We start from the raw sequence: 52,672 nt of genomic DNA on the forward strand, positions 1-52,672 counted from the left end.
CGCTCGGGCGTCGTTCTGGGACACCGTCGAGCGTGACCTCGTGGACGCCTTCACCGGTCTCGCCGCGCAGGAGGGCGCACCGGGACTGGCCTACTACGACGAGGGGCCGGACCACACCAGCTACTACCGCGACCTGTTCTTCACCCTCCAGGACGAGGACGCCGGCCCCTACCTGTACGCCGTCGCCTTCTGCGCCGACGTCACCGTCGGCCTCGGCAAGTCCCGGATGGGCGCCCTGGGCCTCGCCGACACCGCACCGTTCGCAGTCCGGCTCGACGCGATCGTCGTACGCCAGAAGCTCGCGAACACGACCTGATCCTCCGGACACCGCCGCACCTCTCAGAAGCCGGGCAGGCCGGTCGCCGTCACAGACCGGCCGGGCACAGCCGCTGGGCCCTGCCGCCGTCGACCGTAGCGTCGACACAGCCCGCGGGCAGGCCGTCGTGGGCGCGGTCCGAGAAGTTGGCCGTGACCGTCAGGGCGCCGTCGCCGAACGTCGTGCGCTGCACCAGCCGGTCGGGTGTCAGCCACCGGAAGCCGGTCATCGGCCGGGTCGCCGCGGCCTTGTGCAGGGGCTCGAAGTACTTCTGGAGCTGCGCGATCTGCCTGCCGTGCGCGTCCAGTTCCGCCTTGTCGAGGACGAGGTTCAGCGGGACGTTGTAGAGCATGGCCAGCAGTGCGCGGGTACGGCTCTGGTCGGGCAGCTTCGACCAGGACAGCTCCCAGCGCTCGGTGCTGACGACCGAGTCGTGCAGCACGGTCTGGTACAGCGGCACCCGGTACCTGGGGTCGTACATCGCCTTCGCGACGTCGGCCGGCAACCGGACGGGCCTGAAGAAGATCCCGGGCGCGCCGGCCGGCGCGTAACCGCCCCAGGTGGCGCGGTCCCGCTCCAGAGCCCAGAGCTGATCGGGTGCCGGGGTCCCGGAGCCGTGGCTGAAGGCGAGCACCCCGTTGGCCCAGGAACCGGCGCTCTCCGAGCCGACCACCAGCCTGCGGTCGCCGGACAGCCGGGCCATCCGCAGCAACCGGTTCTCCCGGTCCCGCGCCTGGGTCATCGGGTGCGCGGGGGAGTGGTCGGTGAACAGCTCGCCGGCGGCGTCCACGTCGAGGAAGTAGCTGTTCGCGCCGTTCGCCGTCATGTCCCGGGTGCGGTCGGCCAGATAGTGGTGGGCCGGCTCGGCGCGGCGCAGCGCCTCGGAGCTGACGTAGCAGCCGCGTCCGCCGAAACCGGTGACGATCCTGCCGTCGGCTCCCCGCACACAGGCGTCCTGCCACACGGGCGCGGGCCACTTGGACACCGAGGAGTCGGCCGAGGCGGGGTCCTGGGCGTTGGCCCAGGAGTCGTACGGTCCGACGAGGTATCCGGACCGCTCGGCCAGGCTCACCGCCGAGCGGTCCATGGGGGAGTCGTCGGCGTCGTAGCCGAGCCACATCCTGTCGATGCCCAACTCCCGCAGGCGCTGGATGCCTTGGGCGGTGCGGGCCTGGCCCCAGGTGTAGGCGTGGAAGGCGCCCACCAGCTTGCCGACCTCGGGGTTGCGGGCGATCTTCTGGCGCAGGGTCGTGATGCCGCCGTGGGCCTGGAGCCAGGCCCGGTAGTCACGGGCGGCGGCCACCGGCGAGCCGTCGGTGAGGGCGAAGGTCAGCGTGTAGCCGAGCGTGTCCTGCGCGGGGGAGAACGCATGCTCGGTCTCCGTGTGCAGCCGGCCGCCGGCGGAGACGAACTTCAGCGTGGTGGCGATGTCGGACTCGGCGATGTAGCTCGCGCCGTGCCCACCGCGCAGGCTGGTGCCCCAGAACGGCATGGTCAGACCGTCGGACAGGCCCGCCGCGGAGCCCGCGAGCCCGGCCCCCGCGGAGTTCCACCAGCGGTCGGCGACCGGCACCGACAGGCCCTCGCCGCGCGGGAACTGCACCTCGCTCGTGTTCGGGTCGGTGGCCGTCACCGGCCAGGTCAGCGTGCCCTTCCGGGCGGAGTGCACGGTCACCGCCAGCCGTCCGTCGCGCGCGGCCGCGGTGACCGTGAGGCCCTTCGCCGGGTACCTCCAGGTCGCCCTGTCCCCGTGCACCGAGATCCGCGCGGCGGGGCCGAGGGTGTCGGCCGCCGGAGCCGACAGCTGCCAGGCCCGTCCGTCGTCCGCCTGACCGCGCACGGCCAGCGAGGCGGCGTCCACCACGACACGCCCGCCGGCGACGGGCACGGTGACCCGGCTGCCGCGCACCTGGACCCGCCCGTCCCGCCCGTCCGGCACGCCCACACCGAACGCGGCAGCCGTGCCGACCACCCCGATCACCGTGAGCGCGGCACACAGCGCGACGATCCTCTTCCTGCTCTTCCTGATCTTCCTCGCCTTCATGGGGCGCCACTGTCACGGGAAGTTCTAAGAACAATGTGAGAGCGCTCGTCGGGCCTTCGGCCGTGCTCAGGCGTCCTTGGGGACGTCGTGGCGGCTCGCCTGGCCGAACTCGTCCTCCAGGCGGCCCAGAAGGCGGCCGAGCAGCGCGTTGAGTTCCTCGATGGCCGCGGGGGAGAGGGCGTCGGCGAACAGGTCGTGTTCCCGGGCGGTGCGTTGCCGTGTGGCGGCACGCCAGCGGTCCCGGCCGCGCCGGGTGAGCCGGACGGGCTTGCTGCGGCCGTCGGCCGCGGCGACGGACTCGATCAGGCCCGCCTGGGCGAGGCGGGCCAGACGCACGCTCATCGTGCCCGAGGTGATGCCCAGTTGGTGGGCGAGCGTGGTGGGGGCGGCCTGGTAGGGCGGGCCGGAGCGCCGCAGGGCCGAAAGCGCCGCCCAGTCGCCCGCGGTGAGCTCGTGGTCGGTGGCCACCTGGGTGAGCAGCCGCTCGAACAGCCTGGCCATGCGCCCGATGCGCTGGCGGGCGGCCTCGGTCCCGGGGTCGACGCCGGGCAGGTCGGCCATCCACCGCGACAGTTCGGCCGCCACGGAGTCCTGCGGCGTGGGCGGCTGCTCGGATGCGGACACCTTTGACGCTCCCTTGAGTCTCAAGATAATTTGCCTTGAGGCTCAAGATACCCGCACTGCCGCCTTCCGCCCCCACCACGTAGGAGCGCCCCGATGTCTTCGCAGCATGCCGACCCCGCGGCCGCCAAGGTGTGGTTCATCACCGGCACCAGCACCGGGCTGGGCCGCGCGCTCGCCCACGAGGTCATCGCCGACGGCGACCGCCTCGTCGCCACCGCACGCGATCCCCGGACCCTCGACGACCTGGTCGCCCTCGCGCCCGGCCGGGTCCGCGCACTGCCCCTCGACGTGACCGACCCCGGCGCGGTCCGCCGCGCCGTGGACACCGCGCTCAAGGAGTTCGGCCGTATCGACGTCCTGGTCAACAACGCCGGGTACGCCCTGCGCGGCGCCCTCGAGGAGGTCTCCGACGCCGAACTGCGCCGCCAGTTCGACACCAACGTCTTCGGAGCGCTGGACGTGACACGCGCGGTCCTGCCCACCCTGCGCGCCCGGCGCTCCGGCTGCATCGTGCAGATGTCCTCGGTCGGAGGCGTCCTGGCCACCCTGGGCGGAACCGCCTACGCCGGAACCAAGTTCGCCCTCGAAGGACTCTCCGAAGGACTGGCCGCGGAAGTCGCCCACCTCGGCATCCATGTCCTCATCGTGGAACCCGGCCCCTTCCGCACCGACTTCACCGGCCGTTCCGTCCGCTGGGCCGACCCGATCGACGACTACCGATCCGCTCTCGGCCCGGCCAGGGAACAGTTCCTCGCGATGCACGGCACCCAGCCGGGCGACCCGGCCCGCGCGGCCCGCGCTGTCATCACCGCCACCCGCATGGAGAAGCCCCCGCTGCGCCTGCCGCTGGGCGCGGGCGCCGTCGACCGGATCCGCGAACGGCTCCTACTGCGTCTGCAGGAAGTGGACGCGACCGAACCCCTCGGCCGCCCGACCGACTTCGACTGACCAGGCTCTTGTCGGGTACGGCGTCGAGTGGAACCGCGCACGACACGACGATCGCTCTTTCGAGAGGAGTGGCAGGGTGGCGGACAGTGCGAACGAGGAGGGGCCCGGTATGCGTCCCGCGGTGCGGGAGGCGTACGGTCCGGCCGATCTGAGCGGGATGCCGATCTTCGCCGGGGGGTTCATCAACTTCGGTTACTGGCAGGCGATCGAGCTGGACCGCCCGCTCGACGAAACGGCCCGGATCCGCAGTCAGGAGGACCTGTACGGGCGTGTCCTGGAGGCCGCCGGACTGCCGGGCGCGCGTGAGCTCCTGGAAGTCGGCTGCGGACTGGGCATGGGGTGCGCGTCGGCCCTGCGGGAGTACGGCCACGTCAAGGTCACCGGCATGGACATTCATCCGGACCAGCTGCGCCGGGCGCGTGACGCGCACGCCGATCTGCTCCGCAAGGAGCCGGAACGGCTGCGCTTCGTCCAGGGAGCCGCCGAGCGGATGCCGTTGGCGGACGGCGAGTTCGACGCCGTCATCAGCGTCGAGGCGGCTCAGCACTTCCCGGACCTCGACGCCTTCGCGGCGCAGACGGCGCGGGTGCTGCGGCCGGGCGGCCGTCGCGAGCTTCTTCACCGTCGACGACGCACCCGGCCGGCCCGGCGAACTCGCCGCTCTGCTGGACACGTTCGCGAACGGCCTGGACATCGCACGGCCCCTGCGGGCACTCACCGACGCGATGACGGCGGCCGGGCTCACGGACGTACGCGCCGAGTCGATCGGACGGCACGTGTGGCCGGGCTGGGACCGCTGGCTCAGCCGGTGGTGGGCCCCGGACACCTGGCCACGGAACTTCCTGCACGCCTACGAACAGCGCATCCTCGACTACTACGTCGTCACGGCGGAGCGGCCGCGCTAGAGACGAGGACGTGTGCGCCGCGTTGCCTGGCCGGGGTTCTCGGCGTTTGTCTGCCGTAGACCTCTATCCAAGGAAGTCCGGATATGCACCCTGAGAAGCAGTCCGCCCATATCGCCATGGTCGGCACGCCTTTGATCGGCCATGTGCTGCCCAGCCTGGAGATCATCCGTGAGCTGGTGACCCGCGGCCATCGCGTGACGTACGCCAATGCCGGCCCCGTCGCCGACCTGGTCACCGCCACCGGCGCCGAGCTGGTCGGCATCACGTCCACCCTGCCGGGCGCCGGCCGCGACTGGCCGCAGGATCCCATCGCCTGCGCCTCCCTCTTCCTCGACGAGGCGGAGGCCGTTCTGCCGCAGCTGCACGCCGTGTACGACGACGATCCCGCCGACCTGTACCTCTACGACGCCGGCGCGTACGCGGGCCGCGCGCTGGCCGAGGCACAGGACCGCGGTCTCGTCCAGCTGTCCGCGGCGCAGGTGGCCTGGGCTGGCGCCCAGGAGGAGATCGGTGCGGCGTACGAGCGGTTGCCCGGAGGCCCCGCACACCGGGCGCGGTTCGCGGACTGGCTGGCCGGGTGCGGTGCGGTGACCGGGAACGTGGAGGAGTTCACCGGCCACCCGCGGCGCGCGCTGGCCATGATCCCGCGCGCCATGCAGCCGCACGCGGACCGTGTCGACACCGAGGCGGTGACGTTCGTCGGCCCGTGCCTCGGCGCCGACCCGAAGCAGGTCGGCTGGACGCGGCCGGAGGGTGCGCAGAAGGTGCTGCTGGTGTCGCTGGCCGGCTCGGCCTCGCACGAGCCGCAGGAGATCCACCACCAGTGCGTGGCGGCGTTCGCCGATCTCCCGGGATGGCATGTGGTGCTGCAGACGGACGGCGGCGGCGATCTCGCCGAGCGCGTTCCCCGCACCTTCGAAGTGTGGCCGTGGGCGCCGCCGTTGACGATGCTGGAGCAGGCGGACGTATGGGTGACGCACACCGGAATGGCCAGCAGCGGTGCGGGCCTGTACGCCGGCGTGCCGATGATCGCGGTACCCCACGGGCCCGACCAGTCCCTCCACGCGGACCGGCTCGTCGAACTGGGTGTCGCCCGCCGGCTCGACCCCGCGGACGTCACGGCGGCGGCGCTGCGTACCGCCCTGATGGAACTCATCGGCGATCCACAGGTCGCCACGCGCTCGGCATGGCTGTGGTCCGAGGTACGCGCCGAGGGCGGCGCCTGCCGGGCCGCGGATCTGATCGAGGAGCAGCTGGTGGCAGAGCCGGTGGGCTGAAACACGGGGGCGGTCTCCGCTGCCGTGCCTGCGCGGCGAAAAGGATTCGACGGGAGGGTGACCGGGCTTGTAGCTTCGAGCCGACCGTGACACCGCCCGAGGAGGTGAGACCCATGAACGCTGTATCGACGTGGGTGCTCTCCCTTCCGGTCACGGCCGGCGACTGACGTAGGTGTCGCCGGGAGCGCCTCGACAACAAGGCACTCCCGAAAGGCAACACCTGTGCATTCTCTGCAGTTCACCACCGAGTCCTCGTCGAACGGCATGGTCGAGCGCGACTTCACCGTGGGCGACGTCCCCGGAGTTCTCTGGTCGCCGGCCTCCGGCGCCGAGCGGGCGCCCCTGGTCCTGATGGGCCACGGCGGCGGCGCCCACAAGAAGCACCGGGCGATGGCGGGCCGGGCACGGCGTCTCGTGACCGGCTGCGGCTTCCATGTCGCCGTCATCGACGCCCCCGGTCACGGCGACCGGCCGCGCACCGCGCACGACGAGCGGGAGATCGCCGAGCTGCGCGCCGCGCAGGCGGCGGGCGAGCCGGAAGGGCCGATCGTGGTCCGTTACAACGCCCGCCTGGCGGAGCTCGCCGTGCCCGAGTGGCAGGCGACCCTGGACGCCCTTCAGGAGCTTGCGGAGATCGGCTCCGGCGGGCCGGTGGGCTACGTCGGCATCGGCCTGGGCACCGCGATCGGGGTGCCGCTGGTGGCGGTCGAGCCCAGGATCACGGCCGCGGTCTTCGTCTGCACCTGGCCCGATGCCCTGGTCGAGAAGGCGAAGCAGATCACCGTCCCGATCGAGTTCGACCTGCAGTGGGACGACGAGCGCATCCCGCGCGAGGCCGGCCTCGCGCTGTTCGACGCCTTCGCCTCGGAGGAGAAGACGCTGCACGCCAACGCGGGCAGGCATCTGGAGATGCCCCGGTTCGAGGCCGACAGCGCGGTCCGGTTCTTCGCCCGGCACCTCGACCGGCCGGTCACCTCACCGGCGGGAAGGTGAGCGGCAGCGGCGTCCGGTCTGCCGATCGGGCGCCGCTGCCGCGGTCCGGGCCGCTTCGGTCAGGACGCGTGGGTGGTGACGAAGTCCGCGATGGCGTCCTGCATCTGCTGGAGGCCGGGCTCTTCGAGGGGGTAGTGGCCGGCGTTGTCGAGCATGACGGTGTCGACCGGGACCTTGGTGATGCGGGACAGCACGGGCACGCTCAGGTGGTGCGGGGTCCAGCGGTCCTCGGCGGGCTGGGTCAGCAGGACGGGGCAGGCGTCGAAGTCCTCCGGCTCCGCCGCGGGGGCGTAGTTCAGGTAGCGGTCGAGGAAGCGGACGCTGACCCAGTTGGCGGCGGAGGTCCGGTCCTTCCTGAGGACCTTCATGGCACCGGGGTCGTTGGCCAGAGCCGACATCTTGGAGGCCAGGCTCATCGGGTACTTCATCGAGGCGGCCGGTGTCCTGGCGAGCAGGCCCATGAGCGGGGCGCCCATACGGGCGGTGAACAGGTCGTGGGAGGTCTCGTCGCGGACCCGCTGGTCGCGCTGGTCGAGGAAGGTCATGCCGACGATGCCGGCCAGGGTGGCGCGGGGGGCCTTGGCGGCGACGTGGTAGGTGAGCATGCCGCCCGCGCTGAGGCCGTACAGCACGATCGGGCGGTCGTCCCGGGAGCGTTCGTGGGCGAGGAAGTCGACGACGAGATCGACCCAGTCGTCGTAGGAGGGAGTCGTGCCCGGCCTGACCTGGGTGAGGCCGTAGCCGAGGTTGTCCAGGGCGACCGTCTCGAAACCGCGCTCCGCCAGCGGGGCGCCCAGAATCAGCGACATCTGGCGGCCGTTGGTGCCCACCCCGTGGTGCAGTACGACCTTCGCCTTCGCGGCGGGGTCGCGGTAGCGGTCGAGGTGGACGCGGTGTCCGCGCCAGTCCCAGAACTCCTCCTCGGGCGCGGTCTCGTCGGTCAGGCGGAGTCGGGCGGGCAGGAACCGCTGGAGCTCGCGCCAGGCCCGCTGGTCGCGGTAAAGGGTGGTGGCGGGGTCGGCGGGGGCGGTGCGCATGGGGAGGTGCCTTTCGGCGCGGCCTGACCGTGGGTCAGGCGGGGGGTGGTGCGGGGCGGCTCAGCGCTCCTCGGGTGATCATCCGGACGCCGGCTCTCAGGTCCCGGCGGGCCGTCTCTGGGTCGCGCAGGTCGTCCTCCAGGCCCCGGGTGAACGTGAGCAGCACTCCGGCCGCCTGGTCCGCGGTGTCGGGGACGAGCGCGGCCAGGGGGCCGGTGACCAGCTCCGTCAGGCGGTCCATGTAGGCGGTGACCAGCTCGGGGGTGTGCGCGGAGGCGGCGGACAGCAGCTCGTAGGCGTGCGCGGGGCTGTCCCGCCAGAGCCGGATGGCGACCTCCAGCTTCACCGTGAGCACACCGAGCACCTTCTCCTCGGCCGTGCCCCCGGCCGCTGCCGCCGCCTCGGCGGCAGCACCGGCCGGCTCCAGCTTCGCCCGGATGACCTTGGCGAACGCCTCGTCCTTGGTCCCGGCGTACTTGTAGACGGTCGGGCGCGACAGCTGCGCCTCCTCGACGATGTCGGAGATCGTCGTGCGGCGGAACCCGTTGCGGCAGAAGCAACGGTAGGCGCTGTCGAGCACGATCTGGGAGGACGGGACCTTCGGCATGGCTACAGATTTAACACTCGACTCGAAGAATGTAAATCGGCAGGGGATGGTCGCCCGTGTTCACACCGGTGCCTCCGTCAGGAAGCGCGTGATGTGGTCGGCGAGGCGGGGCAGCCAGTCGGGTCGTGCGTTGCCGAGGAGGTGGTCGCCGTGCGGGACGGACAGATAGGTGCCGCGCGGTGCCAGCCGGGCCAGGGGCTCGCCGTTCGTCACCCCGGGAATGACGTCCAGGCCACCGTCCACGACCAGGAGGGGGGCCGCGACGCGGGGTGCCAGGGCGGCGAGGTCCACGTGGCGGGCGAACTCGCGGGCGGCGTCGGCTCCTTTGGCGCGTCGGGCCATGATGTCCCGCACCCGCGGGGGCACTTTCTCCCAGTCGAGGCGGAAGGGGCCGCTGACGGTGGCGGCCACCGCCACGCGCGTCTCCATGGCCGCGGTCCGGGCCGCGAAGTAGCCGCCCAGGCTCAGGCCGACGAGTCCGATGCGCGCGACGCCCAGTGCGTCGACGACCCGGCCCACGACCTGCTCGTAGTCCGGCCTGAGGGTCGTCGAGCCCGCGAGCACGCCCTGCCCGGGACCGTCCATGGCGAACACGGCCAGTCCCCTGGCCAGCAGTGCGGAGACCAGATCGAGGAACTCCTCCTTGGCCGAGTCCAGGCCGGGGACGACGACCACGGTGCCGGGCGCGTCGGCGGGGCCGCGCAGCCAGCCGGTGAACCCCTCGCCGCTCACGCGCCGCGCACCGGGCTCCAGCGCGGTGAGCGCCCTGCTCAGGGCGTGGTCCGCCGCTGCGGCGGCCGAGCCCGACTCCGGGTACGGCGCGAGCGTGGCGAGGTGGAACCACCGGGCCGCCGTCAGCAGGTGCTCACCGGCCGAGAGGAGCGATCCGGCGCTCTCCGTACGCTCCAGGTAGGCGTGTCCGGTGCGCACGAAGGAGGGCTCCCAGTCGGCGACGGAGGCCAGGCCGGCGGTGACGCGCCGGTATTCGTGCGGGTCGACGCCCGCGCCGACGGCGCGTGTCCACTGGGCGTCGGCGAAGTCGGAGACGTTCATCGTGCTTCCGTGGGAATCAGTCTGTGCATGCCGAGGATGCAACCTCTCCGGCCGCCCCGTGCTCCAACAACGGACAGGCGCCGTCGACAACTTCCGGTTGTCGCCTGTGGTGGGCCCGCCGGCGGAGCCGCTTCAGGCCGGCATGTCAGAGGCCGCCAGTAGCCTCGGGCGCCATGGGAATTCAGGTCGACGTAGTGGCGAGTTACCCGGTCAACGACGAGATGGAGCGGGTGCTCGGGTTGGCCGAGGCGGTCGGCGAGCCCGTCACCGTCACGTTCGTGTGGGACGGGGAAGACGCGGAACGCGCGGTACTGGTGCCCGCGGCCACGCTGGCCCGCTGGGAGCACTGGGCCCCCACCGCCCACCCGGCCGGTGGCGCCGGAGCGGAGGACCGGGCCGCGGCGGAGGAGCCGGAACTGGCCCACCCGGCGGAATGCGGCGCGTTCACGCTGTACCGCCGCCGCGTGGGAGGGCGTACGGCAGTCGCTCGCCACGGGGTGGTGGTCGCCGAGCTGCTGGACCCCGACGAGGCGCACTGGCTCCAGAAGCAGGCCCGCAGCGTCCGCCAGGGCTTCATGGACCCGAAGCAGAGGGTGGCGTTCGAGGAGTTCCTCGCCCGGCAGGCATCCCTCGACGATCGGTGACACGCCGGCTCACGCTGTACGGCGAGACAGTTGGTCTACGGTCGCACGGGCTGCCCCGGCCCGGTCTCAGCTCCTGGTCCGCGCGTCGATCCCGTCCAGAAGCAGTTCCAGCCCGACGGTGAAGCTGGTGTCCCAGTCGACGTCGGAGATGTAGTCGTTCGCGGCGACGGTCGGATACTGGTCGCGTCGGCTCTCCAGGTACTCCTGCCCCAGCCGGGCCTCCTCGGCGGAGAGCTGGAGGCTGGACTGGGTCGCCGTGGCACCCATCACGTGGTTGTAGAGCGCCCACGTCGCGGCGTTGAGCCGCTTGCCGGTCAGCCCCGCGCGCACCAGCGCGGACTGGAGGAACTCCATCCAGGCCAGGAAGTTGGGGCCCATCAGCGGCCGTTGCCGCGCGGGCAGAGTGGCCGCCCAGGGATGCCGCAGCATCGCCTGGCGCCAAGTGGTGACCAGGGCCACGATGTCGTCCCGCGGATGCTCGGCGCGTTGGCCGGGGAGCCGGGTCTCCCCGAAGATCGCGTCGACCGCCAGGTCGATGACGTCACCCTTGGTCGCCACGTGCCAGTACAGGGTCGTGGCACCCACCTGAAGCCGTTCGGCGAGGTGGCGCATCGTGAGCCGGTCCATCCCCTGCTCGTCCAGCAGGGCGACGGCGGCTTGGACGATGCGCTCCCGCGTCAGTGGTGGTTCCCCCTTGTTGCCCCGCGAGACACGGAGCCAGACGCTGCCGACTCCCGCACCGCCCTGTCCCCTCGCGCGTTCCTTGCCCGCGATGACGTTCACCTCCGGATTCATGCGGCTCACCCCCGAGGGTGCACATCGCGACGCTGAGCATCGCCGGTCGAGTCTTGCACGCCCCGGCCCGTGCTTCGCGCGCGACTGCCGGCAACCGCGCCGCCAGCGTCGCCCATCGCACTCAACTCCCGTTGTTTTCAGGCCACTTAGAGGGTCATTACAGGACTCCTTGAGCGTGTGCGTCATGACACCGCCGCACGGGGCTGCAGTAGGGTCACGGCCCACCGGACCAACGTTCGAGTCCCTCGACCATAGTGCGAGTACACGTGACTTACATCCAGCAAGAAGCCCCCTCGTCTGCGCGGTCCACGACACGCTGGTGGACCCTTCCCGTCGTGAGCCTTGCTCAGCTGATGGTCGTTCTGGACGCGACCATCGTGAACATCGCCCTCCCCTCGGCCCAGAAGAGCCTGGGCATGACAGACGCAGACCGCCACTGGGTGATCACGGCCTACGCCCTCGCCTTCGGCGGCCTCCTGCTCCTGGGCGGGCGCGTGTGCAGTGCGATCGGCCACCGGCGGGCCTTCGCCGTCGGCCTCGTCGGCTTCGGCCTGACCTCGGGGCTCGGCGGTGCGGCGGGCAATGCCGGCACCCTCGTCGCCGCACGCGCCGGCCAGGGCCTGTTCGCCGCGCTCCTCGCGCCGGCTGCGCTCTCCCTGCTCATCCTGACCTTCACCGACGGGCGCGAACGCGGAAAGGCCTTCCGTGTCTTCGCCGGCGTCGGCGCGGGCGGTGCGGCACTCGGCGTCGTCGCGGGCGGGCTCCTCACCAAGTACGCCGACTGGCGCTGGTGCCTCTACGCCAACATCCCCATGTCCGCGATCGCCCTGATCGGCATCCCGCTCATCCTGCGCGACCGCCCGGGCGGCAACCTGCGCAACCTGGACCTGCCCGGAGTGCTGCTCAGCGCCGCGAGCCTCGTCTCACTGGTCTACGGCTTCACCCAGGCGGAACCGCACGGCTGGGGCGATGCGAAGGTGCTCGCCCTGCTCGTCGGCGGCGTGCTCCTGCTGACCCTGTTCGTCCTGGTCGAGAGCAGGACGCGGAACCCGCTGCTGCCCCTGCGTATCCTGGTCCACCGGGTCCGCGGCACCGCGTTCGTGTCCGTGTGCCTGATGTTCGCCGCGATGTTCGGCTTCTACCTCTTCGTGAGCTACTACACGCAGACGATCCTCGGCTACTCGCCGGTCAAGGCCGGCATGACACTGCTGGTGAACGCCGTGAGCACCACCGTCGGCGCGATGCTCATCGCCGGCCGGCTGAGCCGCAGGGTCGCGCCGAGCACCCTGATCGCGGGCAGTCTGCTGTCGTCCGCCGCCGGCATGCTGATCCTCACGCAGCTGAAGGTGGACAGCACTCATGTGTTCCCGGTGTACCTGACCCCGGCCATGATCCTGACCGGTATCGGTCTCGGCTGTCTGCTGGCAACGGCGACGAACACGGCGACGATCGAGCTGGACCCGGCCGAGGCGGGTGTCGCGTCGGCGGCCTACAACACGGTGCAGCAGGTGGGCGCCGCGTTCGGCACCGCGCTGCTCAACTCCATCGCCGCCGGCGTCACCACGTCGTACCTGAAGGACCACGGGAACCGTCCGGAAGCCGTCAACACCGGGACGGTGCACGGCTACACCGTGGCGCTCTGGGTGGCCTTCGGCCTCCTCGTGGGCGGCGCCCTGGTCGTCAGCCTGCTCTCCCGAGGCGGTCGCCGCCCCTCCCGACCGACCGGGGTGGCCGAAGTCTCCGGCTGAGGCCGGGCGTCCGCAGGACGCGGGAGGCGTCGTCGCCGTCGTGCCGTCCGGCCGACGACGATTCGGTGATCGTGAGGTGCGGATTCCGGTGCGGGGCGGACACGCTGGCCGATTGTCGCGGGAAGTGACGGCGTGTCGTCACGTCGGCTGACATCATCGACTCCACTCGCGGCAGCTTCGCAAGACGGGCGGGCGGCGAGTGGGCTGAGCGTTGGTGTGACACGTGCCGAGAGGGTGGCCTTTTGGCGTTCGCATGCTGACGGCGGTTGAGCCTGTCCGTGGAACGTCTTGGGGGCGCCGTCGATGAGTTGGCTTCACCACAGCTGGGTGGCTGTCTATGTGTTACCCGCCGGCGTGAGTGCGGGCATCGCGTGGGTGGGGCTGGTGCGCGAGTTCTCCGGCAAGGGGCGGTTGCTGGGCAGCTGGGCGTCGTCGTCCCTGATGTTGCTCGTGCTGGCGCTGATGGGTCTGGTGGCCGCCGGTGCGGTGGTCCTGCTGCCGCATGCGGCGTCGATTCCCCCGGTGCTCGCGGGTGCGGCGACGGGCGCCACGGCGTTGCCCAGGCGCAGGCAGGACGAGACGGTGCAGCCGTACGTCAAATTCATGACACTGGGGATCGCTCTGGTCAGGGAGCGGCTGGTGCAGCGTGTGCATCTGGACGCGTGCAGCTGGTCGGACCGCTTTCTCCAGGGCATCGAGACGTCCGCCCAGCTCAGGGTGTTCGTCCACGATCTCAAGCTGTACCTGCTGGAGCGGCATCCGCTCACCGCCGAGACCAAGACGATCTGCGCGGTCTACGCGGATGTGCAGACGGCGATCGACGACGCGCTGGACGTGCAGACGGGGATCGACGAGGCGTGCCGCCAGGCCGGGCGTGAGGCGACGGGGGATGAACTCGTCGCCCGACGCCAGGCGTTCGGCACCGCGCTCGCCCACTGCGGACACCTGCTGCGCTTCGCGTACGTGCACGGCCGCCGCAGCGAGAGCGAGGAGCTCAGGGCCCTGCGTGCGAAGGCGATGTCCAACGACGCGTTCCACAGTCCGGCCGTGCCGTCGCCGCGCCGCTGGTTCGACCGCTGGCTCACCCGCTGAACACGCATGCCGGATGTGAGACGTCGGACGTGAGCGTGCGGCTCAGTGACGGGCCGGGAGTCCGCTGCTGTGGAGGGGGGACGTGTCCGTGCCGCTGCGGGCTCTGGCGTCCGTCGGCTGTGCGCGGGGGCGGAAGGTGATCTGCACGTCGGCGTCCAGCGCTTCCGCCACGGCGGCGAGCGTGCGCACGGTCAGGTTCGCGTCTTCGGACATGATCTGGCTGACACGGCCCGGGCTGACACCCATGGCCGCCGCCAGGTCGGAGCGCGTCTTGCCCTGGCCGGCCAGCAGGCCGGCCAGGGAGGCCGTCGCCTGTCGCCCTATCCGGGAAGCCGCTAGCGTGGTCCGGCTCTCGTCACGGGCAAAAATGCCCATGATTCACCCCCAACTCATGGAGAGACAACGCTTGTTGCCACTCCATCAGCATGCCACCTTTAGCTAGGGCTAAAAACTCGGTTGGTGAAAACGCTACGCCCTTCACCCCCTCCAACGGCGCTGACCTGCGGCAGGCCACCGTGAAACTGGCGCAAAGTCATTCTTCTGGGTCAGTGCGAGCCGGTGAGCATCCGGCCGGACCAGACGTCGATCACCACCTGGCGGTGATGCGGGCGCATCGCCGACGCGCCGGCGGCGTAGTTCTTGTCGACCTGCGCCGCCTCGGCCGCGTCCGGCTTGGCGTTCGTGCAGGACGTGCCGGGGCCGTGGCCGGACATGAGCTCCGAGCACGGGCCGCTGTAGTCGTCGGGCAGCCCGAGGATGTGCCCGGTCTCGTGGGCCGTGATGCGGGTCGCGTCGTACCCCTCGTCCACCGCCTGCTGGCCCAGCTGCACGTCACCGCTGCCGCCGGGGAAGATCGGCCCCAGCGTGGTCTGCGGCCAGCCGCTGGTCGCCTCGTAGACGTAGTCGGCCGAGCCGGGGCTGCTCGCCGGCTCCAGGCGCACGTTGTGCACCGCGTCGTTCCAGTTCTGCACGGCCTGCTGGACCGCGCCCGCCCACTGCCCGGCGTTGCTGGCGTCGTAGGTCAGGGTGACCACTGCAGGGGTCGCGTGCGGCGCGGGGTGCGCCGAAGCGACGCCGACCGTCGTGCCCAACACGGCCGGGAGAAGTGCCGCCAGGGCGGCTATTCGCTTGATCATGGGACGGGTGCGCCTCCTTGGGTCTCGGCTGCTGCCCGCAGTAAACGAGTTCGTCGCGAACACGACAACCTCTCCTCCGGTAATCGGGTCCCGGTCGCCGTCAAGTTGGCTCAAAGCGCACAGGAGGCAGCGGCGCCGCGGCGCCGGCGGTCAGGACGCGCCCGCCGCCTTGAGGATGAGGTCGGCGACGGCGTCGGGGCGGGCGACGAGCGAGACGTGGCAGGTGTCGATCTCGACGGTGTGGGAGTGGGCGCGCCTGGCCTCGAAGCGTTCCTGTTCCGGGGTGACGGTCTTGTCCTGCCGGCCCACCAGGGCCCACGAGGGGATGTTCTTCCACGCGGCGGCGTCGGCCTTTTCGGAGAACGCGGTGGTGGCGGCGGGCCGTTGGGCGATGCCGAGCAGGTTCGCCTGGGCGGCGGGCAGGCAGGCGGCGAAGACCGTGTGGACCTTGTCCTGCTTGAGGTAGAGGTCGGTGCCGGTCGTGCCACCGGTGCGGTAGGGCACGGAGCGGGTGGCGGTTGCCAGGGCGCTCGGGAAGCGGGCCGACAGGGACATGCCGCTCTCGCCGACGTCGGGCATCAGTGCGTTGACGTACACCAGTGCCTTCACGTGGGGGTTGCCGGCCGCGGCCGTGCTGATGACGGCACCGCCGTAGGAGTGACCGGCCAGCACGACGGGGCCCTTGACCGACCTCAGCACCGAGGTGATGTACGCGGCGTCGCTGTGCAGGCCGCGCAGCGGGTTGGCCGGGGCCATGACGGTGTAGCCGTGACGCTCCAGCCGCTGGATCACCCCGTTCCAGCTGGAGCCGTCCGCGAACGCGCCGTGCACCAGGACGACGGTCGGCTTGGCGCCGTGCGCCGTGCCCCTGGCGTCGGCCGGGGCGGTGGGCACCGCGCACAGTGCGGCGATCGCACACCCGGCCGCCGTGCTGCGCCGGCGCCGGCGTCGCCGCGGAGTGTCCGGCAGTGGTCCGCGTATGCCAGATACCGTCATGCCGATCTCGCTCTCTCCCGGGGGACTACGGCCCATACGCTCACGATTCGGCGTGGACGGACTCGGCGTGTTCGCCCGAGCGGGTGACCGGGGTGTGGCAGGGGAGTGACGTGCGCGGTGCGCAGCCCGGCGAGCCGCGAACGTCCGGCCGAAGCGAGCCGAGGGCGCCGGACAGCGCGCCGAGGGCGGGCCGGCAGGCGTGTCCGGGTGGCGCCGCGACGCCGCTGGGCAGGCCTGCCGGCCCGCCCTCGGCCGTCGATGCGGAGTGGGGACGGGCCACGGAGGGCGAGCCCCCGCCCGGCGCTGAGGGAGAGGACCTCGTCCTCGGGGCCGGGCGGCGCGGAGGGCCCGGCGGCACCGGCCGCCGCGCTCCTGGCCATGTGCGTGGTGGCCTGGAGCGGGACCGCCGAACACGTCACGGGCGTCGCCGGCACCGTCATGGTCCCCTTCCACCGGCTCACGCCCGGCCTCGCCGCGTTCCGTCCGCGCACGCTCGTCGCCCACGTGGTCCGGACCGCCGCCCTGCCGGCACCCTGGCGCTGAGCGCTCCCAGGCCCGGGGAGGCAGGCGGATCAGCGCAGTCCGGCGAAGAGGTCGTTCTCGGGTACGGCCGTGCCGGTGGTGTCCTGGACGCGTACGAAGGTCTCGACGCCCATCAGCTCGGTGAACCTCTTCTGGCCCATCTTGAGGAAGAAGATGTTCTCGCCCTGGCTGGCGTGCGCGGCCAGCGCGTCGAACTTCTGACCGCCGAACGCGCTGGTGTCCACCCAGGTGGTGATCTCCTCCTCGGGAAGCCCGATCTCGGCCATCGCGGCGGCCTCGGCGGGATCCGGCTCCTGCCAGTCCCCACCGAACTCGCGCATGACCTCCCCGAACCGCTGCATCATCGAACGGGGCGCCGTCGTCCAGTACACCTTCGGCGTCGGCGCGGTCATCGCCAATGCGGCCATCGTGATGCGGTTGGCCTGGATGTGGTCGGGGTGGCCGTAGAAGCCGTTCTCGTCATAGGTGACGACCACATCGGGCTGGTAGCGGCGGAAGAGTTCCGCGAGCCGGGCGGCGCCCTCCTCCACGGGGGTCTGCCAGAAGGATCCGGGGGCGTCGTTGCTCGGCCAGCCCATCATTCCGGAGTCGGTGTAGTCCAGCGTCTCCAGATGGCTGATCTTCAGGATGGCGCAGCTCGCCTCCAGTTCCTGACGCCGCATCAGGGCGACGGCCGCCGGATCGTGCCCGGCGTCACCCGGCTTGACGCCCCCCGGTCCGTCACCGCAACTGCCGTCGGTACACGTCACGAGGACCGTACGGATGCCCTCCGCCGCGTACCGCGCGAGGACACCTCCCGTTCCGGTGGCCTCGTCGTCGGGGTGGGCGTGCACCGCCATGAGGGTCAGGGGCCGGTCGTTCATGAAATCAGTCCTCCTGTGTGAAAAAGCCTCGGTCCGAGTCCGCGGCAGGCGAGTCGGCGGTCGCCCCGTCATCGGGTGACCAGCCGGTCCAACAGCGCGGGCCGGACCGGCTGTTCCCGCCGTGCACGGCCGGTTCGGTCCCGGACACCGTGAGGTCAGGCCGTGGCCTCGACCAGCCGCTTCATGCCGGGCTGGTCGGTCACACAGCCGACCAGCCCGAGCGTCCGGGCCAGCGTCAGGTCGCGCTCGTCGTTGACGGTCCAGGCCATCACGTCGATGCCGGCGGCGCCGCACTTCTCCACCACGGCCCGGTTCAGCTGGCGCAGTTCCACGCTGACCAGGGTGGCACCGACCTTCTGAGCGCGGCCGACGAAGGTGTCGCGGTGCGCGCTGGGGCCCGCCACCAGCACGGTGCGGGCCTGCGGCAGCAGCTGGTGGATCTCGATCAGCGCCACGTCGTGGAACGACAGCACCGACACCCGGTCCAGCAGGTCGCGGTCGGTGAGCACCCGGGCCAGCGACCGGGCGGCGGCCACGTCCTTGATCTCCGCCTGGATCGGCAGCGTCGGACCGACGGCGTCCAGCACCTCCTCGAAGGTGGGGATGCGCTCGCCGAGCCCGGCGTCGAGCTTCCTGAGCGTCTGCAACTCCTGGTCGGCGATCGGCCCGGAGCCGTCCGTCGTACGGTCCAGGGTCTCGTCGTGCATGACGACCAGCTCGCCGTCCTTGCTCAGGTGCAGGTCCAGCTCGATGCCGTCCAGGCCCTCGCGTTCGGCCCGCAGGAAGGAGCGCAGGGTGTTCTCCGGCTCGGCGGCCATGACACCGCGGTGGCCGATGGTGAAGAAAGACACTCGGTTGCCGTCCTTGGGTGTGGTGGTCCGGGGGCAGCCGCACGAGCGCCGTACCCTCCGCCGGGCGGCGAGCCACCGCCTGCCGGAGTGCCCAAGCCTAACGGGCCCGTCCGGCCGCACGCCCTCCCCGCCCGGACCGCGCCGACACGCTGCTCGGCGCCGCGCCGAGGGGCGGTCAGGAGGCCGGCCGCATCCATGCCGAGTCTGCCGCGGCCGAGCTGGAACGGCAGGAGGGGGCGATCGCCCGCAGGCGGGCCGGGGCCGAACCGGTTCCGGCTCCGGGCGGCAGCACCGCCCTCCCACGCGCGGATCGTGCCCAGCTCGGTCAAGGGCCGCTGACCTGCCAAAAGATGGCCGCAGAGCCTGGTAGGCGGCGCCCCGGCGTGGGGCGGGCTACCGTCGCCGTACGGTGACGGACACGAAGGACGAAGGCGCGAAGGGCAAGGGTGGGGTGGGATGGGTGAGCACGGTCGGTGGCGGCGTCATCGTACGGTGGACCGGGTCGTGTGGATCCTGGAGGCTGCCGCGCGTGCGCCGGGCGGGGTGAGGGTGGCCGAGTTGGCGCGGACGGTCGGGGCGCCGGCGAGTTCGGTGCAGGATCTGGTCAACGGTCTTGTCGTGACGGGTTTTCTGCTGGAGCAGCAGGGGCGCTTCCGGCGCGGGCCGTCAGGCCGGACCGGATCTTCATGTCGAGCGGGTTCACGGAGGCGGCCCGCACCCGGATCCGGACCGGTCAGTCGATGCCCTCGACGATGCGGAAGTCGCGCTCGACGCCGTCGGAGAGGGCGACCAGCGCCTCCTGGTAGGCCGCACTCTCGCGCGCCGCGACGGCCTGCTCGAAGCTGTCGAACTCGATCAGGACGGTGCGCTCGGCGATTCCGGCGTCATGCGCCACGACCCGACCGCCGCGGACGAGGACCCGACCGCCCCCGGCCTTGACGGCCGGACCGGCCAGCTTGTTGTAAGCAGCCGGCTTCTCAGGGTCCGAAATGGTGCGGTAGACGCTGACCCAGTAGCCCTTGGGCATGGAACCTCCAGTGTTGGGATGAGCGCATCTGAACTTGATGAGTGCATCTGAACTCACGGGTTGGTCTCGGACGGGCGTCGGCGGGCGAGAGCGAGGCTTGTCAGCGTCGTGATCGCCATGGCGCCGGTGCCGACCAGCGCCGCGGTGGTGTAGGCGCTGTCGTCGGGGAACAGGTCGCCGGGGCCGGTGCCCGCGGCGAGGATCAGGCCGCCGATGGCGCTGCCCAGGGAGTACCCGACGCTGCGGACGACGTAGTTGAAGCTCATGGCGCTCGACGTCTCGCTCTTGGGGGTGACGGCCAGGATGACGCCGGGCATCGCGGCCGAGAAGCCGCCGACGCCGAAGCCGAGCACGCCCATCGCCGCGAACAGTTCGGCCAGGTCCGACCGGGCCGCCGCGAACAGGGTGAACCCGCCGCCGACCATGACGGCGCTGCCGGCCAGGAGCAGGGGGTCGGCGATCCGCGTCCGGACCCGCGGCGTGAGCTTGCCGGCGACGAACCCCAGCACCGAGAACGGGATGAGGACCAGCCCGGCGACGAAGGTCGTCAGCCCGAAGCCGTAGCCGGCGCCGTGCGGCGTCTGCGCGTACCGGGTGATGAGCGTGAGCAGGAGGTACATGCCGATCCCGCCGACGAACATGGCGAGGTTCGCCCCGGCGACCGCCGGGTGCCGCACCGCCCGCACATCGACCAGGGGCGTCGTGCTGCGCAGCTCGATGACGGCCCAGACGCAGAGCAGCAGCACCGCGACGACGGCGAGGCCCGCCGCCACGGCGAGGTGCCGGCTCCACAGATTCTGTTCGCCGGCGAGGAACAGCACCAGGAGCAGCGCAGCGGCCAGGACGACCGCGCCTGCCACGTCCACGTGGGCGGAGCGGCCTTCGGGGGCTTCGGGCATGGAGCGCCACGCGGTCAGGAGGGCGGCGGCGGTGACGACCAGGCCGAGGCCGTAGGCGGCCCGCAGTCCGCCGAGCTCGGCGAGCAGTGCGGCCAGCGGGTAGCCGACGCCGGCCCCGATGATCGAGACCACCGAGATCAGGGCGATCACGGCCGCGCTGCGCTCCTCGGGGAGGTGGTCCCGGGCCACGCCCATCATCAGCGCCGTCAGCCCGAGCCCGATGCCCTGGGCCGCCCTGCCGGCCAGCAGCCACGCGAACGGCAGCGGCAGCACGGTGAGCGCGCTGCCGGCGACGACGACCGCCAGCGTGACGAGGATCGTGGCCCGCCGGTGCCGGCCGGCCCCGAGCCGGCCCAGGACCGGCGTGGCGACGGCGCCGCTGAGCAGCGCGACGGTCAGCGTCCACTGCGCGCTGCCGAGCGAGACGTGGAACGAGGTCGCCACACCGGTGATGAGCGGCGTCCCGAGGCTGGCGACCGCCGCCACGACCAGAGCGATGAACATCAGGGCGGGGACCAGCAGCCGCGCCTCGGAACGCGCCACCGGGAACGCCTTCACCGCGACCCCGTCGACCGGCTGCCCGGTCACTGCTTTGGCCCTTCGCGGTCCTGGCTTTCGAGCTCTGCCAGATGCTTCAGCGCCGGAAGGGCCGCCACCAGCGCCTCGACCTCGTCGCCGGTGAGCTCGCCGATCAACCGCTCGAACGCGTGGACGCCCGCCTGGCGCCGCGTCCGGACATAGGAGGCGCCGGCCTCGGTCAGGCACACCAGCGTGACCCGCTTGTCGGACGCGTCGCCCCGCCGCTCGACCAGGCCGGACTCCTCCATCACCCGGACCAGGGCGGTCATCGCGGGCTGGGTGACGCCCTCGACCGCGGCCAGATCGGTGATGCGCCGCGGGCCGGTCCGGTCCAGGGTGGCCAGGGTGGCGGCGGACGTCAGGCTCATGTCCCGGGGCAGGCGTCTCGTGGCCCTGGTGGCCAGGCCGTAGAGGGCTGCCCCGATGGCGGCGGACGCGCCAGGAGCGGTGTCTTGACGACTCATGCTCGAAGCATAGCATTTTTATATTCATAATCTATGTAAATGGTCGACTGGCGTGGGCGGCACGCCCCTTGAGCAGGCCGCCCCGCCGGATCCGCGTCAGTGCCAGGCCCAGCAGCCGGTCGGCGCGGTCGCCCCCGGCGAGCCGGTCACGGAAGTCGGACAGCACGCTGTGCTGGAAGCCGGGGTCTTCCAGCTCCAGGCACGAGGGCGTACGTGAAGTCGATGCGGCAGCGCACCGCCTCGGCGGCCTGGCGGTCCGACAGGTTCAGCGCGTACTGCAAGCCCGCAGGCGGTGGCCGGCTGCGCGGGCGAGAGCCCGGGGCGGCCGTCGCGCGGGTACCAGGCGGTGAAGTCCTCGTCGCTGAACAGGCCGTCGAGGCGGTCGCGGATCCACGTCGCGGTGGTGCCGTGGGGGCGGGGTTCGTGACGGTTCTTGTGGGCCCTCGCCGTGTTTCAGAGGGACACCCGCGCTGTTCTGCCAGCGGCAGAGCACCGGCCGGACCGGGCTCGACGATCACTACAGTCCGGTCTCATGACGGCGATTACGACGCGCACGGTCGAGTATCCGGCCGACGGATTGACGATGATCGGACACCTCGCGCTCCCGGCCGGTGTCGACCGCCGGCCCGCGGTGCTGCTCGGACCAGAGGGCACCGGGCTCAGCGACGTCGAGCGCCGCCGGGCCGATGCTCTCGCCGAACTGGGATATGTAGCGCTGGCCTTCGACCTTCATGGCGGGCGCTATCTCGGCGACCCCGAGGAGATGCTGGCCCGTTGCCTGCCGCTGCTCGCTGATCCCGACCGGATGCGGGGCATCGGCCATGCGGCGCTCGACGTGTTGCGCGCCGAACCGCGGACCGACCCCGACCGGATCGCCGCCGTCGGCTACGGCACCGGGGGCGCCGTCGGGCTGGAACTCGGGCGCGACGGCGCCGACCTGCGCGCAATTGCGACAGTCAACGCACTGACCACGGGCCGACCGGGCGAGGCGGCGCGCATTCGCTGCCCGGTGTGGGCCGGAGTCGGGTCGGAGGACCTGATCATGCCGCCCGCACAACGGGACGCGTTCACCGCCGAACTGCAGGCCGCGGGCGTCGACTGGCGCCTCGCGGTCTACGGCGGAGCGCTGCACGCCTTCCACCACCCACCGGTCGACCACACCGTGCGCCCCGGCGTCGGCTACCACCCACGGCACGCGCAGCGAGCCTGGCGCGACGTCGTCGGCCTGCTCGCCGAGTGCCTGCCCGTGACGGCGGATCCGGGGCATGACCCAGGTGAGCATGCTGGCCCCGGGCACTGACAGTCCACTCCCCTCAGGTGCGGGCGGCGGCGAGGCCGAGGAAGGCGAGAAAGCGCGAGCCCTCTCTCGTACCGGACGGTGAGGCGGCGGCAGCCGAACGGCCGGGCGATCGGCCGTTCGATCTTCCAGCGGTGCCGGCCGAGCCGCTCGCTCGATTCGATCCCGGGACGTGACGACGGTCAAGGACATCGCCGCCGCGGCCGGTGTGACCGAGCGCACCTTCTTCCGCTACTTCCCGTCGAAGGAGGACCTGGTCTTCGCCGAACTCCTCGACTTCGTACCGCTGCTCAAGCAGGAGATCGCCCGCCGCCCGGCGGACGAGCCCCCGTACACCGCCGTGCTGGGCGGGCTGCTCGCCGCCGCCGGGCGACTCGACGGCGGCCTCGGCATCCTCTTCGTCGGCGTGCCGCCCCGCGCCATGTCCACCGGCGCGCGCCGCAGCGGTGTGCTGACCGAGTTCGAGGACGGCATCGCCGAGGCACTCGGCGGCCGCCTCCCGCACCGGTCGCCGGACGAACCGGCCCGGACCCGCGCCCTGCGCGCCTCCGTCCTCGCCCGCGCCTCGGTCGCTGCCGTGCGCGCCGCCCTCATCGCGTTCACGACCCGCGACGACGCACCGGTCGAGGACTTCGCGGGGCTTCTGCACGAGGCGTTCGCCGTGCTGCGCAGTGGCGGGGAGTGACGCGCGCCGAGCCGCTCATCGGACGGCGCTCGCCGGCGGTGCCAGGGGGTGGGCGGAGGGGGCCGGCTCCTTGCGCACGAAGGCCGAGCGCAGGGCGTGGTACGGGGCTTCGGGGTCGAAGAAGACGGTGTGCATGCGCGCGAGTTCCGCGCGCCGGTAGGACGTGAGCGGCTGTACCTCCTCGGCCGCGCGGCGTGCCGCGGCCTTGGCGGCGATACGGTGCCGCAGGCCCGGTGCGGCGGCGAGATCGGCGGCCAGCCGCTCGACCTCGGTCGCGAACTCGCCCGGCGCGGTGGTCAGGAGCCGGTCCACCAGTTCCAGCCGTGCGGCCGACGCGGAGCTCAGGGGCAGGGCCTCCCGCATGATTCGGCGGGCGGTGTCGGCCCCGGCGCGGCGCGGGAGCGTGTACGTCCAGAACTCGGAGCCGTGCAGGCCCATCCGCCGGTAGTGCGGATTGAGCACGGCGCCCGTACGGCACCACACCTGGTCGGCGGCGAGCGCGAGCATGGCGCCTCCGGCGGCGGCGTTCCCGGCGAGCGCGGCGACCACCAGCCGGTCGGTGGTGCGCAGCACCGCCTCGACGAGGTCGTCCATGGCGTTGATGTTCCGCCAGGACTCCTCGGCGGGGTCGGCGGCCGCCTCGATGACGTTCAGGTGGATGCCGTTGGAGAAGAAGTCACGGTCGGAGCCGAGCACCAGCACGGAGGTGGGGCGGGCCAGCGCGTGTTCGTAGGCGGTGAGGAGTCTGCGGCACTGGTCGGTGCTCATCGCACCGCCCGGGAAGGCGAAGGTCAGGAAGCCGACCTCGCCGCGCTGCCGGTACCGGATGTCCGTCCAGGTGCGGCGGTGCGCGGGCAGTTCGAACGGGACGGCGGCTTCCGTGAGGTCGAGCTTGTGCGGTCCGGCGAAGGAGTCGAGGACGGACGTGGCGGGCCGCCGGAAGGGTGCCGGGTCGCCGGAGCCCTTGCGCGGGCGCAGTTCCGGGATCCACACGGCACCGTCGCGGGTGGCGCGGCAGACCGCGCCCGCCCGGGTCGCGAGCAGCTCGCCGGGGCGGCCGCGCAGCCGGTCCTCGGGGTGGCCGCCGTGCAGGAACACCTCGCGGCCCAGGAGTTCGTCCAGGACACCCGGCTGCGAGTCGGCGCCGCGCAGCTTGCGCAGTACGGCCTCGGTGCTGTCGCCCGACCAGTCGATGCGGCGCTGCTCCTGCCGGAAGAAGTCGCGCCGGACGATGGGCAGGGGGTCGCCGGAGTCGTGGGTCTGCGGGCGGGGCTCGTACCCGCCGGCGGCGTAGCGGTGCACGGCCAGCAGGACGGCGGACACGGCGGCGTCGGAGACCTCGTTCCGGTACAGGTCGCTCTTGCCGACGGGCGGCACGGCGAACGGCTCCGCCGCCCAGATGTCCCCGGCGTCCATGGCGGCCTCGGCCTGGAACACCGTGACGCCCCACCGCGGGGCCCGCTCGGCGATCGCCCAGTCGAGCGAGGAGGGACCACGGTCGCCGGGTGGCCCGGGGTGCACGACGAGGCAGGTGTGTTCCCGCCACACGTCCTCGGGCAGGGCCGTCCTCAGCATCGGAGCGATGATCAGCTCCGGGCGCCGTTCGCGTACGGCGGCCCGGACCGGGTCGTCGCCGTGCGTGGCGAGGACGATGTCCACCCGGTGGCCCTGGTCCGAGAGTTCCGCGTACACCCGCTGGGAGAGGCTGTTGAACGCGCTCACGACGAGCAGGATTTCCATGGTGCAGCATGGTCGCGCTTCTCGGGTGTGCCGTGAAGAACCACGACGGCGTTTCGTTCGCCTCGGCGACAAGCGCCGCTCGGGGGTGCCGACTTCCTGATCAGCCGCCGGCTGGGACATGCCGGTCCGTGCCCGCCCGGACGCGGGGCCCGTGCTGCCGGCTCACCGCCTCGACGAGCGGTTCGGGCAGGTGCGGCAGGCGCAGTGCCTCGGGCAGGGCCGCCGCCGTGGGGACCGTGGACCGGGCGGCCCGCGCGGCTTGTGCGTGACATCCTCCGCTCCTCGCCCGGCGCCCGGCCCCGGAAGCGGGACCGGCGGTGACGCCACCCTGAGGACGACCGCTCACCGCACGCTCACCGCGGCCGCACCGGGCCGGTCCGGCGTCCCGGATCCGGTGGCGACGCGGCCGGGGCGTCGCGGCGGTGACCGCACCCGCCCCGCCGGCCCTGGCCGATCCCTTCTCACCTACATGGGCGAATCGTCTGATTCCGCGCATACCGCTGCCGCCGCTGGGGATCGTGACCCTGCACGGTGCAGTCACCGTGCGTCACTTTTCCGGGGGGCCTTCCATATGCGTCAACTCGCCGTCGCTGCTGCCCTGTTCGCCGCGCTCCTGCCCGGCACCGCCTCGGCCCGTCCGGTCGCGGCGGACAGTGCGTCGATCGGCGCCGTGCCGACAGGACATGTGTACTTCTGGCCCGAACCCGGCCAGATGGGCGGAGCATGGGACTACGCCCCGCCCGGGTTCAAGGCGGCCGAGCCGCCGGTGAAGCGATCCGCGGGATCCTTCGACTCGCACGCGTCCGTCACCGTGTACGCGATCAGTGACCAGCCCGGCGGACGGTGTCTGTACCGGGCGATCTACCCGGACGACTACTCCGACAACTGGGACTGGGCGGGGAAGTTCGACGGCGTCAGCGACACCACGATGGGATGCCAGGCAGGCTGAGGCACACCCGGTCGACGATCTCCTCCGCCACGATGCCTCCGCGTACGACGGCCCTCGCCGTCCTCGTCCTGCCGCTACTGGTGAGCGGCTGCGCCCCCGCACCCGTTCACCGCCTCTCCTCCGACGACCTCGTCAAGGCCGCCACCCGCGTCCTCACCGACGACTGCCTCAGTCGCCGGGGCCTCACCGCGCCCCGGCCGGACCGCAGCCCGCCGTCGCCCGCCGAGCAACAGCGCGTGTCCGACGCCCTGTTCGGGACCGGACCGGCCCAGCTCTCCGTCCGACTGCCCACCGGGTTCGTCGTACGCGCCCACAGCGACGGCTGCCTCGCCGAGGCCCAGCAGCGGCTGTACGGGGACCAGCGGCGCTGGTTCCGGACATCCACGATCGTCAACAACCTCGGACCCGAGGCCACACACGCCCGCCTCCCGCTCGCCACGATCCGCGAGCGGCACAGCGCCGACCTCGCCGACTGGCGTCGTATGCGCTCCCATGCCGTCACGGCCGCCGTCACCCTGCTCCGCGTCAACTCACCTACCACGTAAGGAACATCGCCCTGATGAACATGATGAAGCCGCGTTCGACCACCGCCCGGCGCGCCGCCTCCCTCCTCGCCGCCTCCCTCCTCTGCGCCGGCGCCGTGCTCGCCACCTCCGCCTCCGCGCAGGCGGCGGAGTGCGGCAGCGGGAACTTCTGCGTCTGGACCGACGCGAACTTCACCGGCCTGAAGATCGAGCACAGCGGCGACGACCACTGGTGGGAGGGCGACATGGCGTGGCAGGACTCGTCCTGGGCCAACCACGGCATCTCCGGCCCCGGTGTCAAGGACCACGTCAAGGTCTACTCCGGCCGCGAACTCCTCGGCCATGTCACCATCTGCCTCGCCCCGGGCCAGGAGGTCGGCTACAACGCCGCCGCCAACGACCAGGGCGCCTCCCACACCTGGACGACGGGCTGTTGAGGTTCCCTGAGACCCCGCCGGTCAGCGGCGGGGTCACCGTGTGAGGAGCACGGTGCCGTCCGTGGCCGGGGGCCGCTCCGCGAGCGCCTCCGGCAGCAGGTGTCCGAGCCGGGCGGCGGCGAGGCTGCCGGGAGTGACGTCGCCGATCGTGATGCAGGTGGCGTCCGCACCGTCGGCCCGACAACCGCCCACGTGAGGGGGAACAGTCCGGCACGCCCGCGCCAAGGGCACGGCGACTCGCGCGGTCGCGTCGTACGGACAGTCGCTCACCAGCCCCGTCGCCACCAGGCCGGCGGCGTCCGCCCGTCCTGTCCGGCCACGTCGAACGCGACCGGATACCGCTGCCCGTGGTGACAGGCGGCCGCGATGGCGAACAGCGGCGCCCTGTACCGGCAGCAGGTGTCTCAGCGTGAGCAACGCACCGGGCGGAGCGCAGCCGAGGAGAAGGCTTGCCCGGCCGGTTCTCACCCGACCTGTTCGGCACCGCCGGCACACTTCGCCGACCGGCGCCGGGTACCGCACGGAGGCGGCGCGCACCGCTGGGCCATCCCGGTCACTGGCCCCGGCTGTCCGAAGGACCCGGCCGGTGTGGTGAGCGGCCGGGCGGATGTTCCTGTCTACGGTGCGCGGTAGGCGGCCTCGACGGGGCCCATGAGTGCACGAGGAGCACGATGTCTCTGCGCGGAGCCCTGGCAGCCCGGACCCGAGTAGCGCTCACCGCGGCCACGGCGGTCGTGGCGATGACGGCAGCGGCCGGGCTGGTCGGCGCGGTCCCCGCCGAGGCGGCCCCGGCGAGCCGGGTCCCCTCGTCCGGTCCGGACGGCAGCCCCTTCAATCCGGTGTTCGGGCTGCTCGGGAGCGCGCCGATCGTCGGGGTGCTCCTCGGAGGACCGCATGGAGGATGACGTACGGAGCAACCTCGACGGCAGCGAGCTCGAATTCGTCAGCCGGGAGTTCAAGCCCACGGTTCAGGCCTGGAACTCGGTGAGATCGATGGCGTGAACCCGCAGCGGGTAGCCGTACACCGGGTGTGCCGTCTCCCGCTCGGGCTCCATGCCGAGCTTGCGGATGACGTTCTCGGAGGCGTTGTCCCCCACCCGGTTGATGCTGATGACGCGGTCCAGGCCGCGGTCCTGGAGAGCGAACTCCAGCGTGGCGTGGGCGGCTTCGGACGCGTATCCCTGGCCCCAGAACTGTGAGCCGAGCCGCCAGCTGATCGCCACGGCGGGCATCACCTCCGGCAGGAACCCGGGCACGGACAGTCCCGTGAAGCCGATCAGTTCGCCCGAGGCCAGCAGTTCGACGGCGAAGAGCCCGAAGCCCTCCTCGTCCCACTCCTCCTCCCACTGCTCGATGTCCTCGGCCGTGCGGTCCAGGTCGCGCACCGAACCGTCGTCGGTCCAGCGCATGACCCGGGGGTCCGCGTTGATCTCCGCCATCGGCGCGAGGTCGTCGTCGTGCCAGCCACGGAGGAGGAGGCGGGGTGTGCGGATCTCGGTCATGTGCCCATCCTGCCGAAGGCGGGCGCCTCATCGGTAATCGGGCGCTGGTCCGCCGTGCGGGCTCACCGGCCCAGCAGCAGACCCGTCCCCGACACATCGACCCGGATTCCGTCCTTGTCCACCGTCACGTCCCGCAGACGTACGGCGCCCGAGGGCGGCTCGGGGAGGCGGAAGGCGAAGGAGAAGCGGTCGGCGATCTCGGGGCGGGTGAGCTTGGTCAGCGCGGTCAGCAGGGACAGGTCGAGGCCGAGCCGCTGCAAGAGCGCGGGGTGGGCGAGTGCCGCGTCCACGAGGTTCACCTGCGTCAGTTCGTGCAGGAAGCGCGGTGCGCCGGTGAGCCGGTGCAGCTTGTCCTCGTCGTGCAGCGCGGCGCGCACCGCACCGTCGGGGACACCCAGGCGGTGCACGATCTCCGGCACCGACAGCATGGCCCTGATCTTCTCCGCCTCCTGGGTGAGCCGGCGCGCCGAGGCATCGGTGAGGTGGAGACCCTCGGCGGGCCCGGTGCCGGGCCGGTACGTCGCCAGGTCGCCGATGCCGACCTGCATGCTGTCCACGGAGGTGGCGATGCCGCGCTCCCCGTCGCGCCGGATGCTGGCGTCGGCCTGTACGCGCAGGTCGCGGCCGGCGATGCGGAGCGAGCCGTGGGCCTGGACCCGGCCGGGGCCACGCGCGCTGAAGGCCACCTGCGAGGCACCGAGTTCCCGGTTCATGTCGTCGAAGGACAGCAGGACCCGGCCGTGCATCTGCCGAACGAGCGCACCGCGCACCGTGGTCGGGCCGTCGCCGTCGATGCGGATGTCGTTCGCGGTGGCGGTGACCTGGGTGAGCGTGACCCGCTGGGCCGGGATGTCCGCGACGGTGACCTGGACCGAGTCCAGCCGCTGGTCGGCCAGCTGCGTCAGGAACGGAAAGCCGCCGATCCGTACCTCGGGGGCGGCGGCGAGATGCAGCTCTTCCTTGATCCGTTCGGCGGCCTTGTGCTCGGCGTAGAGCAGCGCCCAGCGGTCGGCGAGGGTGACCAGGCAGGCGAGCGTGAGCGTCCAGGCGAGCAGCCTGACCATGGTGGGCAGCCCGGTGGCGCGATTGCGGCGGCGGCTGCCGCGCCGGTGGTTGGGCGGGGCCCAGGGCTCCTCGGAGTCCTCGTCCCGCGACGCCGGCATGTCGTCCTCGGTGAGGAAGTCCTCCAGCGGATTGTCCGCCAGCGCCGCCAGTTCGTCGTACGGATTACGGCCGCGCGGAACCTGTCCGGTGCCGGGCCCGTCGGACTGAGCAGGATGATGCGTCGGTGTGTGGGGGGTACGCATCAGTTTATTTGATCATATAGTCCCACTCAGTGGGCAAGCTTGGTCTGAACTGAGGTGCGAATCCGGTCACTTGGCTTCTCGCCCACCCTCGACTGCCGATCCTCGACTGCCGCACCCGACCGGAGCGGGCACAGGTTGTCGGGTGCGGCAGGCTCGGTCGGTCCTAACGTCGGTGATCGAAAGGGAAGGAGGCCGGGGTTGCTGGATCGGCTGAACCAGGCCATGGAGCACATCGAGGGTCACCTCGACCAGCAGATCGAGGTGTCCGCGCTGGCCCGGATCACGGTCACGTCCGAGTACCACTTCCGGCGGCTGTTCTCGTCGTTGGCGGGGATGCCGCTGTCGGAGTACGTCCGGCGCCGGCGGCTCACCGTCGCGGGGGCCGAAGTGCTGGCCGGGGAACCGACCTTGCTGGAGATCGCGATCCGCTACGGCTACACCTCGGGGGAGGCCTTCGCCCGCGCGTTCCGCGCCGTGCACGGCGTCGGTCCCGGCGAGGCCAGGCGTACCGGCGCGGCTCTGAACTCGCAGCCCCGGCTGTCCTTCCGCCTCATCGTCGAAGGGAACAGCACCATGCGGTACCGCATCGTGGAGAAGGAAGCATTCCGGGTCGTCGGCAGGAAGGCCCGTGTCCCGCTGATCCACCGGGGCGTCAACCCGCACATCGCCGAGCACATCCAGGGCATCCCGCCGGAGACGATGCTGCGGATCGTCGGCCTCTCGGACCAGGACCCGGAGGGTGTGGTGTCGGCGACCGTGCGCCTGTCGGACGGCTTCGAGGAGGGCAGCGAACTCGACTACTACCACGCCGTGGTGACCACGGCCGCCGAGTTGCCCGAGGATCTCGACGTGCTGGACTGCCCGGCGGGCACCTGGGCCGTGTTCGAGGACACCGGGCCGTTCCCGCAGGCGCTGCAGCAGATGTGGGCCGACGTGGCCGCCCAGTGGATCCCGTCCAACCCCTACGAGTACCGTCCGGGGCCGGAGATCCTGCGCACCCGCCCGGTGCGGGACGACCCGGCGCAGCACGACGCGCAGCTGTGGATCCCGGTGACCCGCACCACGGCCTGAGCCGGGCACCACGTGACGTTCCGGGGTCGGCGCGCCCGGCTCCGGAACACCCGGATCCACGGCCACCGCCCCGGCCCGGATCGTGGTGCGCCCGAGCTCACTTGGCCGGGGTGTCCCCGCGCAGGGTGACGGCGGTGAGGTGGTAGAAACTCTGCCAGAGCCGCGACCAAGGCTGCCGCGGGCCCTCGCAGAGCCAGATGACCTGACCCCGGTTCGCGTTGGACACGTGCAGGTGGTTGTCGACGGTGCCCGCCTTGCGGACGGTGTCGAAGTACCGGTCCAGGTACGGCTTGTCCGCGCCGACGTAGACGACGGTCGTGACGCTGTCCGCCGGGCGCCCGAAGTACCAGTAGCCCCGGTGGCCGCTGTACACCGGCGGGAGGTGGCGTGCGGGACCGTAGCGGTCCAGGGCGCTCGCCTGGCCGTAGCCGTCGGTGATCACGACCGTGTTGCGGCGGGTGCCGTCCGGCAGGGCGTGGTAGACGCCGGCCACGGTGTCCGCCATGTCCGGCCAGCCGAACGTGTCCTTCGAGACCCCGTCCGGGCTGTGGTTCAGCGCGGACGCGGGATACATCGGCAGCATGATCGGAACGAGGGCGAGGGAGAGCAGGGCGATTGGAACGGACAGCCACTTCCACAGCGGGCGCCCGGCCTTGCCCTCGAACGCGACCGCCGCGGCGGCCAGCGGCACGACCAGGTATCCGGCCAGGTAGTACGCCCGGCCGTCGCTGATGGCGTAGACGAGCGCGATGCCCAGGATGCTCCAGGCGAGGGAGCGGTACTCGCGGTAGGCGGACGACCTGATGAGCCTGACCATGCCGTACACGAAGAAGACCGCCCCCGCGAAACCGCAGAGGGACAGGACCGCGCCGATGAAGCCGAAACCGCCCGCTCCGGCATCCCTGACCTCCTGGGCGATCACCTTGGTCATCTCGATCTGCGGCCAGCCGTGCCGCGCCTGCCACACGAGACCCGGCAGCGCCGAGACGGTCACGACGGCCGCGCCGATCCAGAGCCGGGGACGGCGCAGGATGCTGCGGGGGCCGAGGATCAGCGCACAGATCATGAAGACGGCCCAGAAGCTCACACTGACGTACTTGACCTGCACCTCCACCGCGGTGATGACGCCGATCCACAGCAGCAGACGGTCGTCGCGCACCCGGATCCAGCGCAGGAGCAGGAACGCGGTGCCGGTGGCCAGGTTGATGTCGAGGCCGCCGGTGGCCAGGACGTGACCGGTCATCAGGACGAACGGGGCCAGCCCGTAGACGAGAGCCGCGAGGAGTTGGGCGAGACGCCCGCCGCCGAGTTCGCGGGCAGCGAGTGCCGCGAACACGACACCGGTGCCCGCCCCGAGGGCCGGGATCGTGCGCAGGGCCACCAGCGATCCGCCGGTGAGGTGTTCGATTCCCTGGGCCAGCAGCGGCACCAGCGGGGGCTGGTCGACGTATCCCCAGGCCGGATGCTTTCCGGCGGCTATGAAATACAGCTCGTCGCTGAAGAAGCCGAATCTGTTGCTCACCAGCAGAAGGACGACGACGACCGTTCCGGCGACGACGAGGACCGGTCTGCGGGCTAACGCAGCGAGCTCAGAAGGCGCCGCATGGCCGATCTGCCGGTCTCTCACCGGCATGCTCTGCACAGGAGATGCGTTGCCTTGGGGGGAACTGGTGAGATTCACAATTCTCCTCGAGAGGCAGCGCACAGCTCCGGCATCCGCGAAATGTCCGCTGCCTGGAATCCGAAACCGATACCGAGCAGTATGTGAGACGGTGCGGCAGGATTTCGCATATTTCCCGGGTGCCCTAAGGGAATTGCTAGGGGTTTTCGTTCCTGGGAATTTCCGCACGTGCCGGCGTGGCCGCCGTACCGCCGCGCGGGAACATCTTGGCCAGGGTCCCGGTACGGAACAGCGTGATCTGGGTGATGACCTGGAGCACCAGCCAGGTCGCCGCGTACAGCACGCCGTCCAGGGCCGGAACGGCGTCGACGGGCAACGCGAACGCGATGAAGACCCGCACCAGCGCGTCCACCAGCAGCCCCAGACCCCAGAGCACGGTCAGGCCGTGCCAGACCCGCCGGAACCCCCGGTCCGTCTCCCACAGCCGGTCCAGGAGCGCGGTCCGGCCCGGCAGCAGCGACTTGAGCGCCCGGAACGTGAAGGGCTGGGCCGTCGCGAGGCTGACGAGCAGCCAGATCCCGGCGCACGCGGTGACCAGACCACTGCGGGCCAGGACGATGCGCGGACTCGCGGTGATCAGCGAGGCGGCCGTGCCCCCGATCAGGAGCGCGATGACGAACACGCCGATGGCGTCCAGCTTTCGGTGCCGTACGGCGGAGTACAGCGTGTGCACGGTGGGGGCGGCGCCGCTCAGCAGGAGCGAGGGGATCTCGCTCAGCCCGGCGCCGCGCAGGATGTAGTAGAGCGCGGCGGGAATGACCACGTCGAAGGCGACGGTCACCACGAAACCCCGGCCGGCCGAGGACGTGTCGGGCGGGGGAGCGGCGCTCTCGCGGTCGGCGGGGGCGATGGCCGGCTGCTCGGGCGGCGTTGGGAAAGTCATGGTGCAGGGCTCCTGGCGTGGGGCGGCTCGGGGCCGGCGCGGGTGGTCGCATGCGTTGCGTGCGGCGGTTGCACGCCACGGCGAGTTCCTGCCCGTACCGGGCCGGCTTCACCGGAATTCTCCGGGGATCCACCGCGCCGACTGCCGGTGTACGACATCGAGTTCCGGCCTCGGCCGGCCGTGGACCCGCCACCGGCCGAGGCTGCCCGCACAGCGACGGGGCGGCGGCAGCGGCACGCGATGCAGGTCCCTACGGCCTCGCGGCGGTCCGCCGCAGCCCGGCGACGAGCACCAGTCCCGTCACCAGATGCAGGCACATGAGCACCACCTTGGCGCCCGTCGTGACACCGAGGCCGAACGGGCCGGACAGGGACAGGACCAGGACCGTGAGGGCGAGGACCGGCCAGGTGCGATGCGCCCGCGCGGGCGCCCACCGCTCCAGGGCGGCGAGGGAACCCCACGCGGCGAGGCCCGCCACCACCGACGCCCCCAGCACCGCCCCTGCTCCGACGCGCTGTTCGTGGTGGTCCGAACCCGTGCGGACGTCGAGGTGGACGCCCGCCAACTGCGCGGCCACCAGCCACACGACGAGGGCCGCCACGGCACCCGCCAGGACCGCCAGGATCCGCGCTCGTCGGATTCCCGAGGCCCCGGACTCGCCGCCGCGGGACGGATTCGCGGTCACCATGGAGTGCCACTCCCCTCTCAGTACGACGTCCAGCGGGCGGCACCGGGTGGCGAACAGCTCCGCAGGCCGGTCGCCGGAAGACTAGGGCGGCGTCTCGCCCGCGGCCACCGGACAGGTCGCCCGCACGCCAAGATCGGGGGAAACAACCAGACTTCGGCGTACGGGCGTCTACACGGCGGCGTCCGTCCGCAGGAGCACGCAGGACGCCTGGTCGACGAGGTCGCGCAGGACGGTGAGGTACTCCTCGGTGCCGCCGGGCTCGTCCAGGATCGGTGCGCTCGGTGCTGGAGTTCCTTGCAGTCCTGTGCGTAGGCGGCGAGGACTGCGGGCGCGAGCAGTTCGCGGGTCAGGGCGGACCGGGCGGGTGCGGAGTTCCCCGCGGCGGAGTGCAGGTCCGTCAGACGCTGTGCCGAGTCAGGAGTCGCCTGTTCGAGACAGCAGGCGAGCAGATAGGTCACCGTGCCCTTCCGCAGGTCCTCGAACCGGCCCGAAAGGATGTCCTCCTGGTCGTTGAAGAGCTGCCAGACCAGCCCGAAGACCTCGCCGAAGGCACGCCGGCGTGCCACGCGCTGCTCGCCGCACCGGCCAGGCGGGCGGCCATGGCCGTGATCACGGCGAAGGGCGCACCGGACTTGCCCAGACAGGTCTTTCGCACCGAAGACCGCGTGGCCGTCACCGCCTCCCCTCCGATGTCTCGCAGCTGCCCCTCCGCCGCATCGACCCAGCATCGGACGACTTCGGCGGCGAGGGCGGCGCGGACCGGCTCGGGCACGCGCAGCTTCTGAACGATCGGCAGCGGAAGAGGCGTTCCCGCTGCGACGACCGCCAGCAGCGTCTGGTCGACCTCGGGATCCGCCGTCTCCTGCCCGTCCGGTGAGTCGGCCAAGTCGTCCAGGCAGCAGGCCGTCGTCCACCACGGATCGTGAACGACGGCCAGCGGGAGCGCCGGTGCGGGACTGCCGGTCGCACTGAGCAGGGCGCGTACGGATGCCCGCTCGGCATGGCCGGTACTGACCAGGATCATTTGCGCCACGGCATCGCCCGTGCGAGACATCGGGGCCCCGGTCACGGAAACGCCGTGACCGGAGCCCGGGATCGGCTACCGCGGGAGGCGCCGAGCGCCTAGTTCCGGTACCGGAACACGATCCGGCCGCGCGTCAGGTCGTACGGCGGGAGCTCCACCAGCACGCGGTCCTCCAGGTAGATCTTGATGTAGTGCTTGCGCATCTTCCCGCTGATGTGCGCGAGCACCTGGTGGCCGTTCTCGAGCTCCACGGTGAACATGGCGCTGCGCAGACACTCGACGACCTTGCCCTCGACCTCGATGACGTTCTTGTCCTTCGTCATCGCACCAGCTCCAGGTTGCTGCTCACCGGCCGGGCGCCGATGCCCTGGAACAGCGCCGTGGCCGCCCGGTTGGACTCGTGGACCTCGGCCCAGGCCGCGGCGAACCCGGAGCGGTGCAGCGTCCCCAGCGCGTGGGCCAGCAGCGTCCGCGCGATGCCGCGGCGCTGCTCGCCGGCCCGGACCGCGATCAGCCCGATGCGCGGCCGGTTCACCGTCACCACCCGGATCAGCCCCAGGTAGCGGTCCGGCGCCGCGGCCACCGCGTACTTCGACGGGTCGACGACGGTGTCGCCTTCGGCGCGGGGAATCACCTCCGCGGGCATCGACTGCCACCAGCCGACGGCCGCCTCGACCTCGTCACGGATCGCGCGGTCCACCGCCCGCAGCAGACTCTCGTCCGCCCGGCCGGGGGGCACGACCGACACGCCCGACGGCGGCAGGACGTCGTCGAGCCCTGTGACCCGCGGGTCGGTCGGCACGACGTACTCCCACTCGCGGCGCCCGATCGTGAAACCGGCCCGCCGCCAGCCGGCCGTCAGCTCGACGTCGGCCTCGTCGACCACCGTGAACAGCGGTGCCGGCAGCTGCGCCAGCATCGCCTCGGCGAGCCGGTCGAAGGTGGCGTCGTGCCAGGCGTCGATGCCGACGAACAAGCGTCCGTCGGCCCGGTGTTCCGCGTACCCGCGGCCGACCACCAGGTCGTCATCCAGTGCATGCCACTGCCTGTCCGCGACGCGCGTGATCGTCACCGCGTTCTCGCTCAGGCCAGATGGGAAAGGCTTCGTGCTCATCGGAGTCTCCCTCCAGGAGTGCCTCGATCTCAGGCGCTCCCGGCGACACCGAACGTCAGCCGCCGGACCGTGACGGGTTGAGGGAGCACCCATGGGTAACTGTGTTCACGGGTCTCACCTCCCTACGACGACTTCACGATCCACCACGACGCTAGCGGCTGGGCGCCGCCCCGCTCAACTCCTTTTCCGTGGACGACGTGACGGGGGTGTTCTGTGCGCGGTTACCCAGAAACCCTAACCGGATAGCTCATCCGGTTGTGTGCTACCGTCCGGGCTAAGCGGATGAACTATCCGATTGCCTGCCGGGCGGAGGAGCTCATGACGAAGACAGCTGTGGTCACGGCCGGAACGGGCGGCATCGGCCTGGAGACGGCGCTGGGGCTGGCAGCCGCCGGGTTCGCGGTCACCGTGGTCGGACGTGACGCCGGGCGGGGAGCCAGGGCGGTCGAGCGGATCGACGCGACGGACCCGGCGCACCCGGGCCGGTTCCTCTCCGCCGACCTCGGCTCGCTCGACCAGGTGCGCGCGCTCGCCGCCCGGATCGCCGCCGGCCACGCCGCCTCGGGCGAGCCGCTGACCGTGCTGGTCAACAACGTCGGGGCGATGTTCGCCGAGCGACGGACCCTGGACGGCGTCGAGGCCTCGTTCGTCGTCAACCACCTCTCGCCGTACCTGCTGACGGAACTGCTCCTGCCCACGCTGACGGCCGGTGCGCCGAGCAGGATCGTGAACGTGACATCGGGTGCGGTCGGCGTCGCCAAGCGGGTGTTCGACGCCGTCGAGCCGCCCGGCGGCTACTACGGCTTCCACTGGTACGGCCGCGCCAAGCTCGCCAACCTGGCCTACACGCTCGACCTGGCCGCCCGGCTGGACGGCACGGGCGTCTCGGTCTTCGCCGCCGACCCCGGAGGCGCGGCGACCGACATGACCGACGGCACCCTGACCGACCCGAAGATCGTCTCGCCCGCGTTGCGACTGCTGTGGCCCCTGGTGCGCCGTAAGTTCGCACGCTCGACGTCCGGTCCGGCGTCCGTGGCCGCCAGGCCCTCGATCGTCGCCGCCACCGACGAGGCGCTGACCGGCCGGACCGGCGTCGTCGTCGGCCCCCGGGCACAGCCCGTCGCCCCGTTCCGTGCGGCGGCCGACCACCGGCTCGCCGAGGCCGTGCGCCGCCTCAGCGAAGCCCACGCACCCATGGCGGGCACCGTGGGCGCGTGAGCCCCGGCCGGGGAGCGGCGCCCCGGCTCCCGCTCTCACGACCGACGCCCGCGCGCACCGGCCGGTCCCTCGGGAAAGACACCGGTCCGCAGTCCGCCGCACATCGCCACCCGTTCGCAGGTTCGCCAGACAGAGGACACCCCCATGACCGACGCGGTCCCGATCACCTACGCCCACCACGTCCACGGTTCCGGCCCCGGTCTTCTCCTCGCCCATGGCGCGGGCGGTGGCATCGAGGCCAACTACGGGCCGATCATGGACGGGCTCGCCGCGCGGCACACCGTCGTCGGCGTCGACTACCCGGGCTCCGGGCGGACCCCCACGGCGTCCGCGCCCCTGGAACTCGAGGCACTGGCGGACCAACTCGTCGCCGCGGCGGACGCCGAAGGGCTCGACACGTTCGCCGTCTGCGGATACTCGCTGGGCGGCCCGGTCGCGATCCGCGCCGCGGTCCGCCGTCCGGCGCGGGTCACCTCGCTCGTGCTGAGCGCGACCTTCGCCCGCGTGGACACCGTACCGAGCTGGCCGCCTCGATCTGGCAGGAGCTCTACGAATCCGGACAGCACCTCCTGCTCGGCCGGTACCTGGCCCAGCTGGCCCTGAGCGCGCCCGTGCTGAACTCCCTCACGCCCGCCCAGGTGCGCGCGGCCGCCGAGCAGACCGCCTCGGCCCTGCCGACCGGCACCGGCGCCCAGGTCGACCTGGGCCGCCGCACCGATGTCCGCGCCGACCTCGCCGCGATCGTCGTCCCCACCCTCGTCGTCGTCACCACCGCCGACGCCCTGGTACCGGCCGCCCTCCAGCGCGAACTGGCCACGGCCGTTCCCGGCGCGAAGACCGCCGCGCTCGCCACCGGGCACCTGCCCTTCCTGGAGCAGCCGCACCAGTGGCTGGAGACCATCACCGGCTTCCTCGCCCAGGTGCACGACCGGCGCTGACGGCCGCGGTGGGCGGGCCGGGAGGCCCCGCGTACGATCGGACGCCGGACCCCCGTGACGAGACAAGCGACCTGGACTGCCCCCATGACGACCGCACCGCTGCGCAAGGACGCCGCCCGCAACTGGGACCGGATCGTCGCCGTCGCCCGCGACCTGGTCGACCAGGGCACCGGATTGCAGCTCAACGACGTCGCCCGCCGGGCGGGACTCGGGGTCGGTACGGTCTACCGGCACTTCGCCACCCCCGAGGCGCTGCTGGAGACCGTCGCGACCCCCTGCCTGGAAGACCTTGCCGCACACGGCCGCGACGCACTGGCCGACGCCGACTCCTGGTCCGCGCTGAAGAGCTTCCTGTCGTGCATCGTCGAAGCGCAGATCACCGACGCCGCCCTGGCCCCGGTCGCCGCCGCGGCCACGGACGCCCTCCCGCGCACCACGGAACTCAAGGAGTCGCTCGCGGCGGTCGGCACCGAACTCCTCGGCCGGGCCCGGGAGGCCGCCACCGTCCGCCCCGGCCTCGCCGCCGCCGACCTCGTCCCGCTCATGTGCGGCGTCGCCCACGCGGTGAACGTGCACGGGGGCACCACGGCCGACCGGATCGACACCGCGCACCGCTACCTCGCCACCCTCCTCGAAGGCATGCACGCCCCGTCCCCGAACGCGTAGGCGCGACGCGGCCCGCACCCTTGCGCGCCCTTACCGAGATATCTTAACGTTCATTATCTTCATATTCGTATAGTGGGAGGGGGAGGACGCGGATGATGAGCACAGACGTGATCGTGGCCGGTGGCGGCCCGGTGGGGCTGCTGACGGCCGCGCTGCTGGACGCGGCCGGGGTCGGCGTCGAGGTGTACGAACGCGACCGGGAATTCGACCGTCACACCAAGGGGATAACCGTGCATCCCCGCACTCTCGAAGTGCTCACCACGCTGGAGGGCGGCGACGGCCGACGGCTCGGAGACGTCCTGGTGGCGCGGGGCATGCGGGTCAGGTCGGCGCACTACGCCGCGCTGCCGGCCAGGCTCGACTACAGCGGCCTGGACACGCCGTTCCCGTTCGGGCTGATGGTCCCGCAGTGGCAGACCCGGGAGATGCTCGCGGAGCACCTGCGTGACCGCGGGGTTCGCGTGCACTACGGCGTCGAGGTCACCGACGTCGTGCAGAGCGGGGAGGAGGTGCGGATCCGGGCCGGTGACGTCCCTCGCACGGCGCGGTATCTGGTCGGCGCGGACGGCGCGCGCAGCATCGTGCGCGCCGCCGCCGGCATCGACTTCCCCGGCAGCAACCCCACCATGATCGGCTTCGTCGCCGATGTGGAGGCGACCGACCCACTGGACGGTGTGGAGTACTTCTGGAACGACGCCGGTTACGTCGGCTACATGCGACTGGGCGAGACCTCGATCCGCGTCTTCGGCGCAAAGTCGGCCGATACCGGACTGACGTCGCAGGAGGTGCGGCGCAGGCAGGCCGAGCCGTTCACCCTGGCGGAACTGAGCACGGCGCTGACCCGGATCTGCGGCCGTGACTTCGGCGTGCACAGTCCGTCCTGGCTGTCCAGGTCGGGCAACAGCAGCCGGCACGCCGAGCGCTATCGCGCGGGTCGGATACTGCTCGCCGGCGACGCCGCGCACATCCACATGCCCGCCGCCGGCCAGGGCCTCAACGTCGGCCTGCAGGACGCGGCCAACCTGGCCTGGAAACTGGCGGCCGAGGTGCACGGATGGGCGCCGGAGGCGTTGGTCACGGGGGAGTTCGGCTACGACAGCGAACGGCGGCCCGTGGCCGACCGGCTCATCGCGGACACGCTGGCGCAGGACGCGCTGTTCAACACCTTCGGCCGTGCCGCCGCGGCGCTGCGCGCGACGTTCAGCAGGTTCATCGAACGGGGCGGTGAGGTGGCCGCGGAACTGACGGGCTGGGTGTCCGGCCTCGGCGTCGGCTACCCGCGTCCGGCCGGCGCCCACCCGCTGGTGGGCACCCGGGTGCCGGACCTGACGCTGACCTCAGGCTCCCTGTTGCGCACGCTGCGCGCCGACCGGTTCCTGCTCGTCGACCTCACCGGTGACCGCGGCGCAGGGGCCGCCCTGGCCGGCCTGGGCGGGGCGCGGACGCAGGTGGTGACCGCGCGCCCGGTCGACGCGCAGGACGCCGTACGCGGCGCCGCGTGGCACGGTGTGCGCGCCGCGCTGATCCGGCCGGACGGCCACGTCGCCCACGTCACCACATCCGCCGGTCGTCTCTCCGAGACCGGAGCCGAGACCGGAGCCGAGGTCGAAGCCGTGGGCGGGGGCGAGGTCCGAGCCTTGGCCGGAGCCGTGGCCGCCTGGACCGAACCGGACCGGCGCACCGCCCCCTCGGGAGACCTGTGACGCCGCCGGCGGTGCGCGCGCCGGCCGTCGGCGCGTCCGGTGCCGGCGCGACCGGGTTCGCGATCACGGGCGTGTCGCCCGCGGTCGCACACAGCACCGCACGCATGTGTCCGGCCGCACGGTCGGCTGCCCCGACGTCGGCCACCGACGCGCGAACGTGAAGATTCTCAACGCTCTCGATTAGGATGGGACGATGGTGACGCGCCCCGGGCAACAGGACTACGTGGACATACTGACCGAGGTCGTCGCCGATCAGCTCGATCCGGAGACTCTGCGAGCCAAGGCACTCGCCTACCGGGTGCGCAGGCTGGCCCACCGGCTGGAGACCGAGATCAAGCGCGAACTCGCGCCCCACGACATCGAACTGTGGGAGCTGGAACTCCTCGCCTGCCTGATGAGAACCGAGCCCCGACACCAGCTGACCGCGGGCCAGTTGATGACCCAGCTGCAACTCACCTCGGGCGCCGTCACCAACCGGGTCAGCCGGCTGGAGCGCAGCGGCTGGGTCACCCGGGAACTCGACCCCGACGACCGTCGTTCGGTGCTGGTCACCCTCACCCCGGCGGGCTCGGAACGCGCGACGGAGGTGTTCGCCGTGAAGACCCAGGCGGAACAGTCGCTGCTGGCCGCGCTGTCCCCGACCGCCCAGAGCCGCCTCAACGACGACCTCCGCACCGTCCTGCTCGCCCTGGAGGGCCCGGCCTGATCCGGCCGGCCACCTGAACCTATGCTGACGGTCGTGCAGGTACTGGGCACGAGCAGCGAGGACGAGATGATCGCCTGCTTCCTGAGCGGCGAGCTGTCCAGCCGGAGGTTCGGCCGGAACCTCCGGTCCCACCTGGCGGCCTGCGGGCGGGCCGAGCGGCTGCTGACGCGGCCGGACCTCTCCGACGCCGGAGCGAACCGCGCGCGTCGCGCTCTGCTCGCCGCGACGCGCGGGTACGGCGAGAACCGCGACCTGTTCGAGAACTTCCCCACGCATGTCACGTGGACCAGGGCGCTCCTGTCCGCCGACGAGGCGGCCCGCGTGCGCTACGTCGACTATTCCTACTGGGTCGAACTGTCGGGTGGCAGCCGCCGCCCGACCGACGCCGCCGCACGCGTCAAGGCAGGGCGACGGGCATTCGACGTACCCAACGAACCGTTCCTCGACGCGGCTCGCGCGCTCATCGGTGGCGAGCGGTTTCCGGCGCTCATCCTTGTCGGCGAGAGACAGGACGAACTGGTCTGCCTCGAAGGCCACCTGCGCCTGACCGCCCACGCCCTCGCCGGCTTCCCGGCCGGCATCGAATGCCTCGTCGGCACCGCGCCGACCATGGGACGCTGGGCGCGGTAGTCTGACGGGTTGTCAGGCCGCTCCGTAGCGGAGCCCGTCGAGGAGCAGGTCGAGGAGGCGGTCGGCCCGGTCGCGCTGGGCCGGAGTGCTGGTGACCAGTGCGACGCCGTTGAGGCTGAGGCCGACATCGATGGGTTCGAGGTCCGAGCGCAGGAGTCCGGCTTCGGCTCCGGCGTGCAGCAGCGTTCCGATCGCGGCGCTGAGCCTGTCGAGGCTCTCGGCGAAGGGGTCCGCGCCGGAGGCCACCGCGGCCCGCAGGGCTTCTGCCATGCCCTGCTTTGCGGCCAGGTAGTCGATGAACCTGTCCATCCACAGGCGCATCGCCCGGTCCGGCGGGAAGTCGGCCAGCAGCTCGACGGCGCTGTCGCAGACCCGGGCCAGCTCGTTGCGGTAGGCCGCCTCGACCAGTGCCTCGCGTGTGGGGAAGTGCCGGTAGAGCGTGGCCGAGCCGACGCCCGCGGCCTTGGCGATCGTGTCGATCGGAGCGTCCGCGCCCTTCTCGGAGAAGGCGCGTACGGCCGCTTCGAGGATGCGCTCGCGGTTGCGGCGGGCATCGGCCCGCAGTGGGCCCGGCTGGGTGGTCAAGGCGGCTCCCTTCGTCTGGAAGCCAGTCTAACTGGACAACCGGGGAGTTCCCCGGTTAGCGTTGCGATTAACCGGGGAACTCCCCGGTTACTGTCGACGCCGCTTCCCACCGACGGGCAAGGAGACCTTGATGACCTCCCCGAAGACGGTTCTGATCACTGGTACGTCCTCCGGCATCGGCCTGGCCGCCGCCCTCGGCGCCGCCCGGTCGGGCTGGACGACCATCGCGACCATGCGCGACACCGGCAAGGCCCAGACCCTGCTCAAGGCCGCCGCCGAGAACGGCGTCGCCGACCGGATCCAGGTCAAGCGCCTGGACGTGGTCGACCCCGCGAGCATCGCCGCCTGCCTGGACGAGGTGATCGCCGAGCACGGCCGCCTCGACGCACTGGTCAACAACGCCGGCGCCGCCACGGTCGGCACCATCGAGCAGATGGACCTCGACGACGTCCGCTCCGCCATGGAGGTCAACTTCTTCGGCGTGGTGGCCACCACGCGCGCCGCCCTGCCCCACCTGCGCGCAGCCCAGGGCCGCGTGATCACCGTCACGAGCGTCGGCGGTGTCCTCGGCCAGCCCTTCAACGAGGCCTACTGCGCCGCCAAGTTCGCCGTCGAGGGCTTCATGGAGTCCCTCGCCCCCGTCGCCGCCACCGTCGGCGTCGACGTCACCGTGGTCGAACCGGGCGCGGTGGCGAGCGAGTTCGTCACCAACCTCGGCCTGGACGTCCCCGCCCTGCTCGCCGCCGCGGGACCCTACGCTCCGGCCCTTGAGGCGTACATCGCCCGCACCCAGCAGGCCTTCGGCGCCGCCCAGTCCCCGGCCGAGGCCGCCGCCCCGATCATCGACGCCCTGACCGCCGACCACCCGGCCTTCCGGATCCAGACCTCGGCATGGGCCCGCGACTTCGTCGCCACCACACTCGCGGACCTCGACGGCTCGGCCGTCCAGGACCTCACCGGCACCTGGGTCCGCTGAACCACCGCGCAACGAGCAGATCGAGGCACAGGGCCGTCGTACCACCGGGGAGGGCGTGAGGTCACAGGTGTGACGCCAGGGCGGCGTACACCCTCCGCCAGGCGTCGGCGCCGGCCTGCGGGTCGTAGTCCTCCGGGCGGTCGGCGCAGGCGAAGCCGTGGCGGGCACCCGGGTAGCTGACCAGTTCGTGCGGCACCTCGGCCTTGGCGAGGTGCTGCTCGGCCTGCTGCCATTCCTCGGCCGGGATGATGTGGTCCAGTTCGCCGCGGAAGCCCAGCACAAAGGCGCCGCCCGCGGCGATCCGTTCACTGGTCTCCAGCGGGGGCACGGGCCCGACCAGCGGGAAGCCGCTGTTCAGCAGCCAGCCAGGGTAGAAGACCGCGGCCAACTCGAAGCTCAGCTCGGTCGCCGCCCGCACCGCGATGTGACCGCCCATGCTCAGACCGAGGAACGCCACGCCCCGCCCCCGGCCTCGGCCCGCGCCGTCGCCAGCGCCGCGGAAGCGTCAGCCACCAGCTCGTCCCGGTCCAGCGCGCGCATCAGCACCAGACCGTCCTCGCGCTCCTCGGCGGAGTAACCGAGCGCGGTGCGACGAGCGTTGCGCCAGTAGTAGTCGGGCGCCAGCGCGACGTAGCCGGCCGCCGCCAGCTCCGCGCAGGTCTCGCGGACGTAGGCGTTGACTCCGTACAGCTCGGAGCAGACCACCACCGCGCCGCGCACCTCACCGGCCGGGCGGTGCACGTACGCCTCGATGCCTCCGGCTTCGCCGAGTGACTCCCACTGACCAGTCATCATTGCCCCCGTGTGTCGTCCGTCGGCCCAACTCTAATGCGGTGGCGCCGCGTTGCTGATCCGAACGACACCCTTCAGGGCCGGAGCACGATCTTGCCGTGGGTGTGCTGCTGTTCCAGCTCGCGGAAGGCGTCTCGCACCTGTTCCAGCGGGTAGGTGTGGGCGACCGGCACCTCCAACTGCCCGCGCGCGGCAAGCCGGGCGAGCTCGCCGAGCACGACCGCGGACGCCGCCGCACCTTCTCCGTAGGTCCGCGCGCCGACCTCGGCCGCGGCCTGCCAGTCGCGGATCGTGTTGATTCGCTCGGGCCGCACACCCAGCTCCACCGCCAGGGCCACATAGCCGTCGCCGAAGGTGTCGATGAACGCGTCGACCCTGCCGCCCGACGCCCGACGGATCCGCTCGGCCACACCTGGCCCGTACGCGACCGGGACGACACCGTGCCCCGTCAACCAGGCATGGTTCCGCTCGCTCGCCAGCCCGATCACCGTGGCCCCGCGCCGCCGCGCGAGCTGCACGGCGAGCGACCCGACGCCGCCCGCAGCACCGGAGACGACGACCGTGTCGTCCGGGCCGGGGTCCACCGCGAACACGGTGGCGTAGGCGGTCGTGCCGGCCACGTACAGCGCCCCGGCCACCTCCCAGGCCAACCCCGCCGGACGGGAGACCAGGTTCACGTCGTCGACCACGACGAACTGCGCGTGGCTGGCCCGCCGGTGAGTGAAGCCCAGAACCTCGTCGCCCACCGCGAAGCCCCGGACGTGCGGGCCGGCCTCCACCACGACGCCGGCCAGATCGCTGCCCTGCCCGGAAGGAAACGCCGCCGGCCAGCGTTCGTGCAGCCCGCCCGTGCGGATGTGCGCCTCGCCGGGCTGGATCCCGGCCGCGCGGACCTCGACCAGCACCTGCCCAGCACCGGGCACCGGCCGCTCCACCTCCTCCACCCGCAGCACATCGATCCCGCCGTACTCGTGAAACCGCACCGCCTGCATCGCGTGATCACCGCACTCTCTCGTCCGGACAAGCCTTGCCCGGCCGCGCGCCAGAGGGCCGGCGCCGACCGTGCCACCGCGTTCAAAGATCAAGCGCGGATCCGTATTCCCTCCGTTCACCGCCCCCAGGGCCGCCACGAGGACCACCTGTGGCGGCACAATGCCCCCCGTGGATCCGATCAGCCAGATCATCGTCGCCCTGGACTGCGACAGTCGCGCAACCGCCGATGCCGTCGTCGCGCGGCTGGGTGACGAGTGCCGTTTCTACAAAGTCGGCCTTGAACTGCTCACCGCAGCGGGGCCGGACGTCGTCAGGGGCCTGGTCGCCCGGGGCAAGGAGGTCTTCCTGGACCTCAAGCTCTTCGAGATCCCGAACTCGGTTGCCGGTGCGGTTCGGGCCGCGGGAGCACTGGGCGTGTCCATGGTCACCGTGCACGGCATGGGCGGCAGCGGCATCATGTCCGCCGCGGTCAAGGCCGCCCGCGACTTCCCCCAACTGCGCGTCCTCGCCTTGACCGTGGTCACCAGCATGACCGACGCGGATCTCGCCGACATCGGTGTCAGCGCTGCGGTGGACCAGCAGGTGCTCCGGCTGGCCCGGCTGGCGCAGCGGGCCGGCTGCCATGGCGTGATCGCCTCGCCGCGGGACGTCGCGGCATTGCGCAACACCCTGGGCCCCGGTGCCCTGATCGTCACTCCGGGCGTCGCGCTCCCGGGCGAATCCCCGGCCGAGCACACCCGCGCCGGGACACCGCATGCGGCGATCACCGCTGGGGCCTCGCACGTCGTCGTCGGCAGGACGGTGACACGCGCCACGGACCCGGCGGCCGCATTGCGTCTCGTCCGAGCCGGTCTCACCCCGTAGCGGACGCTTTCCGCCTGTGGCGAAGGGAGTACACGACGGGCGAGGTGCTGGGGGCGCCTGTGGTGGAGGCGGAAGAGGTCCGCGGCTTGGCGGGCTACGACCTCGTCGGCTTCGGATCGGGGATCTTCCTGCAGAAGTGCCACCCGCGTCCGCGCGAGTTCGTCTCCAGTTCCGGGTCGTCGCTGAGGAACGCGTCTCCGTTCACGCGCACCACCTCCCGAAGCCCGGGCACCAGGAAGACCAGGCCCACGCCCGGATGGCGGGTCAGGTTCTCGGCGGTGTCGGCGAGCTTGTTGCCGGGACGGTCCGGCAGGACCAGTGTCCACGGGTCCAACACCCTTACGGCGCCCGGCGGACCACCCTTGGGGCTGATGTCGAGCTGCCCGGCCTCGTCGGACGTGGCGAGGCAGAAGAACGTACTGTGCGCGATGAAACGCATCGCGAACTCGCCGAGACGGCTGTCCTTCTTGTCGGCGATGAACGGCGCGGGGAACCCGATGATCTCCCGTACGCGGTCCATGAGATGCAAGTCACCGCACTGAAGGCGGAGTTGGCCCGGATCGACCGCTGACGGCGACGCAGAGCCCGGTCGTCACCCTGCTCAGCACCCTGCTCGCCTTCTACGGCCTTGCGACGAACCTCGTGGCGGCGCTGGGGGCGGCGTGCCCGGCGGACGGGATCAGTAGTCATGTCCGACTAACGACCGTCGCGGCAGGACGTGGATGTGCCCGGCGAGCCGACCGGTACAGAGGGGACCAGTGATTAAGAATTGTCACGAAGTGTACGTATACGCTCATTTCTCTCAGATCAAGGGCCTCGCGCCCGGATCGGAAAGGGTCCCATCATGCGCAGGATTCAGCGTGCCGTCGTCGTGGCCGGAGCCGTCGTCGGGTTGTGCGCCGTCGGTGCCGGCGTCGGCTTCGCCGACGGCTACGGCGGCGTTCCGCAGATCACCGCGGTGGCCAACTCGCAGGCCCGTGCCGTGGCCTCGGGAGGCGGCACCGCGGTGGCCAACTCGCAGGCCACCGCCGTGGCGACGTTGGGCGACTACGCGTACAACCAGCCCCAGTACCCGCCGCAGGCCGCTCCGTACCCCGCACCTCAGTACGGCCAGTGAAATCCGGGCAGCGGCCCAGGACGCACCCACGGGCATGATGGGCAGATGCCCGAGCTGATCGATCCGACCGCCAGGCTGCGCACGTCGTTCCTGGCGGCGGTGGCCGAGTTCCGCGAGGACAGCGACTACCCGGTTCCGTGGTTCGTCACCGATGTCGACCCGCCCGCTCTGACCGACGCCACAGCCTTCGACGCCTACATCACCCGCCTCCTGGGCGAGCGGGACGAAGCCGCGCCGCGCCGGGACGGGTTCGTGCCGATGACGACGCTGTGGTGGGGCGAAGGTGGCCAGATGCTCGGCCGACTCGCCATCCGCCACCGGCTGACCCCGGCCCTGGAACAGGCCGGCGGGCACATAGGTTACGACGTGCGGCCCAGCGCACGCCGACAGGGCCACGCCACCGCGATGCTCGCCGCAGCCCTGCCGATCGCCGCCTCGCTCGGCATCACACGGGCACTGTTGACCTGCGACGAGACGAACACCGCTTCCCGGCGTGTGATCGACACGAACGGAGGCCGGTTCGTCGGCACGGCCGGTCGCAAGCGTCTGTACCGGGTGCCGACTTGCACCACCAGGTCATCGGTGTTCTTGCCGGAATGACCAGGTGGTGAGCTGGGAGGCGCAGGTCCAGGTCCTGGTCAGTGGCCGCCGCTCGGGGGCTCGCAGCCGGTGCCGTCGGGGTAGCCGCCGAAGGCGTCCGCCCTGGTGGAGTCACTGCTCATCGTGCCCTCCACGCACCAGGGAGAGGCGCCGATGTCGATGAGGAAGCCGACCCCGGTCGGGCCGTTCTGGTACGCCTGCACCTTCCCGGCGGAGTAGCCGAGGCCGGTGAGCGCGCGGCGGACGCTGTCCGGGGCGAAGTCGCCGCGCCGGCGCAGCGGGTCGAGTGCGGTCTCGACGTGTCTGACGGCGGTGAGTCCGTCGCAGCGGTTCCGGCCGTGGAGCGGGATGGGAACTCTGAAGCCGTGGTTCTCGGCGTAGTGGTCGGTCGGCGGCACGGTCGAGCCGGGGGTGGAGGCGGCGCTGGGCGGCTTCGTTCCGGGGCTCTCACCCGGGCAGGGGAAGTCTGTTGGCGTACTCGGCGTTCTCGGCGTCGATATGCCGGTCGGTGTCGGATGCGAGCGCCGGTACGCGTCGGCGGCATCCCCTGCCCTCTGCGTTCCGCACCCCGCCGTCAGCAGGACCGCCACCACCAACGGCAGCATCCCGAGCCTGGCCCTCGTCTTCCTCAGCGTCGTCATCCCCAGATCTTCCCCCGCAGTTCAGCGGGCGTCATGAGTCCTTCTACTCATTGCGCACGACGCTCGTCGCCCCCCTGCCACGTCGCACGGACCACGGGAATTGGCCCACCGTTCATCTCGCCCCGCGTTTGGACAGGCGTCCTGGGGCAGGCGCGCAGCAGTTCCGCACCTGCTCGTTCTCGCAAGGGAGTGCCTGTTCGCATGACGGCCGTACACGACGCACCCCGGCCACCCCGTCGGTTCGACGACGTTCCCGGGTGGTTCCCCGTACTGGACCAGATGCTCTTCGACTGGCTCCTGGCCCACCAGAAGTCCGCAGGCATGCGGGGCGATCTCCTGGAGGTCGGGGTGTATATGGGGAAGAGCGCGATCTTCCTCGGCAGCCGCCTCCGGGACGGTGAGCGGTACACGGTGTGTGACCTCTTCGAGGGTGATGCGCCGGACGATGCCAACCGGGCGGAGTCGACGAAGTCGTACGGCGCGCTCAGCCGACGGGCGTTCGAGGAGAACTACCTCTCGTTCCACGGCGAGTTGCCCCGCGTCCTGCAGGGGCCCAGCTCCCTGGTGCCGGAAGAGGTCGAGCCCCGCTCCTGCCGGTTCGTCCACGTCGACGCCTCGCATCTGTACGAGCACGTGTACGCCGACATCGGCGCGGCGCACGACCTGCTGCTGCCCGGCGGAGTCGTCGTCCTGGACGACTTCCGTTCGGAGCACACCCCCGGCGTCTCCGTGGCCGCCTGGGAGGCCGTGCTCAACAGGGGCCTGCGCCCGATCTGTCTGAGCACACAGAAGCTGTACGGCACCTGGGGCGATCCCGCCCCGGTGCAGGAGGAACTGCTGGCGATGGCACGTGGACGTGAGGACTGCCACCTCAGCGTCCAGGAGGCGGCCGGACACCGCATCATCCGGCTCAAGTCCAAGGGCATGCGGGCGCCGTCCGTCCCGCCCTCCCGGCACGCCGCAGAGCCCGAACCCGCGCCGGTCGCTGAACGCACGACCGTCCGGCCTTCCGCACCCGCCGTCCCGGGCCGCAGCCTCCCCCGCCGCATCGCGGCCGACCTGCTGCCGCCCCTCCTCACCCGCGCGATCCGCAGCTCCCGCGCGGCCAGACGCTCGGCGCGCGGCTGACCCACGGCCCGCATCGGCCGCCGCGTCCGCCGCGTCCGCATCGGCCGCCGTGCCCGCCGCGTCCGCGGAACGAAAGGCCCCGGCTCGGACCGTTTCCGAGCCGGGGCCGTCCGCTGCCGGCTCCGAGACCAGGCCTCAGGCCGGAGTTGATCAGGACAGGCCGGTGTCGCGACGGGTGGTCAGCACCAGCTTCCGTCCGTGCCGTTGCCGAGGTGGGAGAACGACTTCCAGGCGGCCTTGGTCTTGGTCCCGGCGATGCCGTCGACACCGCCGGTGTCGTAGCCGAGGTAGTTGAGGAAGCGCTGGAGTGCGCGGACGGTGTTGGGGCCGACCTCGCCGTCGACGGTTCCGGCGTTGTATTTGAGGGCGTTGAGGAAACGCTGCCAGGCTGCCCAACTGGCGGAGCCGAGCTGGCCGTCGATCGTGCCGGGGCTGTATCCGGCACCGCGGACGTAGCACTGCACGCTCTTGCCTTCGCTGGTGCTGAGGCCGAGGTTGTCGACGGCTTGGACAGTGACGGTTCGGGTGTGTACCTGGTGGGTGGGTACGGCAGTGGCCGTGGTTGCGCCGGCGAGCGTGCCGGTCAGACCGAGGACCAGGCCGGCGGCCGTGAGGCCGACAGCGGACTTTGTGCGAGTGAGCATGAATGTTCCCCCTCTTCCGATCGGGCGACTGCCTGGGTTCGACCCCATGCAGGCAGGGATCTATCAGCACCGCTGAAGACGGGTCGAGCGTCGTGCGGAGGGTTGCCCATGAATCAGGACTGCCGAGAACGTGGCCGAAAGCCACACCTGTCGTGGGGCCAAGAAGCGACATTCTGCTGGTTGTGACTCGGGGCCCGTGTTTCCATGCCGAAGTGAGTATCGAGAACTCAGGGGCTGCTGTGGAGAGGCCGGTCCGGCGGGTCCGGCGGCGGACCGATGGCGATGTCGAGAAATGTGTGCGGGTTCTTGAGGAAGTCCATCGACGTGACGGATACCCGGTCAACTGGCCCGGCCAGCCCGATCAGTGGCTGTCGCAGGCCTCGCTGTTGGGGGCCTGGGTCGCTGAACTCGGCGGCCGTCTCGTCGGCCATGTCAGCTTGTCCCGCGGCGGTGAAGGAGATCTGGCCCCCGGATTGTGGAGCGAACGGAACGGGACGAGCAGGGACCTGACTGCCGTGGTCAGCCGACTGTTCGTCGCCCCGCGGACCAGGGGGCATGGGATCGGCGCACTGCTGATCGGCCGAGCCGTGGCGCAAGCACGACGTCATGGCCTGCACCCGGTGCTCGACGTAGTGGCGTCCGATACCGCCGCAGCGGCCCTGTACGAGCGGCTGGGCTGGGAACTGTTGGCCACGGTCGAGCAACGATGGGGCCCGTCCCAGACGGTGACCGTGCACTGTTACGCGGCGCCATCGTGAGGTGACGGGTCACTCGACGAGCACGATGGACACGGGCATCTGCCGCTGTTCGACGGCACGGTGCAGCGTGGTGGGCAGGCGCGTGCCGGGGCATCCCGTGCCTTTCCGGCTCACTGTGCACTGCGGCACCGGAATCCCCTCTTCACCGTGCGACAAGACACCTCACACCATCGGCTGCCGGCCCTAGATTCCCGATGCGAATCATTCGAGGGCGGACATTCCGTCCGACTCCCTGATTCCCGTGCCCGACGCCACCCGTCGGACCACGGGCACGAGCATTCCAGAGCCTGAACGGACAGACGGTCGACAGGAAAGGGAACTCGCTCATGCGCACCCTCTACAGCGCCTGCCTCTCGGGCGCCAACTACATATCCGGGGCAGCTCGGACGGCGACGGAGTGGATCTGCAACCACCAGTCCTCGGCGAACGACTCCGTGATCTGGATCGCCGTTCCCGGGAACCATCCGGTGCAGTTCTTCGCCCGCTCCGGCTCGAACCGGTCCTACGGCACCGACCCGGTGTGTCCGAGCTGATCCGGTACGGACGCGCACTCACCGAAGAGTGCTGTCATCGCCGACGTGGGGCCGTTGCGGAGGGGGCAGGTGCAGTGGCGGGGTCGTTCGGGGCGGGGGCGCCGGATCCGGGCAAGGCCGCGGACCTGGCGGGGTTCATCGATCAGCTGGGCGCGCTGCGGGCGTGGGGCGGACAACCGTCGTACCGGGTGCTGGCGAGGCGGGTGGGACCGCTGCTGCGGCCGCCGCGCGAGGTGTCCCCGTCCACACTGGTCGACGTGTTCAAGTCCGGCCGGCGCCGGCTGGACCTGGAGCTGGTGGAGGGGATCGTACGAGCACTGGGCGCGGGCGAGGACGTCCTCCGCTGGCGGGAGGCGTACGGCAGGGTGTGCACCAGGGCCAGGACCGGCGGGGCGGCCGGGGCGCTGCGCTAACTGCCCGCGGACCTGACCACGTTCACCGGGCGCGACCAGGAGCTCAAGGTCCTGCTGACGGTGGCGCAGAGGGCAGCCGAGACACCCGGGAGCGGTGGTACGGCCACCGTGGTGATCTCCGCGATCGAAGGCATGGCCGGGGTCGGCAAGACGTAGCTTGCCCTTCGCGCGGCCCACGAGCTGGTGCGCCGCGGCCGGTTCCGCGACGTGCAGTTGTACGTGAGCCTGCGGGGTTTCGACCCCCAGCTGCCGCCGGCTGACCCGGCGGCGGTTCTGGACACCTTTCCGCAGCAGATGGAGGTTCCCGCCCGGCAGATCCCGGACGGCCTGGAGGCGCGCGCGGCCCTGTTCCGCGACCGTGTCGCCGGCAAGGACGCGCTGATCATCCTCGACGACGCCGCCGACGAACAGCAGGTGCTGCCGC

At 71.7% G+C, this 52,672-nt stretch carries 63 protein-coding genes and 2 pseudogenes (1 of these 65 running past the window's edge); 33 read left to right on the forward strand and 32 right to left on the reverse strand.

All coding sequences use genetic code 11. The features are described from left to right. A protein-coding gene (locus tag BIV25_RS36460; protein ID WP_071376811.1) for a Type-2Aa cytolytic delta-endotoxin crosses the window boundary here: on the forward strand, positions 1-316 show its 3' portion. The gene continues 263 nt to the left of window position 1, outside the view; 316 of the gene's 579 nt are visible here — the last part of the coding sequence; the start codon falls outside the window, past its left edge; its stop codon occupies positions 314-316. Positions 317-365: 49 nt separating this feature from the next. Here BIV25_RS36460 and BIV25_RS36465 read toward each other — a convergent pair whose 3' ends face one another. Both BIV25_RS36465 and BIV25_RS36470 read right to left on the reverse strand, forming a co-directional pair. Further along, positions 366-2,360 (reverse strand): glycoside hydrolase, encoded by a 1,995-nt coding sequence (locus BIV25_RS36465; protein WP_071376812.1) that lies wholly within the window; start codon positions 2,358-2,360, stop codon positions 366-368. 66 nt (positions 2,361-2,426) lie between these two features. Continuing rightward, positions 2,427-2,984 carry a MarR family winged helix-turn-helix transcriptional regulator gene (locus BIV25_RS36470; RefSeq protein ID WP_256256916.1) on the reverse strand — a complete coding sequence of 186 codons (558 nt, stop codon included), beginning with the start codon at positions 2,982-2,984 and terminating at the stop codon, positions 2,427-2,429. A gap of 93 nt (positions 2,985-3,077) precedes the next feature. Between BIV25_RS36470 and BIV25_RS36475 the strand changes: the two genes are divergently transcribed. The 4 genes from BIV25_RS36475 to BIV25_RS36490 all read left to right on the forward strand — a co-directional run bounded on the left by BIV25_RS36475 (position 3,078) and on the right by BIV25_RS36490 (position 7,107). Next, positions 3,078-3,932, forward strand: a complete 855-nt coding sequence (locus BIV25_RS36475; protein WP_071376813.1) for an oxidoreductase — start codon at positions 3,078-3,080, stop codon at positions 3,930-3,932. Positions 3,933-4,089: 157 nt separating this feature from the next. Beyond that, a complete protein-coding gene (locus tag BIV25_RS36480) occupies positions 4,090-4,896 on the forward strand; it encodes a class I SAM-dependent methyltransferase (protein WP_256256975.1) in 807 nt (268 codons plus the stop codon). Positions 4,897-4,920: 24 nt separating this feature from the next. Continuing rightward, positions 4,921-6,114, forward strand: coding sequence for a macrolide family glycosyltransferase (locus tag BIV25_RS36485; protein WP_071376814.1), 1,194 nt, complete (start codon positions 4,921-4,923; stop codon positions 6,112-6,114). Positions 6,115-6,336: 222 nt separating this feature from the next. Next, the gene (locus BIV25_RS36490) at positions 6,337-7,107 is read left to right on the forward strand and encodes an alpha/beta hydrolase (RefSeq protein ID WP_071376815.1); all 771 of its coding nucleotides are present in this window, start codon (positions 6,337-6,339) and stop codon (positions 7,105-7,107) included. A 59-nt stretch (positions 7,108-7,166) separates the two neighbouring features. Here the strand turns inward: BIV25_RS36490 and BIV25_RS36495 are convergent, their stop codons facing one another. From BIV25_RS36495 to BIV25_RS36505, 3 genes are read right to left on the reverse strand one after another with little or no spacing between them, the layout of a single operon-like run. Further along, the gene (locus tag BIV25_RS36495; RefSeq protein ID WP_071376816.1) at positions 7,167-8,144 is read right to left on the reverse strand and encodes an alpha/beta hydrolase; all 978 of its coding nucleotides are present in this window, start codon (positions 8,142-8,144) and stop codon (positions 7,167-7,169) included. A 34-nt stretch (positions 8,145-8,178) separates the two neighbouring features. Beyond that, positions 8,179-8,751: a TetR/AcrR family transcriptional regulator gene (locus BIV25_RS36500; protein WP_071376817.1), complete on the reverse strand. Its 573-nt coding sequence runs from the start codon at positions 8,749-8,751 to the stop codon at positions 8,179-8,181. A 60-nt stretch (positions 8,752-8,811) separates the two neighbouring features. Continuing rightward, positions 8,812-9,804, reverse strand: a complete 993-nt coding sequence (locus tag BIV25_RS36505) for a S9 family peptidase (RefSeq protein WP_071376818.1) — start codon at positions 9,802-9,804, stop codon at positions 8,812-8,814. Between the two features lie 173 nt (positions 9,805-9,977). On the opposite strand from BIV25_RS36505, the gene BIV25_RS36510 reads away from it, so the two are divergent. After that, positions 9,978-10,448: a hypothetical protein gene (locus tag BIV25_RS36510; RefSeq protein ID WP_071376819.1), complete on the forward strand. Its 471-nt coding sequence runs from the start codon at positions 9,978-9,980 to the stop codon at positions 10,446-10,448. 66 nt (positions 10,449-10,514) lie between these two features. Here BIV25_RS36510 and BIV25_RS36515 read toward each other — a convergent pair whose 3' ends face one another. Continuing rightward, a complete protein-coding gene (locus tag BIV25_RS36515; RefSeq protein WP_071376820.1) occupies positions 10,515-11,243 on the reverse strand; it encodes a TetR/AcrR family transcriptional regulator in 729 nt (242 codons plus the stop codon). Positions 11,244-11,596: 353 nt separating this feature from the next. On the opposite strand from BIV25_RS36515, the gene BIV25_RS36520 reads away from it, so the two are divergent. Both BIV25_RS36520 and BIV25_RS36525 read left to right on the forward strand, forming a co-directional pair. Further along, positions 11,597-12,991, forward strand: a complete 1,395-nt coding sequence (locus tag BIV25_RS36520; protein ID WP_177235541.1) for an MFS transporter — start codon at positions 11,597-11,599, stop codon at positions 12,989-12,991. A gap of 354 nt (positions 12,992-13,345) precedes the next feature. Beyond that, positions 13,346-14,083 carry a hypothetical protein gene (locus tag BIV25_RS36525; protein WP_071376822.1) on the forward strand — a complete coding sequence of 246 codons (738 nt, stop codon included), beginning with the start codon at positions 13,346-13,348 and terminating at the stop codon, positions 14,081-14,083. Positions 14,084-14,125: 42 nt separating this feature from the next. Here BIV25_RS36525 and BIV25_RS36530 read toward each other — a convergent pair whose 3' ends face one another. From BIV25_RS36530 to BIV25_RS36540, 3 genes are all read right to left on the reverse strand, one after another. Further along, positions 14,126-14,458 (reverse strand): helix-turn-helix transcriptional regulator, encoded by a 333-nt coding sequence (locus BIV25_RS36530; protein WP_071376823.1) that lies wholly within the window; start codon positions 14,456-14,458, stop codon positions 14,126-14,128. Positions 14,459-14,628: 170 nt separating this feature from the next. Next, a complete protein-coding gene (locus BIV25_RS36535; protein ID WP_071376824.1) occupies positions 14,629-15,219 on the reverse strand; it encodes a snapalysin family zinc-dependent metalloprotease in 591 nt (196 codons plus the stop codon). Between the two features lie 150 nt (positions 15,220-15,369). Beyond that, positions 15,370-16,113 (reverse strand): alpha/beta fold hydrolase, encoded by a 744-nt coding sequence (locus BIV25_RS36540; RefSeq protein WP_256256936.1) that lies wholly within the window; start codon positions 16,111-16,113, stop codon positions 15,370-15,372. 480 nt (positions 16,114-16,593) lie between these two features. Between BIV25_RS36540 and BIV25_RS51580 the strand changes: the two genes are divergently transcribed. Further along, on the forward strand, positions 16,594-16,758 hold the full coding sequence (locus tag BIV25_RS51580) for a hypothetical protein (protein WP_177235534.1): 165 nt from the start codon (positions 16,594-16,596) through the stop codon (positions 16,756-16,758). 29 nt (positions 16,759-16,787) lie between these two features. Here the strand turns inward: BIV25_RS51580 and BIV25_RS36545 are convergent, their stop codons facing one another. Further along, entirely contained in the window at positions 16,788-17,621 is an 834-nt protein-coding gene (locus BIV25_RS36545; RefSeq protein WP_071376826.1) for a PIG-L family deacetylase, read from the reverse strand. Positions 17,622-17,776: 155 nt separating this feature from the next. Beyond that, positions 17,777-18,472, reverse strand: a complete 696-nt coding sequence (locus tag BIV25_RS36550; RefSeq protein ID WP_071376827.1) for a glycerophosphodiester phosphodiesterase family protein — start codon at positions 18,470-18,472, stop codon at positions 17,777-17,779. 456 nt (positions 18,473-18,928) lie between these two features. Here BIV25_RS36550 and BIV25_RS54690 point away from each other — a divergent pair. Beyond that, positions 18,929-19,093, forward strand: a pseudogene (locus tag BIV25_RS54690) (helix-turn-helix domain-containing protein); the annotation flags it as partial. Between the two features lie 112 nt (positions 19,094-19,205). Here BIV25_RS54690 and BIV25_RS36555 read toward each other — a convergent pair. The 3 genes from BIV25_RS36555 to BIV25_RS36565 are packed head-to-tail and all read right to left on the reverse strand — an operon-like array spanning position 19,206 to position 21,345. Next, positions 19,206-19,499, reverse strand: a complete 294-nt coding sequence (locus BIV25_RS36555) for a DUF1330 domain-containing protein (RefSeq protein ID WP_071376828.1) — start codon at positions 19,497-19,499, stop codon at positions 19,206-19,208. A gap of 53 nt (positions 19,500-19,552) precedes the next feature. Next, positions 19,553-20,986, reverse strand: a complete 1,434-nt coding sequence (locus BIV25_RS36560; RefSeq protein WP_071376829.1) for an MFS transporter — start codon at positions 20,984-20,986, stop codon at positions 19,553-19,555. Next, the gene (locus BIV25_RS36565; protein WP_014173936.1) at positions 20,983-21,345 is read right to left on the reverse strand and encodes a MarR family winged helix-turn-helix transcriptional regulator; all 363 of its coding nucleotides are present in this window, start codon (positions 21,343-21,345) and stop codon (positions 20,983-20,985) included. Before BIV25_RS36565 ends, BIV25_RS36560 begins: the two co-directional genes overlap by 4 nt. Before the next feature lie 148 nt (positions 21,346-21,493). Between BIV25_RS36565 and BIV25_RS54695 the strand changes: the two genes are divergently transcribed. Together BIV25_RS54695 and BIV25_RS36570 are read left to right on the forward strand one after the other, a co-directional pair. After that, positions 21,494-21,658 carry a hypothetical protein gene (locus tag BIV25_RS54695; RefSeq protein WP_177235535.1) on the forward strand — a complete coding sequence of 55 codons (165 nt, stop codon included), beginning with the start codon at positions 21,494-21,496 and terminating at the stop codon, positions 21,656-21,658. A 315-nt stretch (positions 21,659-21,973) separates the two neighbouring features. After that, positions 21,974-22,741, forward strand: coding sequence for a dienelactone hydrolase family protein (locus tag BIV25_RS36570; protein WP_071376830.1), 768 nt, complete (start codon positions 21,974-21,976; stop codon positions 22,739-22,741). 13 nt (positions 22,742-22,754) lie between these two features. On the opposite strand, the pseudogene BIV25_RS53520 reads toward BIV25_RS36570, so the two are convergent. Beyond that, a pseudogene (locus BIV25_RS53520) lies at positions 22,755-22,914 on the reverse strand (IS5/IS1182 family transposase); the annotation flags it as partial. A gap of 32 nt (positions 22,915-22,946) precedes the next feature. Between BIV25_RS53520 and BIV25_RS36575 the strand changes: the two are divergent. Further along, on the forward strand, positions 22,947-23,423 hold the full coding sequence (locus tag BIV25_RS36575) for a hypothetical protein (RefSeq protein WP_256256979.1): 477 nt from the start codon (positions 22,947-22,949) through the stop codon (positions 23,421-23,423). Positions 23,424-23,438: 15 nt separating this feature from the next. On the opposite strand, the gene BIV25_RS36580 is transcribed toward BIV25_RS36575, so the two are convergent. After that, positions 23,439-25,163 (reverse strand): hydrogenase maturation protein, encoded by a 1,725-nt coding sequence (locus BIV25_RS36580; protein ID WP_071376832.1) that lies wholly within the window; start codon positions 25,161-25,163, stop codon positions 23,439-23,441. 571 nt (positions 25,164-25,734) lie between these two features. On the opposite strand from BIV25_RS36580, the gene BIV25_RS36585 reads away from it, so the two are divergent. The 3 genes from BIV25_RS36585 to BIV25_RS36595 are packed head-to-tail and all read left to right on the forward strand — an operon-like array spanning position 25,735 to position 27,073. After that, positions 25,735-26,112, forward strand: a complete 378-nt coding sequence (locus BIV25_RS36585) for a hypothetical protein (RefSeq protein WP_071376833.1) — start codon at positions 25,735-25,737, stop codon at positions 26,110-26,112. Continuing rightward, entirely contained in the window at positions 26,097-26,657 is a 561-nt protein-coding gene (locus BIV25_RS36590; RefSeq protein ID WP_071376834.1) for a hypothetical protein, read from the forward strand. The genes BIV25_RS36585 and BIV25_RS36590 overlap by 16 nt, the downstream gene beginning before the upstream one ends. 14 nt (positions 26,658-26,671) lie before the next feature. Continuing rightward, entirely contained in the window at positions 26,672-27,073 is a 402-nt protein-coding gene (locus tag BIV25_RS36595; protein ID WP_371273110.1) for a peptidase inhibitor family I36 protein, read from the forward strand. A 33-nt stretch (positions 27,074-27,106) separates the two neighbouring features. Here the strand turns inward: BIV25_RS36595 and BIV25_RS51590 are convergent, their stop codons facing one another. Next, a complete protein-coding gene (locus BIV25_RS51590; RefSeq protein ID WP_177235536.1) occupies positions 27,107-27,265 on the reverse strand; it encodes a hypothetical protein in 159 nt (52 codons plus the stop codon). Between the two features lie 479 nt (positions 27,266-27,744). Between BIV25_RS51590 and BIV25_RS36600 the strand changes: the two genes are divergently transcribed. Continuing rightward, positions 27,745-27,978 (forward strand): hypothetical protein, encoded by a 234-nt coding sequence (locus tag BIV25_RS36600; protein ID WP_071376835.1) that lies wholly within the window; start codon positions 27,745-27,747, stop codon positions 27,976-27,978. 63 nt (positions 27,979-28,041) lie between these two features. Here the strand turns inward: BIV25_RS36600 and BIV25_RS36605 are convergent, their stop codons facing one another. Together BIV25_RS36605 and BIV25_RS36610 are read right to left on the reverse strand one after the other, a co-directional pair. Then, complete coding sequence (locus tag BIV25_RS36605; protein WP_071376836.1) at positions 28,042-28,575, reverse strand: GNAT family N-acetyltransferase; 534 nt, start codon at positions 28,573-28,575, stop codon at positions 28,042-28,044. A 62-nt stretch (positions 28,576-28,637) separates the two neighbouring features. After that, on the reverse strand, positions 28,638-29,882 hold the full coding sequence (locus tag BIV25_RS36610) for a DUF2993 domain-containing protein (protein WP_071376837.1): 1,245 nt from the start codon (positions 29,880-29,882) through the stop codon (positions 28,638-28,640). 198 nt (positions 29,883-30,080) lie between these two features. On the opposite strand from BIV25_RS36610, the gene BIV25_RS36615 reads away from it, so the two are divergent. After that, positions 30,081-30,953: an AraC family transcriptional regulator gene (locus tag BIV25_RS36615; protein ID WP_071376838.1), complete on the forward strand. Its 873-nt coding sequence runs from the start codon at positions 30,081-30,083 to the stop codon at positions 30,951-30,953. 97 nt (positions 30,954-31,050) lie between these two features. Here BIV25_RS36615 and BIV25_RS36620 read toward each other — a convergent pair whose 3' ends face one another. From BIV25_RS36620 to BIV25_RS36645, 6 genes are all read right to left on the reverse strand, one after another. Then, complete coding sequence (locus BIV25_RS36620) at positions 31,051-32,475, reverse strand: glycosyltransferase family 39 protein (RefSeq protein ID WP_177235537.1); 1,425 nt, start codon at positions 32,473-32,475, stop codon at positions 31,051-31,053. A 295-nt stretch (positions 32,476-32,770) separates the two neighbouring features. Continuing rightward, positions 32,771-33,517, reverse strand: coding sequence for a VC0807 family protein (locus BIV25_RS36625; RefSeq protein WP_107486526.1), 747 nt, complete (start codon positions 33,515-33,517; stop codon positions 32,771-32,773). Positions 33,518-33,767: 250 nt separating this feature from the next. Beyond that, positions 33,768-34,205: a DUF6069 family protein gene (locus BIV25_RS36630; protein ID WP_071376839.1), complete on the reverse strand. Its 438-nt coding sequence runs from the start codon at positions 34,203-34,205 to the stop codon at positions 33,768-33,770. A gap of 454 nt (positions 34,206-34,659) precedes the next feature. Continuing rightward, the gene (locus BIV25_RS36635) at positions 34,660-35,274 is read right to left on the reverse strand and encodes a hypothetical protein (RefSeq protein WP_143076753.1); all 615 of its coding nucleotides are present in this window, start codon (positions 35,272-35,274) and stop codon (positions 34,660-34,662) included. A 53-nt stretch (positions 35,275-35,327) separates the two neighbouring features. Then, positions 35,328-35,552 carry a translation initiation factor IF-1 gene (gene infA / locus BIV25_RS36640; RefSeq protein ID WP_071376841.1) on the reverse strand — a complete coding sequence of 75 codons (225 nt, stop codon included), beginning with the start codon at positions 35,550-35,552 and terminating at the stop codon, positions 35,328-35,330. Continuing rightward, the gene (locus BIV25_RS36645) at positions 35,549-36,343 is read right to left on the reverse strand and encodes an N-acetyltransferase (RefSeq protein ID WP_071376842.1); all 795 of its coding nucleotides are present in this window, start codon (positions 36,341-36,343) and stop codon (positions 35,549-35,551) included. Before BIV25_RS36645 ends, infA begins: the two co-directional genes overlap by 4 nt. Before the next feature lie 318 nt (positions 36,344-36,661). Here BIV25_RS36645 and BIV25_RS36650 point away from each other — a divergent pair, with 318 nt between their 5' ends. The 7 genes from BIV25_RS36650 (at position 36,662) to BIV25_RS36675 (ending at position 42,204) form a co-directional block, all read left to right on the forward strand. Further along, positions 36,662-37,561 (forward strand): SDR family NAD(P)-dependent oxidoreductase, encoded by a 900-nt coding sequence (locus tag BIV25_RS36650; RefSeq protein WP_071376843.1) that lies wholly within the window; start codon positions 36,662-36,664, stop codon positions 37,559-37,561. Between the two features lie 144 nt (positions 37,562-37,705). Beyond that, a complete protein-coding gene (locus tag BIV25_RS54700; RefSeq protein WP_371273111.1) occupies positions 37,706-38,164 on the forward strand; it encodes an alpha/beta fold hydrolase in 459 nt (152 codons plus the stop codon). A gap of 8 nt (positions 38,165-38,172) precedes the next feature. Beyond that, positions 38,173-38,499, forward strand: a complete 327-nt coding sequence (locus tag BIV25_RS54705) for an alpha/beta fold hydrolase (RefSeq protein WP_371273112.1) — start codon at positions 38,173-38,175, stop codon at positions 38,497-38,499. A gap of 84 nt (positions 38,500-38,583) precedes the next feature. After that, positions 38,584-39,165, forward strand: coding sequence for a TetR/AcrR family transcriptional regulator (locus BIV25_RS36660; protein ID WP_071376844.1), 582 nt, complete (start codon positions 38,584-38,586; stop codon positions 39,163-39,165). Between the two features lie 92 nt (positions 39,166-39,257). Then, on the forward strand, positions 39,258-40,868 hold the full coding sequence (locus BIV25_RS36665; RefSeq protein WP_071376845.1) for an FAD-dependent monooxygenase: 1,611 nt from the start codon (positions 39,258-39,260) through the stop codon (positions 40,866-40,868). A gap of 193 nt (positions 40,869-41,061) precedes the next feature. After that, on the forward strand, positions 41,062-41,574 hold the full coding sequence (locus tag BIV25_RS36670; protein WP_071376846.1) for a MarR family winged helix-turn-helix transcriptional regulator: 513 nt from the start codon (positions 41,062-41,064) through the stop codon (positions 41,572-41,574). 33 nt (positions 41,575-41,607) lie between these two features. Continuing rightward, positions 41,608-42,204 carry a hypothetical protein gene (locus tag BIV25_RS36675; RefSeq protein ID WP_256256955.1) on the forward strand — a complete coding sequence of 199 codons (597 nt, stop codon included), beginning with the start codon at positions 41,608-41,610 and terminating at the stop codon, positions 42,202-42,204. Between the two features lie 12 nt (positions 42,205-42,216). Here BIV25_RS36675 and BIV25_RS36680 read toward each other — a convergent pair whose 3' ends face one another. Then, positions 42,217-42,789, reverse strand: coding sequence for a TetR/AcrR family transcriptional regulator (locus BIV25_RS36680; RefSeq protein ID WP_071376848.1), 573 nt, complete (start codon positions 42,787-42,789; stop codon positions 42,217-42,219). Between the two features lie 130 nt (positions 42,790-42,919). On the opposite strand from BIV25_RS36680, the gene BIV25_RS36685 reads away from it, so the two are divergent. After that, complete coding sequence (locus tag BIV25_RS36685) at positions 42,920-43,765, forward strand: SDR family NAD(P)-dependent oxidoreductase (protein ID WP_071376849.1); 846 nt, start codon at positions 42,920-42,922, stop codon at positions 43,763-43,765. 61 nt (positions 43,766-43,826) lie between these two features. Here BIV25_RS36685 and BIV25_RS36690 read toward each other — a convergent pair whose 3' ends face one another. The 3 genes from BIV25_RS36690 to BIV25_RS36700 form a co-directional block, all read right to left on the reverse strand. Beyond that, on the reverse strand, positions 43,827-44,222 hold the full coding sequence (locus tag BIV25_RS36690) for a dienelactone hydrolase family protein (RefSeq protein ID WP_177235538.1): 396 nt from the start codon (positions 44,220-44,222) through the stop codon (positions 43,827-43,829). Continuing rightward, positions 44,204-44,560, reverse strand: a complete 357-nt coding sequence (locus BIV25_RS36695) for a dienelactone hydrolase family protein (protein ID WP_071376851.1) — start codon at positions 44,558-44,560, stop codon at positions 44,204-44,206. Before BIV25_RS36695 ends, BIV25_RS36690 begins: the two co-directional genes overlap by 19 nt. Before the next feature lie 71 nt (positions 44,561-44,631). Then, entirely contained in the window at positions 44,632-45,549 is a 918-nt protein-coding gene (locus tag BIV25_RS36700) for an NADP-dependent oxidoreductase (protein ID WP_071376852.1), read from the reverse strand. A gap of 160 nt (positions 45,550-45,709) precedes the next feature. On the opposite strand from BIV25_RS36700, the gene pyrF reads away from it, so the two are divergent. Beyond that, the gene (gene pyrF, locus BIV25_RS36705; RefSeq protein ID WP_256256959.1) at positions 45,710-46,414 is read left to right on the forward strand and encodes an orotidine-5'-phosphate decarboxylase; all 705 of its coding nucleotides are present in this window, start codon (positions 45,710-45,712) and stop codon (positions 46,412-46,414) included. Between the two features lie 94 nt (positions 46,415-46,508). Here pyrF and BIV25_RS36710 read toward each other — a convergent pair whose 3' ends face one another. Then, positions 46,509-46,934: a pyridoxamine 5'-phosphate oxidase family protein gene (locus BIV25_RS36710; protein ID WP_079177103.1), complete on the reverse strand. Its 426-nt coding sequence runs from the start codon at positions 46,932-46,934 to the stop codon at positions 46,509-46,511. 324 nt (positions 46,935-47,258) lie between these two features. Between BIV25_RS36710 and BIV25_RS36715 the strand changes: the two genes are divergently transcribed. Next, positions 47,259-47,531, forward strand: a complete 273-nt coding sequence (locus BIV25_RS36715; protein ID WP_071376854.1) for a hypothetical protein — start codon at positions 47,259-47,261, stop codon at positions 47,529-47,531. A 45-nt stretch (positions 47,532-47,576) separates the two neighbouring features. Next, positions 47,577-48,131, forward strand: coding sequence for a GNAT family N-acetyltransferase (locus tag BIV25_RS36720; protein ID WP_071376855.1), 555 nt, complete (start codon positions 47,577-47,579; stop codon positions 48,129-48,131). Positions 48,132-48,169: 38 nt separating this feature from the next. On the opposite strand, the gene BIV25_RS36725 is transcribed toward BIV25_RS36720, so the two are convergent. After that, positions 48,170-48,772 carry a hypothetical protein gene (locus tag BIV25_RS36725; protein WP_071376856.1) on the reverse strand — a complete coding sequence of 201 codons (603 nt, stop codon included), beginning with the start codon at positions 48,770-48,772 and terminating at the stop codon, positions 48,170-48,172. Between the two features lie 201 nt (positions 48,773-48,973). Between BIV25_RS36725 and BIV25_RS36730 the strand changes: the two genes are divergently transcribed. Further along, the gene (locus BIV25_RS36730) at positions 48,974-49,900 is read left to right on the forward strand and encodes a class I SAM-dependent methyltransferase (protein WP_071376857.1); all 927 of its coding nucleotides are present in this window, start codon (positions 48,974-48,976) and stop codon (positions 49,898-49,900) included. 179 nt (positions 49,901-50,079) lie between these two features. On the opposite strand, the gene BIV25_RS36735 is transcribed toward BIV25_RS36730, so the two are convergent. Then, positions 50,080-50,544, reverse strand: a complete 465-nt coding sequence (locus BIV25_RS36735; protein ID WP_071376858.1) for a peptidoglycan-binding protein — start codon at positions 50,542-50,544, stop codon at positions 50,080-50,082. Positions 50,545-50,756: 212 nt separating this feature from the next. Here BIV25_RS36735 and BIV25_RS36740 point away from each other — a divergent pair, with 212 nt between their 5' ends. The 3 genes from BIV25_RS36740 to BIV25_RS36750 all read left to right on the forward strand — a co-directional run bounded on the left by BIV25_RS36740 (position 50,757) and on the right by BIV25_RS36750 (position 52,248). After that, positions 50,757-51,302, forward strand: coding sequence for a GNAT family N-acetyltransferase (locus BIV25_RS36740; RefSeq protein ID WP_177235539.1), 546 nt, complete (start codon positions 50,757-50,759; stop codon positions 51,300-51,302). A 326-nt stretch (positions 51,303-51,628) separates the two neighbouring features. Beyond that, positions 51,629-51,835, forward strand: a complete 207-nt coding sequence (locus BIV25_RS36745; protein ID WP_071376860.1) for a hypothetical protein — start codon at positions 51,629-51,631, stop codon at positions 51,833-51,835. A gap of 74 nt (positions 51,836-51,909) precedes the next feature. After that, complete coding sequence (locus BIV25_RS36750; protein WP_071376861.1) at positions 51,910-52,248, forward strand: hypothetical protein; 339 nt, start codon at positions 51,910-51,912, stop codon at positions 52,246-52,248. Positions 52,249-52,672: the final 424 nt, after the last annotated feature.

The sequence above is a fragment of the Streptomyces sp. MUSC 14 genome (assembly GCF_001866675.1).
GTDB lineage: Bacteria > Actinomycetota > Actinomycetes > Streptomycetales > Streptomycetaceae > Streptomyces.

Excerpts from the sequence above, each read along its gene's own strand:
- BIV25_RS36580 (WP_071376832.1), bottom strand. The coding sequence starts at position 25,163 with ATGGAAATCCTGCTCGTCGTGAGCGCGTTCAACAGCCTCTCCCAGCGG.
- BIV25_RS36595 (WP_371273110.1), top strand. The coding sequence starts at position 26,672 with ATGAACATGATGAAGCCGCGTTCGACCACCGCCCGGCGCGCCGCCTCC.
- BIV25_RS36535 (WP_071376824.1), bottom strand. The coding sequence starts at position 15,219 with ATGATCAAGCGAATAGCCGCCCTGGCGGCACTTCTCCCGGCCGTGTTG.
- BIV25_RS36735 (WP_071376858.1), bottom strand. The coding sequence starts at position 50,544 with ATGCTCACTCGCACAAAGTCCGCTGTCGGCCTCACGGCCGCCGGCCTG.
- BIV25_RS36630 (WP_071376839.1), bottom strand. The coding sequence starts at position 34,205 with ATGGTGACCGCGAATCCGTCCCGCGGCGGCGAGTCCGGGGCCTCGGGA.
- infA (WP_071376841.1), bottom strand. The coding sequence starts at position 35,552 with ATGACGAAGGACAAGAACGTCATCGAGGTCGAGGGCAAGGTCGTCGAG.
- BIV25_RS51580 (WP_177235534.1), top strand. The coding sequence starts at position 16,594 with ATGTGCGTGGTGGCCTGGAGCGGGACCGCCGAACACGTCACGGGCGTC.
- BIV25_RS54700 (WP_371273111.1), top strand. The coding sequence starts at position 37,706 with ATGACCGACGCGGTCCCGATCACCTACGCCCACCACGTCCACGGTTCC.
- BIV25_RS36570 (WP_071376830.1), top strand. The coding sequence starts at position 21,974 with ATGACGGCGATTACGACGCGCACGGTCGAGTATCCGGCCGACGGATTG.
- BIV25_RS36685 (WP_071376849.1), top strand. The coding sequence starts at position 42,920 with ATGACCTCCCCGAAGACGGTTCTGATCACTGGTACGTCCTCCGGCATC.
- BIV25_RS36700 (WP_071376852.1), bottom strand. The coding sequence starts at position 45,549 with ATGCAGGCGGTGCGGTTTCACGAGTACGGCGGGATCGATGTGCTGCGG.
- BIV25_RS36505 (WP_071376818.1), bottom strand. The coding sequence starts at position 9,804 with ATGAACGTCTCCGACTTCGCCGACGCCCAGTGGACACGCGCCGTCGGC.
- BIV25_RS36715 (WP_071376854.1), top strand. The coding sequence starts at position 47,259 with ATGCGCAGGATTCAGCGTGCCGTCGTCGTGGCCGGAGCCGTCGTCGGG.
- BIV25_RS36730 (WP_071376857.1), top strand. The coding sequence starts at position 48,974 with ATGACGGCCGTACACGACGCACCCCGGCCACCCCGTCGGTTCGACGAC.
- pyrF (WP_256256959.1), top strand. The coding sequence starts at position 45,710 with ATGCCCCCCGTGGATCCGATCAGCCAGATCATCGTCGCCCTGGACTGC.
- BIV25_RS36520 (WP_177235541.1), top strand. The coding sequence starts at position 11,597 with ATGGTCGTTCTGGACGCGACCATCGTGAACATCGCCCTCCCCTCGGCC.
- BIV25_RS36515 (WP_071376820.1), bottom strand. The coding sequence starts at position 11,243 with ATGAATCCGGAGGTGAACGTCATCGCGGGCAAGGAACGCGCGAGGGGA.
- BIV25_RS36485 (WP_071376814.1), top strand. The coding sequence starts at position 4,921 with ATGCACCCTGAGAAGCAGTCCGCCCATATCGCCATGGTCGGCACGCCT.
- BIV25_RS36565 (WP_014173936.1), bottom strand. The coding sequence starts at position 21,345 with ATGAGCCTGACGTCCGCCGCCACCCTGGCCACCCTGGACCGGACCGGC.
- BIV25_RS36710 (WP_079177103.1), bottom strand. The coding sequence starts at position 46,934 with ATGGACCGCGTACGGGAGATCATCGGGTTCCCCGCGCCGTTCATCGCC.
- BIV25_RS36475 (WP_071376813.1), top strand. The coding sequence starts at position 3,078 with ATGTCTTCGCAGCATGCCGACCCCGCGGCCGCCAAGGTGTGGTTCATC.
- BIV25_RS36480 (WP_256256975.1), top strand. The coding sequence starts at position 4,090 with ATGCCGATCTTCGCCGGGGGGTTCATCAACTTCGGTTACTGGCAGGCG.
- BIV25_RS36600 (WP_071376835.1), top strand. The coding sequence starts at position 27,745 with ATGTCTCTGCGCGGAGCCCTGGCAGCCCGGACCCGAGTAGCGCTCACC.
- BIV25_RS36545 (WP_071376826.1), bottom strand. The coding sequence starts at position 17,621 with ATGAACGACCGGCCCCTGACCCTCATGGCGGTGCACGCCCACCCCGAC.
- BIV25_RS36500 (WP_071376817.1), bottom strand. The coding sequence starts at position 8,751 with ATGCCGAAGGTCCCGTCCTCCCAGATCGTGCTCGACAGCGCCTACCGT.
- BIV25_RS36610 (WP_071376837.1), bottom strand. The coding sequence starts at position 29,882 with ATGCGTACCCCCCACACACCGACGCATCATCCTGCTCAGTCCGACGGG.
- BIV25_RS36665 (WP_071376845.1), top strand. The coding sequence starts at position 39,258 with ATGATGAGCACAGACGTGATCGTGGCCGGTGGCGGCCCGGTGGGGCTG.
- BIV25_RS36725 (WP_071376856.1), bottom strand. The coding sequence starts at position 48,772 with ATGACGACGCTGAGGAAGACGAGGGCCAGGCTCGGGATGCTGCCGTTG.
- BIV25_RS36465 (WP_071376812.1), bottom strand. The coding sequence starts at position 2,360 with ATGAAGGCGAGGAAGATCAGGAAGAGCAGGAAGAGGATCGTCGCGCTG.
- BIV25_RS36510 (WP_071376819.1), top strand. The coding sequence starts at position 9,978 with ATGGGAATTCAGGTCGACGTAGTGGCGAGTTACCCGGTCAACGACGAG.
- BIV25_RS36695 (WP_071376851.1), bottom strand. The coding sequence starts at position 44,560 with ATGATGACTGGTCAGTGGGAGTCACTCGGCGAAGCCGGAGGCATCGAG.
- BIV25_RS36530 (WP_071376823.1), bottom strand. The coding sequence starts at position 14,458 with ATGGGCATTTTTGCCCGTGACGAGAGCCGGACCACGCTAGCGGCTTCC.
- BIV25_RS36585 (WP_071376833.1), top strand. The coding sequence starts at position 25,735 with ATGCGTCAACTCGCCGTCGCTGCTGCCCTGTTCGCCGCGCTCCTGCCC.
- BIV25_RS36720 (WP_071376855.1), top strand. The coding sequence starts at position 47,577 with ATGCCCGAGCTGATCGATCCGACCGCCAGGCTGCGCACGTCGTTCCTG.
- BIV25_RS36495 (WP_071376816.1), bottom strand. The coding sequence starts at position 8,144 with ATGCGCACCGCCCCCGCCGACCCCGCCACCACCCTTTACCGCGACCAG.
- BIV25_RS36745 (WP_071376860.1), top strand. The coding sequence starts at position 51,629 with ATGCGCACCCTCTACAGCGCCTGCCTCTCGGGCGCCAACTACATATCC.
- BIV25_RS36625 (WP_107486526.1), bottom strand. The coding sequence starts at position 33,517 with ATGACTTTCCCAACGCCGCCCGAGCAGCCGGCCATCGCCCCCGCCGAC.
- BIV25_RS36670 (WP_071376846.1), top strand. The coding sequence starts at position 41,062 with ATGGTGACGCGCCCCGGGCAACAGGACTACGTGGACATACTGACCGAG.
- BIV25_RS36645 (WP_071376842.1), bottom strand. The coding sequence starts at position 36,343 with ATGAGCACGAAGCCTTTCCCATCTGGCCTGAGCGAGAACGCGGTGACG.
- BIV25_RS36590 (WP_071376834.1), top strand. The coding sequence starts at position 26,097 with ATGCCAGGCAGGCTGAGGCACACCCGGTCGACGATCTCCTCCGCCACG.
- BIV25_RS36605 (WP_071376836.1), bottom strand. The coding sequence starts at position 28,575 with ATGACCGAGATCCGCACACCCCGCCTCCTCCTCCGTGGCTGGCACGAC.
- BIV25_RS36660 (WP_071376844.1), top strand. The coding sequence starts at position 38,584 with ATGACGACCGCACCGCTGCGCAAGGACGCCGCCCGCAACTGGGACCGG.
- BIV25_RS36650 (WP_071376843.1), top strand. The coding sequence starts at position 36,662 with ATGACGAAGACAGCTGTGGTCACGGCCGGAACGGGCGGCATCGGCCTG.
- BIV25_RS36555 (WP_071376828.1), bottom strand. The coding sequence starts at position 19,499 with ATGCCCAAGGGCTACTGGGTCAGCGTCTACCGCACCATTTCGGACCCT.